Origin of the sequence: Herbaspirillum seropedicae, from assembly GCF_001040945.1 — a bacterium.
Classification (GTDB): Bacteria; Pseudomonadota; Gammaproteobacteria; order Burkholderiales; family Burkholderiaceae_D; genus Herbaspirillum; species Herbaspirillum seropedicae.
On sequence record NZ_CP011930.1, the window covers coordinates 3180243 to 3236814 of the forward strand.

The 56572-nt window shown below is 61.0% G+C and carries 55 protein-coding genes, 1 tRNA gene and 2 pseudogenes (2 of these 58 only partly in view); 32 read left to right on the forward strand and 26 right to left on the reverse strand.

Annotated features, from left to right (window positions below; all coding sequences use genetic code 11):
* Positions 1-838, forward strand: partial view of a diguanylate cyclase domain-containing protein gene (locus ACP92_RS13925; RefSeq protein ID WP_041310881.1) — the final stretch only. It extends 848 nt beyond the left edge of the window; 838 of the gene's 1686 nt are visible here — the last part of the coding sequence; the start codon falls outside the window, past its left edge; the stop codon is at positions 836-838.
* Here the strand turns inward: ACP92_RS13925 and ACP92_RS13930 are convergent.
* Positions 780-1505, reverse strand: coding sequence for a hypothetical protein (locus ACP92_RS13930; protein ID WP_041310883.1), 726 nt, complete (start codon positions 1503-1505; stop codon positions 780-782). The two genes, ACP92_RS13925 and ACP92_RS13930, sit on opposite strands and share 59 nt — an antisense overlap.
* A gap of 104 nt (positions 1506-1609) precedes the next feature.
* Complete coding sequence (locus ACP92_RS13935) at positions 1610-3565, reverse strand: PhoX family protein (protein WP_013234757.1); 1956 nt, start codon at positions 3563-3565, stop codon at positions 1610-1612.
* Between the two features lie 176 nt (positions 3566-3741).
* Here ACP92_RS13935 and prfB point away from each other — a divergent pair.
* The 6 genes from prfB to ACP92_RS13970 all read left to right on the forward strand — a co-directional run bounded on the left by prfB (position 3742) and on the right by ACP92_RS13970 (position 9842).
* Positions 3742-4846 (forward strand): peptide chain release factor 2 gene (prfB, locus tag ACP92_RS13945; protein WP_139971311.1). Its coding sequence is split into 2 segments (ribosomal slippage): positions 3742-3822 and positions 3824-4846, totalling 1104 coding nucleotides; the frame shifts between segments, so codons are not numbered across the junction.
* A gap of 76 nt (positions 4847-4922) precedes the next feature.
* Positions 4923-6464: a lysine--tRNA ligase gene (lysS, locus tag ACP92_RS13950; protein ID WP_013234759.1), complete on the forward strand. Its 1542-nt coding sequence runs from the start codon at positions 4923-4925 to the stop codon at positions 6462-6464.
* Positions 6465-6743: 279 nt separating this feature from the next.
* Positions 6744-7355, forward strand: coding sequence for a glycine zipper 2TM domain-containing protein (locus tag ACP92_RS13955; protein ID WP_013234760.1), 612 nt, complete (start codon positions 6744-6746; stop codon positions 7353-7355).
* Between the two features lie 385 nt (positions 7356-7740).
* Complete coding sequence (locus ACP92_RS13960) at positions 7741-8652, forward strand: alpha/beta hydrolase (protein ID WP_013234761.1); 912 nt, start codon at positions 7741-7743, stop codon at positions 8650-8652.
* Between the two features lie 138 nt (positions 8653-8790).
* Positions 8791-9276 (forward strand): DUF4118 domain-containing protein, encoded by a 486-nt coding sequence (locus ACP92_RS13965; RefSeq protein ID WP_231944324.1) that lies wholly within the window; start codon positions 8791-8793, stop codon positions 9274-9276.
* Between the two features lie 131 nt (positions 9277-9407).
* Positions 9408-9842 carry a response regulator gene (locus tag ACP92_RS13970; RefSeq protein ID WP_013234763.1) on the forward strand — a complete coding sequence of 145 codons (435 nt, stop codon included), beginning with the start codon at positions 9408-9410 and terminating at the stop codon, positions 9840-9842.
* A gap of 11 nt (positions 9843-9853) precedes the next feature.
* Here ACP92_RS13970 and ACP92_RS13975 read toward each other — a convergent pair whose 3' ends face one another.
* The gene (locus tag ACP92_RS13975; RefSeq protein WP_013234764.1) at positions 9854-10771 is read right to left on the reverse strand and encodes a LysR family transcriptional regulator; all 918 of its coding nucleotides are present in this window, start codon (positions 10769-10771) and stop codon (positions 9854-9856) included.
* A 175-nt stretch (positions 10772-10946) separates the two neighbouring features.
* On the opposite strand from ACP92_RS13975, the gene argC reads away from it, so the two are divergent.
* Together argC and ACP92_RS13985 are read left to right on the forward strand one after the other, a co-directional pair.
* Entirely contained in the window at positions 10947-11876 is a 930-nt protein-coding gene (gene argC, locus ACP92_RS13980) for an N-acetyl-gamma-glutamyl-phosphate reductase (RefSeq protein WP_013234765.1), read from the forward strand.
* A 235-nt stretch (positions 11877-12111) separates the two neighbouring features.
* Entirely contained in the window at positions 12112-12345 is a 234-nt protein-coding gene (locus ACP92_RS13985; protein ID WP_041310885.1) for a hypothetical protein, read from the forward strand.
* Positions 12346-12366: 21 nt separating this feature from the next.
* Here ACP92_RS13985 and ACP92_RS13990 read toward each other — a convergent pair whose 3' ends face one another.
* The 6 genes from ACP92_RS13990 to ACP92_RS14015 are packed head-to-tail and all read right to left on the reverse strand — an operon-like array spanning position 12367 to position 18760.
* Positions 12367-13401 (reverse strand): TRAP transporter substrate-binding protein, encoded by a 1035-nt coding sequence (locus tag ACP92_RS13990; RefSeq protein WP_013234767.1) that lies wholly within the window; start codon positions 13399-13401, stop codon positions 12367-12369.
* 50 nt (positions 13402-13451) lie between these two features.
* Entirely contained in the window at positions 13452-14576 is a 1125-nt protein-coding gene (locus ACP92_RS13995; protein WP_013234768.1) for a zinc-dependent alcohol dehydrogenase family protein, read from the reverse strand.
* 55 nt (positions 14577-14631) lie between these two features.
* Positions 14632-15465, reverse strand: a complete 834-nt coding sequence (locus ACP92_RS14000; RefSeq protein WP_013234769.1) for an HpcH/HpaI aldolase/citrate lyase family protein — start codon at positions 15463-15465, stop codon at positions 14632-14634.
* Complete coding sequence (locus tag ACP92_RS14005) at positions 15462-16661, reverse strand: CaiB/BaiF CoA transferase family protein (protein WP_013234770.1); 1200 nt, start codon at positions 16659-16661, stop codon at positions 15462-15464. Before ACP92_RS14005 ends, ACP92_RS14000 begins: the two co-directional genes overlap by 4 nt.
* A gap of 24 nt (positions 16662-16685) precedes the next feature.
* Complete coding sequence (locus ACP92_RS14010) at positions 16686-17852, reverse strand: acyl-CoA dehydrogenase family protein (RefSeq protein WP_013234771.1); 1167 nt, start codon at positions 17850-17852, stop codon at positions 16686-16688.
* 47 nt (positions 17853-17899) lie between these two features.
* Positions 17900-18760: an HTD2 family dehydratase gene (locus ACP92_RS14015; protein ID WP_013234772.1), complete on the reverse strand. Its 861-nt coding sequence runs from the start codon at positions 18758-18760 to the stop codon at positions 17900-17902.
* A 205-nt stretch (positions 18761-18965) separates the two neighbouring features.
* Between ACP92_RS14015 and ACP92_RS14020 the strand changes: the two genes are divergently transcribed.
* Positions 18966-19931, forward strand: coding sequence for a LysR family transcriptional regulator (locus ACP92_RS14020; protein ID WP_013234773.1), 966 nt, complete (start codon positions 18966-18968; stop codon positions 19929-19931).
* Positions 19932-19936: 5 nt separating this feature from the next.
* Here ACP92_RS14020 and ACP92_RS14025 read toward each other — a convergent pair whose 3' ends face one another.
* Positions 19937-20701: a sulfite exporter TauE/SafE family protein gene (locus ACP92_RS14025; protein WP_013234774.1), complete on the reverse strand. Its 765-nt coding sequence runs from the start codon at positions 20699-20701 to the stop codon at positions 19937-19939.
* Positions 20702-20713: 12 nt separating this feature from the next.
* Here ACP92_RS14025 and ACP92_RS25220 point away from each other — a divergent pair, with 12 nt between their 5' ends.
* From ACP92_RS25220 to ACP92_RS14040, 4 genes are all read left to right on the forward strand, one after another.
* Positions 20714-20845 carry a hypothetical protein gene (locus ACP92_RS25220; RefSeq protein WP_257785535.1) on the forward strand — a complete coding sequence of 44 codons (132 nt, stop codon included), beginning with the start codon at positions 20714-20716 and terminating at the stop codon, positions 20843-20845.
* Positions 20846-20931: 86 nt separating this feature from the next.
* On the forward strand, positions 20932-21720 hold the full coding sequence (locus ACP92_RS14030; RefSeq protein WP_013234776.1) for an SDR family oxidoreductase: 789 nt from the start codon (positions 20932-20934) through the stop codon (positions 21718-21720).
* Between the two features lie 151 nt (positions 21721-21871).
* Positions 21872-21961: transfer RNA gene (locus ACP92_RS14035), tRNA-Ser, on the forward strand.
* 149 nt (positions 21962-22110) lie between these two features.
* Positions 22111-22776, forward strand: a complete 666-nt coding sequence (locus ACP92_RS14040) for a hypothetical protein (RefSeq protein ID WP_013234777.1) — start codon at positions 22111-22113, stop codon at positions 22774-22776.
* 766 nt (positions 22777-23542) lie between these two features.
* On the opposite strand, the gene ACP92_RS14045 is transcribed toward ACP92_RS14040, so the two are convergent.
* Complete coding sequence (locus ACP92_RS14045; protein ID WP_232284844.1) at positions 23543-25045, reverse strand: restriction endonuclease; 1503 nt, start codon at positions 25043-25045, stop codon at positions 23543-23545.
* 223 nt (positions 25046-25268) lie between these two features.
* Between ACP92_RS14045 and ACP92_RS24295 the strand changes: the two are divergent.
* Positions 25269-25448: pseudogene (locus ACP92_RS24295) on the forward strand (integrase core domain-containing protein); the annotation flags it as partial.
* A gap of 40 nt (positions 25449-25488) precedes the next feature.
* Here ACP92_RS24295 and ACP92_RS14050 read toward each other — a convergent pair.
* Positions 25489-27216: a hypothetical protein gene (locus tag ACP92_RS14050; RefSeq protein WP_013234779.1), complete on the reverse strand. Its 1728-nt coding sequence runs from the start codon at positions 27214-27216 to the stop codon at positions 25489-25491.
* Between the two features lie 54 nt (positions 27217-27270).
* On the opposite strand from ACP92_RS14050, the gene ACP92_RS14055 reads away from it, so the two are divergent.
* A complete protein-coding gene (locus ACP92_RS14055; protein WP_013234780.1) occupies positions 27271-27669 on the forward strand; it encodes a hypothetical protein in 399 nt (132 codons plus the stop codon).
* A 383-nt stretch (positions 27670-28052) separates the two neighbouring features.
* Positions 28053-28187: a hypothetical protein gene (locus ACP92_RS25225; RefSeq protein WP_013234781.1), complete on the forward strand. Its 135-nt coding sequence runs from the start codon at positions 28053-28055 to the stop codon at positions 28185-28187.
* 17 nt (positions 28188-28204) lie between these two features.
* Here ACP92_RS25225 and ACP92_RS14060 read toward each other — a convergent pair whose 3' ends face one another.
* The 10 genes from ACP92_RS14060 to ACP92_RS14100 all read right to left on the reverse strand — a co-directional run bounded on the left by ACP92_RS14060 (position 28205) and on the right by ACP92_RS14100 (position 39369).
* Positions 28205-28426, reverse strand: coding sequence for a hypothetical protein (locus tag ACP92_RS14060; RefSeq protein ID WP_041310888.1), 222 nt, complete (start codon positions 28424-28426; stop codon positions 28205-28207).
* A 318-nt stretch (positions 28427-28744) separates the two neighbouring features.
* Positions 28745-28891, reverse strand: a complete 147-nt coding sequence (locus ACP92_RS25295; protein WP_013234783.1) for a BRO-N domain-containing protein — start codon at positions 28889-28891, stop codon at positions 28745-28747.
* Positions 28892-29409: 518 nt separating this feature from the next.
* Entirely contained in the window at positions 29410-30915 is a 1506-nt protein-coding gene (tldD, locus tag ACP92_RS14065) for a metalloprotease TldD (protein ID WP_013234785.1), read from the reverse strand.
* A 32-nt stretch (positions 30916-30947) separates the two neighbouring features.
* Positions 30948-32321, reverse strand: coding sequence for a TldD/PmbA family protein (locus ACP92_RS14070; RefSeq protein WP_013234786.1), 1374 nt, complete (start codon positions 32319-32321; stop codon positions 30948-30950).
* Positions 32318-34102, reverse strand: a complete 1785-nt coding sequence (locus tag ACP92_RS14075) for an ABC transporter ATP-binding protein/permease (RefSeq protein WP_013234787.1) — start codon at positions 34100-34102, stop codon at positions 32318-32320. The genes ACP92_RS14070 and ACP92_RS14075 overlap by 4 nt, the downstream gene beginning before the upstream one ends.
* Positions 34099-34518: an ExbD/TolR family protein gene (locus ACP92_RS14080; protein WP_013234788.1), complete on the reverse strand. Its 420-nt coding sequence runs from the start codon at positions 34516-34518 to the stop codon at positions 34099-34101. Before ACP92_RS14080 ends, ACP92_RS14075 begins: the two co-directional genes overlap by 4 nt.
* Positions 34519-34528: 10 nt before the next feature.
* On the reverse strand, positions 34529-35260 hold the full coding sequence (locus ACP92_RS14085) for a MotA/TolQ/ExbB proton channel family protein (RefSeq protein WP_013234789.1): 732 nt from the start codon (positions 35258-35260) through the stop codon (positions 34529-34531).
* Between the two features lie 54 nt (positions 35261-35314).
* A complete protein-coding gene (locus ACP92_RS25080) occupies positions 35315-36091 on the reverse strand; it encodes a TonB family protein (protein WP_232284945.1) in 777 nt (258 codons plus the stop codon).
* 10 nt (positions 36092-36101) lie between these two features.
* Positions 36102-38492, reverse strand: a complete 2391-nt coding sequence (locus tag ACP92_RS14095) for a TonB-dependent siderophore receptor (protein WP_013234791.1) — start codon at positions 38490-38492, stop codon at positions 36102-36104.
* Positions 38493-38907: 415 nt separating this feature from the next.
* Positions 38908-39369 carry an Lrp/AsnC family transcriptional regulator gene (locus ACP92_RS14100; RefSeq protein ID WP_081441946.1) on the reverse strand — a complete coding sequence of 154 codons (462 nt, stop codon included), beginning with the start codon at positions 39367-39369 and terminating at the stop codon, positions 38908-38910.
* 460 nt (positions 39370-39829) lie between these two features.
* On the opposite strand from ACP92_RS14100, the gene ACP92_RS14105 reads away from it, so the two are divergent.
* The 3 genes from ACP92_RS14105 (at position 39830) to ACP92_RS14115 (ending at position 43002) form a co-directional block, all read left to right on the forward strand.
* Complete coding sequence (locus tag ACP92_RS14105) at positions 39830-40405, forward strand: sigma-70 family RNA polymerase sigma factor (protein ID WP_081441911.1); 576 nt, start codon at positions 39830-39832, stop codon at positions 40403-40405.
* An 18-nt stretch (positions 40406-40423) separates the two neighbouring features.
* On the forward strand, positions 40424-41350 hold the full coding sequence (locus tag ACP92_RS14110; protein WP_232284845.1) for a FecR family protein: 927 nt from the start codon (positions 40424-40426) through the stop codon (positions 41348-41350).
* 176 nt (positions 41351-41526) lie between these two features.
* Complete coding sequence (locus tag ACP92_RS14115) at positions 41527-43002, forward strand: aminotransferase-like domain-containing protein (protein WP_013234795.1); 1476 nt, start codon at positions 41527-41529, stop codon at positions 43000-43002.
* 42 nt (positions 43003-43044) lie between these two features.
* Here ACP92_RS14115 and ACP92_RS14120 read toward each other — a convergent pair whose 3' ends face one another.
* The 3 genes and pseudogenes from ACP92_RS14120 to ACP92_RS14130 form a co-directional block, all read right to left on the reverse strand.
* A complete protein-coding gene (locus tag ACP92_RS14120) occupies positions 43045-43944 on the reverse strand; it encodes a hypothetical protein (RefSeq protein ID WP_013234796.1) in 900 nt (299 codons plus the stop codon).
* A gap of 3 nt (positions 43945-43947) precedes the next feature.
* A complete protein-coding gene (trxA, locus tag ACP92_RS14125) occupies positions 43948-44280 on the reverse strand; it encodes a thioredoxin (RefSeq protein ID WP_013234797.1) in 333 nt (110 codons plus the stop codon).
* A 430-nt stretch (positions 44281-44710) separates the two neighbouring features.
* Positions 44711-45022 (reverse strand): annotated as a pseudogene (locus ACP92_RS14130) (VOC family protein); the annotation flags it as partial.
* 516 nt (positions 45023-45538) lie between these two features.
* Between ACP92_RS14130 and ACP92_RS14135 the strand changes: the two are divergent.
* The 12 genes from ACP92_RS14135 to ACP92_RS14190 all read left to right on the forward strand — a co-directional run bounded on the left by ACP92_RS14135 (position 45539) and on the right by ACP92_RS14190 (position 55617).
* Positions 45539-46759, forward strand: a complete 1221-nt coding sequence (locus tag ACP92_RS14135) for an IscS subfamily cysteine desulfurase (RefSeq protein ID WP_013234799.1) — start codon at positions 45539-45541, stop codon at positions 46757-46759.
* Positions 46760-46772: 13 nt separating this feature from the next.
* Positions 46773-47222: a Fe-S cluster assembly scaffold IscU gene (gene iscU / locus ACP92_RS14140; protein WP_013234800.1), complete on the forward strand. Its 450-nt coding sequence runs from the start codon at positions 46773-46775 to the stop codon at positions 47220-47222.
* Between the two features lie 43 nt (positions 47223-47265).
* Positions 47266-47622: an iron-sulfur cluster insertion protein ErpA gene (gene erpA / locus ACP92_RS14145; RefSeq protein ID WP_013234801.1), complete on the forward strand. Its 357-nt coding sequence runs from the start codon at positions 47266-47268 to the stop codon at positions 47620-47622.
* A 12-nt stretch (positions 47623-47634) separates the two neighbouring features.
* The gene (gene iscA, locus ACP92_RS14150) at positions 47635-47955 is read left to right on the forward strand and encodes an iron-sulfur cluster assembly protein IscA (protein ID WP_013234802.1); all 321 of its coding nucleotides are present in this window, start codon (positions 47635-47637) and stop codon (positions 47953-47955) included.
* A gap of 3 nt (positions 47956-47958) precedes the next feature.
* Entirely contained in the window at positions 47959-49887 is a 1929-nt protein-coding gene (gene hscA, locus ACP92_RS14155; protein WP_013234803.1) for a Fe-S protein assembly chaperone HscA, read from the forward strand.
* Positions 49888-49938: 51 nt separating this feature from the next.
* On the forward strand, positions 49939-50277 hold the full coding sequence (fdx, locus tag ACP92_RS14160) for an ISC system 2Fe-2S type ferredoxin (protein WP_013234804.1): 339 nt from the start codon (positions 49939-49941) through the stop codon (positions 50275-50277).
* 209 nt (positions 50278-50486) lie between these two features.
* Positions 50487-51617 (forward strand): homocitrate synthase, encoded by a 1131-nt coding sequence (gene nifV, locus ACP92_RS14165; RefSeq protein ID WP_013234805.1) that lies wholly within the window; start codon positions 50487-50489, stop codon positions 51615-51617.
* Between the two features lie 67 nt (positions 51618-51684).
* Positions 51685-52014 (forward strand): nitrogenase stabilizing/protective protein NifW, encoded by a 330-nt coding sequence (gene nifW, locus ACP92_RS14170; RefSeq protein WP_013234806.1) that lies wholly within the window; start codon positions 51685-51687, stop codon positions 52012-52014.
* A 22-nt stretch (positions 52015-52036) separates the two neighbouring features.
* Entirely contained in the window at positions 52037-52882 is an 846-nt protein-coding gene (locus ACP92_RS14175) for an electron transfer flavoprotein subunit beta/FixA family protein (RefSeq protein ID WP_013234807.1), read from the forward strand.
* 31 nt (positions 52883-52913) lie between these two features.
* Positions 52914-54008, forward strand: coding sequence for an electron transfer flavoprotein subunit alpha/FixB family protein (locus ACP92_RS14180; RefSeq protein ID WP_013234808.1), 1095 nt, complete (start codon positions 52914-52916; stop codon positions 54006-54008).
* Positions 54009-54028: 20 nt separating this feature from the next.
* Positions 54029-55327: an FAD-dependent oxidoreductase gene (locus ACP92_RS14185; RefSeq protein ID WP_013234809.1), complete on the forward strand. Its 1299-nt coding sequence runs from the start codon at positions 54029-54031 to the stop codon at positions 55325-55327.
* On the forward strand, positions 55324-55617 hold the full coding sequence (locus ACP92_RS14190; RefSeq protein ID WP_006463103.1) for a ferredoxin family protein: 294 nt from the start codon (positions 55324-55326) through the stop codon (positions 55615-55617). The genes ACP92_RS14185 and ACP92_RS14190 overlap by 4 nt, the downstream gene beginning before the upstream one ends.
* A gap of 81 nt (positions 55618-55698) precedes the next feature.
* Here the strand turns inward: ACP92_RS14190 and modC are convergent, their stop codons facing one another.
* Positions 55699-56572, reverse strand: partial view of a molybdenum ABC transporter ATP-binding protein gene (gene modC, locus ACP92_RS14195; protein WP_013234810.1) — the 3' portion only. The gene runs 245 nt beyond the window's last position; 874 of the gene's 1119 nt are visible here — the last part of the coding sequence; the start codon falls outside the window, past its right edge; it ends in the stop codon at positions 55699-55701.

A 56572-nucleotide genomic window follows, 5' to 3' on the forward strand; every position in this document is an offset into this window, starting at 1 on the left:
GGTGGAGCGCACGCGCGCGCTGATCGCCCGCGGCGGCCTGATCCAGGCAGCGATGGTGGTGCTGCTGGTGGTGCTGGCCTATCTCTGGTTCTTCCGCCCGCTGCGGCGCGCCGCTGCGCTGGCCGACCGCATGACGCGCGGCGAACTGCCGCTGTCACCGCTGCCGGTCGACCGGCGCGACGAGGTGGGCCAATTGACCATGGCCTTCAATGGCCTGCTGGCGCGCCTCAAGCTGCACCAGGCCGAACTGCAGCACCAGGCCCATCACGACGTGCTGACCGGCCTGCCCAACCGCATGATGCTGGCCGAACGCATGCAGGCTGCACTGACCCATGCCTGCCGCGAACGCAATGGCGTGGGCCTGCTGTTTCTGGACCTGGATGGATTCAAGCCCATCAATGACACGCTGGGCCACAAGGCGGGCGACCAGGTCTTGCAGGAAATCACCCGCCGCCTGCGCCAGGTGGCGCGGCACGGCGACACCCTGGCGCGGGTCGGCGGTGACGAATTCGTGCTGCTGGTGACCGACCTGCGGCTACCCTTCGAGCAGGGCGCGCAAGCGCTGGCGGAGAAATGCATCAAGACCGTTTCCGAACCGATCTGCCTGGATCAGCGCCAATACCGGCTGGGCGTCTCGGTGGGCATTGCCGTGTGCGACGGCAGCTGCGACGCCGACAGCCTGCTGCAAGCCGCCGACCAGGCCATGTATGCGGCCAAGGCCAATGGCCGCGGCTGCTACGTGATCGCGCCGGCACGACCGGCCTGCGCCAATACAGCGCTCAGCGCACCGGCAGAAACTGCAGGAACGACCCGCCCAGCAGATTCTGCACATAGCTGATGCCGGCCCGACGGTAACGCTCGGTCATGAATTCGGCCATCAGGTCGAGCCGCCCGACGATCTTGCCGAACTCCCGCTCGAAACTCAGATTGCGCGCCTGCTCGCCGATCTCGTCGGACAATAGCAAGGGCGCGCCAGCCGCGGTGCGCCGGCTGGCCAGGATCCAGGCGGCGATTTCGACATTGCGCGCGGCGTTGTAGAGATGCTGGGCGTCCAGGCCGTCGACCAGGAAGAATTCGATCTTGTTGTCGTGGGCGACGATGATCATGTCGGCGGTGGCATCGATGAAGGCGGCCACCCTGTCGCCCTTGAATTCCGACGACAAGGCCAGCGTCATGGCCTGGATATCGCGCTTGCCTTGCAGTTCCGGCCAGGCCTGGCGCTCTTCGATGGCCTGGCGCACCTTCTTCTCCGCTTCTTCGCGGGTGGCGGCGGTCTTTTTCCATTCCGCCGGATTGCGCCGATACAGCTTGGACATCAACAGGTAGAGGCTATCCAGATTGGCGCGCATGGCCAGCGTGGCTACGCGGTTGGTGTCGGACTGCCCCATCTCGCGCGAACTGGCCTCGGCTCCTTTGACCTGGCCATGCGGCGCGGGGGAACTGGCGCAGCCGGCCAGCAAGGCGGTGCAAGGGATCAGGAGGGCAAGCAGCTTTCTTGTTCTCATCGGCGCACGGGACGAAACGAGCTGATAGGACTGATCCTAGCAGAATGCGTTCCCTCCCTGTGAGCCGATGTGCCGCCGCCCCCTCGGGCGGCGGCGGGCCGGGCTCAGGCCTTGGCCGCGTACGGCAGGCCGGTCAGGTAGCCGACGGTGGCGCCGAAGCGGTCCTTGTAGTTGGCGCGCACCAGCGGATCGAGGGTGTCCTTGACCTTGTCGTGCAAGCCCTTCTCCCAGTCGCCGGCGTGCTGGAAATTGCTCATCACATAGGTCCAGCCATTGATCTCGTCGACCGCATGCAGGCCGGTCGATTCCGCCCCCGCCGGGCAGGACAGCACGCGGGTGAGCGCCTTGGTATCGACGTTGTAGGCCCACAGGAAGTTGTTGACGTGCATGCCGCTGTCTTCGCCGATGAACAAGGTGCGCAGCTTTTCGGAAAACTTGATGTTGTCCGGATTGGCGATGTGTTCCTGGTCGGCCAGGTTGCCCAGGGCGTCCGGGGTCTTCAGGTCCACGCCCACCAGGGCGGCCGGCGGGGCCATGTCGATGGCCACCCATTCGCTGTCGATGGCGTTGCCACCGGCATCGCGCTGGCCGCCACGCAGGTTCAGGGCGTACACGGCGCCGGCCTTGGGGCCTTCCACCTTGATGTGGCCGGAGCCGTTGAGCATGGAGGTCTGTACATAGGACATGGCCGAATAGGCGATCTTGTCACGCGCATTGACGGTGGTGCCTTCCATCTTGGTGAAGCCCAGGCTGCCACCGGCCAGGGCGGCGTAACGGTGGGTCTCCAGGAAGGCCGCGGCCTTCTGCATGCCCGGCTTGACGCGCACCCAGTTGAACTTGCCATTGAAGGGGATCTTGGAGAAGGAAGCGTCGGCCGGATCGCTGGTGCGGATATCCATGATGTCGACGGCCTTGTAGCGGTCCGCCATGGCCTTGATCTCGGCGCTGGTGGCGCTGCCCAGGCGCACCCAGGACAGCTTGCCGGCGCCCGGACCGACGCCCGAGACCTGCTCCCAGCGCGCCACATAGAGCGTGCCCGAGGACAGGTCGGCGGCGCGGTCGGCGATGAACATGAACAGGCCGCCGTTGGTGGCGTCGTCGCCCATCAACACGGTGCGCTGGTCGGGCATGACCTGCACCAGTTCGTGCGAGATGCGGCCCAGGCAGTAGTGTTTCTTGATGGAGCCGGTGCCGTCCGGGTTGACCGTCACTTCCGGCAGGTGGCCGTAGTGGTAGGGATTGGCGCGGCTCTCGTCGCCATACAGGTTCTTGCTGAAGGCCTTGAATTGCGGGTTGGAGGCGATGGCCGAGGCGTCCGGTTCGTATTCTTCCGAGGACAGATGGGTATTCCAGGGCGACAGGCTGGCGCCGCAGGTGATCCACAGGCCGTTGACCTGGGAGGTATCGACATTGTGGTACTTCACCAGCGACAGCTTGCCCGAGGACGGGTCCTGGTCCAGCGTCAGCACGGCAATCGGCGATGGCAACTGGCCGTACATGGCGGCCTGCTTCTGGTCGCGGGTGGTGTATTCGAATTGCACCACGGCAAATACCGCATTGCCCTTCACACCCGGCACCTTGGCGCCGGCCACGGTCAAGAGCGAAGAGCCATCGGGGCAGTCCGAGAAGAACTGGCGCTCCTTGCCGGGCACCGAGCGATCGATGATGGGCTGGTTGTTGATGTCCAGGTAGCCGCCTGCGAGGATGGTGCCGCCCTTGCCATCCGGCACCATGTCGCCGGTCATGAAGAAGGGTTGATAAGCCAGCTTGTAGCTTTGCTTGCTGCCATCGGCAAAAGTCACTTCCAGGGCCGAGCCGACGGTGGTGGAGGCCATGGCCGCCGGATTGGCCAGGGTCGGGGCTGGCATCCCGGTGAAGCGCGCCGAGGCGAAGGGCTTGCCCGCGCCCGGGGTGGCGCAAGCGGCCAGCAGGGCCGAGGCCGACAGGCCGCCGGTCAGCGGCAGCAGCGGAGCCGCGCCCAGGGCCTTGAGCAGGCTGCGGCGGCCGGCTTGCGGCTGGTCGGCGGCGGATTGGATAGCGGTGGGGGCAGGCTGTCTCATCGAGGATTCTCCGGTATTGGCTAGCAGGGTTCGGGCAGCGGCGGCGCTACCGTCAGGAATTTGTCAGTCAAACAAGCGCGCCGATGGTAGCGATGGAAAATGACAGGCGCGTGACGGGGATGAAACTGCCCTCCTCCTCTTGTATAATCCAAGGTTTGATCGCAAAAGAAACCATCATGGAAGCAGAACGCCTCAATTCCCTCCAATCCTTGCTCGACGACCTGGCCACCCGCGCCACCGAGCTACGGAGGTATCTTTGACTTCGATGTGAAGTCGGAGAAACTCGAGCAAGTCAACGCCGAACTGGAAGATCCCAACGTCTGGAACGACCAGAAGCGGGCCCAGGACCTCGGCAAGGAAAAGAAATCGCTGGAAGCGATCGTCCATACCCTCATCAAGATCGACAGCGAGTTGACGGATGCGCGCGACCTCTTCGAGATGGCGCGCGAAGAAAAGGACGAGGACACCATCATCGCCATCGAAGGCGACGCCGAGAACCTGAAGAAGATGGTGGAAGAAATGGAATTCCGCCGCATGTTCAGCGGCCCCATGGACGCCAACAACTGCTTCATCGACATCCAGGCCGGCGCCGGTGGCACCGAGGCCCAGGACTGGGCGTCCATGCTGCTGCGTCAATACCTGCGCTACTGCGAGCGCAAGGGCTTCAAGGCCGAGATCCTGGAACAGTCCGACGGTGAAGTGGCCGGCATCAAGACCGCCACCATCAAGGTCGAGGGCGAATACGCCTATGGCTTCCTGCGCACCGAAACGGGCGTGCACCGCCTGGTGCGCAAGTCGCCCTTCGACTCGTCCAATGGCCGCCACACCTCCTTCTCCAGCCTGTTCGTCTACCCCGAAGTGGATGAATCCTTCGAGATCGAGATCAACCCGGCCGATGTGCGCGTCGACACCTACCGCGCATCGGGCGCGGGCGGCCAGCACATCAACAAGACCGACTCCGCCGTGCGCTTGACGCACGCGCCCTCGGGCATCGTCGTGCAATGCCAGAACGACCGCAGCCAGCACCGCAACCGGGCCGAAGCCTGGGACATGCTGCGCGCCAAGCTGTTCGAACTGGAACTGCGCAAGCGCATGAGCGAGCAGCAGAAGCTGGAAGACTCCAAGACCGACGTCGGCTGGGGCCACCAGATCCGCTCCTACGTGCTGGACCAGTCCCGCATCAAGGACTTGCGCACCAACTTCGAAACCGGCAACACCAAGGCCGTGCTCGATGGCGACATCGACGACTTCATCGCGGCTTCGCTGAAACAGGGCGTCTGATGCAGACCGGTCGCGCCGCACGGCTGCGCGACCAGACTTTCCCGGACCGACCGTTCAACCTTCAAGAATTCCAACCATGACCACGCAAAACACCCCCGCCGCCCAGCCGGCAGCCGACGAGAACAGCATCATCGCCGAGCGCCGCGCCAAGCTGGCGGCCATCCGCGAACAGGGCGTCGCCTTCCCCAACGACTTCCGTCCGGCCAACCAAGCCGCCGACCTGCATGCCAAGTACGACGGTTTCGAGAACGAAGCCCTGGAAGCCGAGCCGGTCACCGTCACCGTCGCCGGTCGCATGATGTTGAAGCGGGTCATGGGCAAGGCGGCCTTCGCCACCCTGCAGGATGCCTCGGGCGTGCGCGCCGATGGCCGCATCCAGCTCTACATCACCCGCGACGTCACCGGCGAAGAAGCCATGGCCGCCTTCAAGCACTATGACCTGGGCGACATCCTGGGCGCCGAAGGTACGCTGTTCAAGACCAAGACCGGCGAACTGTCGGTGAAGGTCACCAAGTTGAAGCTCATCACCAAGTCGCTGCGCCCGCTGCCGGACAAGTTCCACGGCCTGGCCGACCAGGAAATGAAGTACCGCCAGCGCTACGTCGACCTGATCATGAGCGAAGAGACCCGCCGCACCTTCAAGGCGCGTACCGCTGCGATGTCGTCGATCCGCCGCTTCATGGAAACCCATGGCTTCATGGAAGTGGAAACCCCGATGCTGCACCCGATCCCGGGCGGCGCGGCGGCCAAGCCCTTCATCACCCACCACAATGCGCTGGACATGCAGATGTTCATGCGTATCGCCCCCGAGCTGTACCTGAAGCGCCTGGTGGTGGGCGGCTTTGAGCGCGTCTTCGAGATCAACCGCAATTTCCGCAATGAAGGTGTGTCGCCGCGTCACAACCCGGAATTCACGATGATGGAGTTCTACGCCGCCTACGTGGATTACCAGTGGCTGATGGGCTTCACCGAACAGGTGATCCGCCAGGCCGCCATCGATGCGCACGGCACCGCCGTATTGAGCTACCAGGGCCGCGAGCTGGACCTGTCCAAGCCCTTCGACCGCCTGACCATCACCGGCGCGATCCTGAAGTACGCGCCCAACTACACCGAGGCGCAACTGGCCGACATCGACTTCCTGCGCACTGAACTGAAGAAGTTCGGCGTCAAGACCGACCAAGCCCCGCTGGCCGGCGCTGGCATCGGCGCGCTGCAACTGGCGCTGTTCGAAGAGACCGCCGAGTCGCAGCTGTGGAATCCGACCTACATCATCGACTACCCGGTCGAAGTCTCGCCGCTGGCGCGCGCTTCCGACACTGTGGCCGGCATCACCGAGCGCTTTGAACTCTTCATCACGGGTCGCGAGATCGCCAACGGCTTCTCCGAGTTGAATGACGCCGAAGACCAGGCCGCCCGCTTCCACGCCCAGGTGGCGGCCAAGGACGCTGGCGACGAAGAAGCCATGTACTACGACGCCGACTACATCCGTGCGCTGGAATACGGCATGCCGCCGGCTGGTGGCTGCGGCATCGGTATCGACCGCCTGATGATGCTCATCACCGACTCGCCCAATATCCGTGACGTGATCCTGTTCCCGCACCTGCGTCGCGAAGATTGATCTCAGGTCGTCGACCTGACCGACCTGACCGATCTGATCCACCTGTCCGCATCCGTTCCGGATGCGGACTTCCTCCCCTCCCCCCTCGTTGTTTGCCCTGCGCCCAGCCTCGCTGCCCGCCGCAGGCTTGGTCTCGCCGCAAACCCGCCGCCAGCGACGATGTTGGCGCATTACAAGTTTTTACAACTGACACAAGATCGGGATTTTTTTTCCCCGATGACCACTCCATAATCCAGTCATCCACTCATCATCAACAAGATAACAACTAGAGAGGTCATCATGGAAACCAACAACGCAATCGTCAAATCCCAATCGAGCCGTCTGCATCCCCTGGTCGCCGGGGCGGCAGTGGCCGTGATCCTGGTCAGTCTCATTGGCGTGGCCGCCATGACGGGGCTGCTGCCCAGTTCCAAGAGCGCCAATTCCCCGCAGCAACTGGCGGCGGTGGAACAGAACGCCGGCCCGATGAACCCGCAACAAGCGCCGGCCACCCGCCTGGCGCCGCAACAGGCGGCCTATCCGTCGCAATCGGCAGAAGCCCCGCGTGCGGCGGCCGTCTGCAGCAGCTGCGGTGAAGTGGTGGCCGTGCGCGCCGTGCAACACACTCCCCAGACCAGCGGCGTCGGTATCGCGGGTGGTGCAGTGGTCGGCGGCCTGCTGGGCAACCAGATCGGCGGCGGCAACGGCCGTACCCTGGCCACCATCGCCGGCGCTGTCGGCGGCGGCTATGCCGGCAACATGGTCGAGAAGAACGTACGCACCACCACCACCTATGTCGTGGATGTGCGCATGGACAACGGCAAGTCGCGCAGCTTCCCGCAAAGCGGCGCCAACTGGCGCGTGGGCGACCAGGTCCGCGTGGTCAACGGCCACCTGGAAAGCCGCGGCTAATCCTGCGCTCTTCCCTCAAGCCCTTCGCGCTTCGGCCCGAAGGGCTTTTTCTATTTCCGGCGCTGTCCGGCGCTTTTTCCCGCAGGAAACCCCCGGCTGTCCACCAGATGCAGGATTACAACGTTACAGGACCATTGAGCTGTCATATTCCCACGCACTGAAACGAACACAAGTAACATTGCATGAAAGCAAAAAAAGTTGTCATTCAAGGCTGACAAGCGACCAGTCCGACAGTTAGACTTTCGCAAAAAATCATCCGCCCGGGACAGTAGCGGATTCGTCACAGGAAACAGAACGCATGCCAGCAATGCGACGGCCTGTCACGAAACGGGGGGCGAACGACTCGCCAGGCACGGGCTGTTAGCCCGCACGCTATATTGAATTTATGGACACTTTGTCATCCACTGACCATCCGGGGCCAGTCACACCGCCCCCCGCAGAAGACCGTCAAGGCGGCCCGCACAAGGAACATGCCGTCATCCTCTTGCACGGCTTGTGCGGCTCGCAACTGGAGATGGGCTCGATTCCCAAGCAGCTCAAGAAAGCCGGCTGTACCGTCATTCCCCTCAATATCGACAATTACTCGGCGGCGCTGACCAACCCGCGTGTCTCCCCGAACTGGGAAGAATGGTGCGCCGTGGTGGAAAGCCGGGTGGCGCGCCTGAAGGAAGAATTCCGCACCGTCTCCCTGTGCGGGCTGTCCATGGGCGCCACCCTGGCCCTGGCCGTGGCCGCCCGCAGCAAGGAACTGCTGTCGGTGGTGCTGCTCTCGCCGGTGCTGCAATACGACGGCTGGTCGGTGCCTTGGTACTGGAAGCTGCTGACCGTGGTCTACGACCTGGGCTTTCGCAATTGGTCCTACAAGGAAAGCGAACCCTACGGCATCAAGAACTTCGAGATGCGCCGCCGCGTGGCCAGCGCCCTGGAAAAGGATGGCGTGGCCGCCGTCGGCGCCGCCTCCATCCCGGCGCGCCACCTGCGCGCAGCGCTGCGCATGATCGACTACGTCAAGCAGTCCCTGCCGCTGGTGCGCACCGATACCCTGATCATCCATTCCATCGACGACGAGACCGCGTCCCCGCGCAATGCCGAACAGATCCTGCAGTACATCAACGCCGAAGTGCGCAAGGTGGTCTGGCTGGGCGACTGCTATCACATCATTACCGTGGACAACGAACGCGAGATCGTGACCAATGAGACCGTGATGTTCATCCGGCGCAGTATCGAGATGCATGGTCACGAATTCTCACGCAAGCACCTGGCGCATGCGTCACCCCTGAAGGACAGGCGCGGCTGACGTGCCAGGAAACAACACCCAGCGCATAAAACAAGCGCGGTAAGCCTTTTGACAGACTGGATTCTTAACATGAGCACATTGCGCAGCCTGGCAATGTAGATGAATATGCACACCACGCGTCACCATTCCAGAGCCATCATGACCCTGATCCGACTGAAGAATGCCAGAAGCTGGCGTCCACAGGGCTTCCGCCCCCTGTACGTGAGCGCCTTCGGGTTCATCGCCGCCTTTGGCCTGCGTTATGCGCTGGCGCCGTTCGTGGAGGAATCGCTGTCGATGCTGTTCTTCGCGGTCAACTGCATCGTGATGAGCTATCTGTTCGGCTGCTTCTATGCGCTGGGGCTCCTGGCCGTGAGCATCCCGACGGCCATGTTCTTCTTCCGCAAGCCCTTCTACACCATGGATGGCCTCAACGACAAGGATCTCTTCCTGATCCTGGTCTACACCGTCATCGTGGCGACCGCCTCCTTCATCATCGAATGGCTGCAACGCGAGCGCTATGCCGCCGTGCTGCAACAACGGGTCTCGGAAACCCGCTACCGCCTGCTGATCGAATCCGACCAGGCCCGCCGGGCCGAATATGCCAAGCAGTTCGAGGCCAGCAACCCCAGCGAAGCCAGCTGAACCAGCTGAAGCAGCCGCGCCAGCCAGGCCACCCTGGCTGCCCCCCCAAGAAAACCCTCCCTCAGGAAGTGCCTGATATCCAGCCGGCACCTGCTCTGCGAAGATGAGCTCATCAACGCAAGGAGGCCGCCATGGTGCAGTCACAACAACTTCCCCGCATCCTCATCATCGACGCCGATCTGGACGCCATCGAGACGGCCCGCTTCGCGCTCTGGCGCAGCCACCTGTCCTGCCGGATCGAGTGGTTCGATGACGCCGAGCTGGCCAACGCCTCCCTGCTGACCCAGGCGCTATGCCAGCTGCGCGACCAGCCGACCCTGATCCTGCTGGACCCGCGCAACTTCCGCGGCACCGAAGGGTATGAATTGCTGCGCACCCTGTGCGTCTATCCGCAGCTGGCGCAGATTCCACTGGTCTTGTTCACGGCCTCGCCGATCTCCAGCGACTTCGCTGCCGAACAGGACAACCGCATCTGGTACGCCGCCAAACCCGCCCGCCCCGCCGATTACATGGAACTGGTCACGCGCTGCGTGCAGCAACGGCTCAAGCAGCCCGAGATGCACTGAGCCGGCCCGCATCAGCCTGCCGTCCTGGGCTGACGCAACTGCTTCAAGGCCCATAATGCCTCCAGCACGTGCCGGGTAGCCGGCTCGGGCTGGCCGGTCCGGTGGGCGATGCCCAGCGGCCGCCATAGCGCCGGACGCAGAGGCCGCATGACAATGCGGGGGTCCAACGCCACCGCCGCACCCTGGGCGCTGGCTTCATGCGGCAGCAAGGTCGCGCCATAGCCCGCCCCCACCAGGCTCTTGATCGCATCATTGAAATTGAGCTGGATGCGCGCCACCGGATGCTCGCCCCCGCGGGCAAACCATTCCGTGGTCAGGCGCGAGAGCCGGGTCTCGGGCGCATTGAGGATCAGCGGCTGCGCCGCCAGCCAGGCCGGCGTGACCACACGCGGCGCCCGCCAGGACGCCGGCAGGAAAGCCATCACCGGATCACGCCGCCAGGGCTGCACCGTCAATCCCGCCACCGGCGCCTGGGGCAAGGCCACCAGGCCGATATCGAGAGCGCCTGCGGCCAGCCGCGCCAGGGTTTCCTGCGAGGTCAGCACCATCACCTGGACATCAATGCCCGGATGGCTACGCCCCAGTTGCTCCAGCGCCTGCGGCAACAGATAGGCGATGGCCCCGGTCGAGGCCCCCAGCCGCACCCTTCCCGCCAATCCCTGCACTTGCCGCCCCACTTCTTCCAGCGCCTGGTCGGCCGCCGCCAGCAATTGCCGGGCGCGGGCGATGAGGGTCTCGCCGATGCCCGAAGGCCGCACCTGGGCGCGCTGGCGCAACAGCAGCGGCGCGCCGATGCGCTCTTCCAGCTCACTGATGTGCAGGCTCACCGTTGGCGGAGCCAGGTGCAGTTCGCGCGCGGCAGCGGCAAAGGAACCCAGGTCGGCAATGGCGACCAGGGTGCGCAGACGGTCCAGGCTGAGTTCACGCATGGGGGCTCCGGGGCAATGGGATCATTCAGGAAAACTGAATCACGGCTTTGCGATATTCAACTTTTGCAATTATACGGTTTGTCGCAAGATACCCGGCATGCACGCAATGCACTGCATACGCGATATCGGTAACGCGCCTGGCCGATCTTCCCCGGCGCATCTTCTGGACAATCCCATGAGCACACTTCCCCTGATCTTCATCGATGGCGACCAAGGCACCACCGGCCTGCAGATCCATGAGCGCCTACGCGCTCGCCAGGACCTGCGCGTGCTGACCCTGCCCGCGGCTGAACGCAAGGATGCACAGCGCCGCGCCGAGGCCATCAACAGCGCCGACATCGCCCTGCTCTGCCTGCCCGACGCGGCCGCCCGCGAGGCCGTCGCCATGATCAGCAATCCGCGTGTACGCGTCATCGATGCCAGCTCGGCCCATCGCACCAGCCCCGATTGGGTCTACGGCTTTCCCGAAATGGCCGCCGGCCAGGCCGAGGCCATTGCCACGGCCCTGCGCGTGAGCAACCCCGGCTGCTACCCCACCGGCGCGATTGCGCTATTGCGTCCGCTGGTGCAGGCGGGCCTGGTGCCGGCAGACTATCCGCTCAACATTCACGCGGTATCGGGCTATTCAGGCGGGGGCCGCGCCCAGGTCGAGCAGTACGAGGGCGCCGAAGCGGCCCACGCCGCGCCCTTCGTCACCTATGGCCTGGGCCTGCAGCACAAGCATCCGCCGGAAATGCAATTGCACGCCGGCCTCTCGCAACGTCCGCTGTTCGTGCCATCCTATGGCGCGTTCCGCCAGGGCATCGTCCTCACCATCGCACTGCAGTCGCGGCTGCTCCCGGCCCAGGCCAGCCTGGAACGGCTGCGCGCCACGCTGCAGGCGCATTACGACGGTGCGCACTATGTCACGGTACTGGATGCCGCGCAAAGCGAGAGCACCACGCAGCTAGACCCGACGCGCCACAACCACAGCAATCAGATGAGCCTGGGCGTGTTCGGCCATGCCGGACATGGACATATCCTGCTATGCGCAGTGTTCGACAACCTGGGCAAGGGCGCCTCGGGGGCGGCGGTGCAGAACCTGGATCTGATGCTGACCCGCTGACCAGATCTCCGACTCGCATCTGGCGAGAAAGCTCATGCATGGATTCCACACCATGCATGAGCCCTGAAGCCATACACCCTTCACCAAAAGAGGATCGACTCGTAAAGCGATGTAAAGAAGACAAAGGCGATCCGGCAAAATGCCGCCGGCTGTGGCATCATGCCAGCCTGATTCGCCAACTGACTGCTGGCGACGGTGGCCGTCAAGAGCCGCCGCCGTCCCGTTTCGAAGCAAGATGTCCACCACCTTAGGCGCAATAGCCTGCAAGTATCTCGACGCCACCATCAAGCTGACCCCGGTCTTACGTACTGACGGCAAGTGGACGGCGTTCGTCCATATCGACTTTCCTGACCGCAGCACCCACGAGTTCGGCGACTTCAAGCCAGGCAACTCCAAGATGGAAGCCCTGCAGAACGCCGTGACCGCTGCCGAGCAGTACGTGGTGACGCACAAGAAGAAGAAAAAATAAACCGCCCGGCAGCCGCTGCGCTCAGTTCATCTTCACGCCCGCCGCCTCGCTCTCCTTGTAGATGGCCTCGATGAGGTCCGCCCCTACGCGCGCGGCCATGCTCTTGTGCACCGGCAGCAGTGCGCGCCGCCACTCGGCCTTTTCCTGCTCGCTCAGGGTATAGACCCGGGTCTTGCCGCTGGCCTTGATGGCGGCCAGGGCGTCGTCGTTTTCCTTCTGGGCGATGGTGTTGGCGTAGAGCGTGGCCTGCTTCATGGCCGCCTCGAGCTGGCTGCGGATATCCGCCGGCAGCGCTTCCCAGAACTTCTTGTTGACGATGACCGCATAGCCGATATAGCCATGGTCCGATACCGTCAGGTTGGACTGCACCTCGTGCATCTTCTGCGTATAGACATTGGAAGGCGTGTTCTCGCTGCCATCGACCACCCCGGTCTGCATGGCCTGATACACCTCCGAGAAGGCCAGCACCTGCGGATTGGCCTTGAGGGCGCGGAACTGTTCGTCGAGCACCTTGGAAGACTGGATGCGCATCTTCAGCGCGCGGAAGTCGGCGACCTTGTGCAAGGGCCGGTTGGCGGTCATCACCTTCATGCCGTTATCCCAGTAGGCCAGCCCCTTGATGCCCTTGCCTTCCAGCTTCTGGAACAAGCCCTGCCCGATCGGCCCTTCGGTGACACGCTTGAGCACCGCCTTGTCGGGAAAGATATAGGGCAGGTCGAAGACCTCGAACTCCCTCGCCCCCAGCGGCCCGAACTTGGCCAGCGATGGCGCCAGCATCTGCACCGATCCCAGCTGCAAGGCCTCCAGCTCTTCCTTGTCCTTGTAGAGGGTGCTGTTGGGATAGACCTCGACCTTGACGCGTCCCTGGGTGGCCTTCTCGGCCAGTTCCTTGAAACGTTCGGCGCCCTTGCCCTTGGGCGTGTCGTTGGCCACCACGTGACTGAACTTGATGATGATGGGCTGCTGAGGCTGCTGGGCCAGCGCCGCAGGCTGCGGCAGGCCCAGCGTGACGAAGGCGCAAGCAGCCAGGGCCGTGCGCAGCGGGAGGATGGTCATGCGTGTCTCCTTATGGTGAAGCCCGGAGCCGATGACCTCAGCCCCGTGCGTTAAAAGACGATCAGGTCGCGCAAGCCCTCGCCGCCATGCAGGCGGTCAAAGCCGCGATTGATATCGGCCAGCGCCAGGCGCTCGCCCATGAGCCTGTCCACCGGCAGCTTGCCGGCCTGGAACAGGCCGATGTAGCGCGGGATGTCGCGCACCGGCACACAGGAGCCGATGTAGCTGCCCTTGACGGTACGCTCCTCAGCCACCAGGCTGACCTGCTGCAAGGCCCAGTGCTGGCCGGGCGCCGGCAGGCCGGCCGTGACGGTCATGCCGCCGCGCCGGGTCATGCGGTAGGCGGCTTCCATGGCCTGGACCGAACCGGCCATCTCGAAGGCGTAATCCACGCCGCCCCTGGTGAGGGCCCGGACCTTCTCGACCGCATCCGGATCGCGGGCATTGACGGTGGCCGTCGCCCCCAGCGAACGCGCCAGCGCCAGCTTGCTGTCATGCAGGTCCACCGCAATGACCTCGCGCGCGCCCGACGCCAGCGCTCCCAGCATGGCGCACAAGCCCACGCCGCCCAGGCCCAGCACGGCAGCCGTGGTGCCGGCCTTGACCTCGGCCGTGTTGACCGCCGCCCCCACGCCAGTGAGCACGGCGCAGCCAAACAGCGCCGCCTGGACCGGGTCGATATCGGCCTCGATCTTCACGCAGGAACGGCGCGATACCACGGCGTGATCGGCAAAGGCCGACACACCCAGGTGGTGATGCACCGGCTGCGTCTTGTCGCGCAGACGGCGCTGCCCCGACAGCAGCTCGCCCACCGTATTGGTCGCCGCGCCCGGCTCGCACAGGGCGGGCCTGCCTTCCATGCAAGGCAGGCAATGGCCGCAGCTGGGCACGAACACCAGCACCACCAGATCGCCCGCCCGTAGATCATTGACGCCGCTCCCCACCTCCACCACCTCGGCCGAGGCCTCGTGGCCCAAGGCCATCGGCACCGGACGCGGACGCACTCCCGTGATGACCGACAGGTCCGAATGGCACAGGCCGGCCGCCTTCATCCTGACCAGCACTTCGCCGGGGCCGGGCGGATCCAGATCGAGCTCTTCGATCTTCAGTGGCTGGCTCACGGCGAATGGATGCGCATCGCTCATTTCGCGCAACACGGCGGCCTGGATTTTCATGGTGTCGTCTCCCTGATGGTTGGAAAACGCCTAGATTACACGAGCACTGCCAAGCTCATTCATGCAGGGCCCCCACCTGTCGCAGAAACTTCTCGGCTTGCAGGATCAAGGGCCGGTCTATCATCCTGCCCTTGAGCGAAATGGCGCCGCCATCGCTGGCGCGCACCGCCGCCATCACTTCCGCCGCCCAGGCCAGCTCCTGCTCGCTGGGCAGGAAGCCGCGCCGGACCACCTCGACCTGGCGCGGATGAATGCACAGCTTTGCGCCAAAGCCCAATCGCCGCGCCCGCTCCACCCCGCGCACCAGCAAGGCCTCATCATCAAAGCCAGCCGTGACGCCATCGACAGGTGCAGCGATACCCGCCAGGCGCGAGGCCAGCACCATTTCCACCCGCAGCGACAACAACTCCTCCTCTTCCGGACCGCACTGCATGCCCAGGTCGAGCTGGGCATCGATGGATCCGAAGGCCAGCCGCTGCACGCCCGGCGCGGCGGCGATCTGGCGCATGGCGGCCAGGCCGGCGGCGCTTTCGATGAGCGCAATCAATCCTGATCCAGACCGCAGTGCGCCAGCCACGGCGCCGACCCCTGCCGCATCTTCCGCCTTGGGCAGGACGATGCCGGCTACCGGCAGTGCCGAAAACGTCAACAGGTCCTGTTCGTGCCAGACCGTATCGGCGGCATTGATCCGCACCCACAGGCGCGCCTGCGACGCCTGCCCTTCCGGTCCCGCCAGCCAGCGCGCCAACGTCTCGCGCGCAGCCTCCTTGTATGGCCGAGCCACCGCATCTTCCAGATCGACGATGACCGCATCGGCGCCGCTATCGAGCGCCTTGGCATAGCGCTCGGGACGGTTGGCCGGGACGAAGAGATAGCTGCTGGCGATCACACCGCGCCCCGCTCGCGCAAGGCCGCGATCTGCCCGGCCTCATAGCCCAGCGCAGAGAGGATGGACTCGGTATGCTGGCCCAGCGCGGGGATGGCCTCCATGCGATAGTCATAGCTGTCATTGGCCCCAGGCGGCAATAGCGCCGCCACCTTGCCCACCGGGGTAGCGACCTCGGTCCAGCGCTGGCGCGCCGCCAGTTGCGGGTGCTGCCACAGCTCCTGCATGGTATTGACACGGGCGTTGGCAATCTGCGCCTCATCCAGCCGCGCCGCCACCTGCTCGGCGCTGAGCCCGGCGAAGACGTCCAGGATCAGCTGCCGCAAGACATCGCGATGCTCATGCCGGCGCGCATTGCTGGAAAAACGTGCATCGCTGGCCAGCGCCGCATCCTGCAGCACCTGCTCGCAGAAGACCTTCCATTCCCGCTCGTTCTGCAGGCCCAGCATCACCGTCTTGCCATCGCCGGCGCTGAACGGTCCATAGGGATAGATGGTGGCGTGTTCGGCGCCGCTGCGCAGCGGCGCGCTGGCGCCCTGGTAGGCGTAATACAGCGGAAAGCTCATCCACTCGGCCAGCGACTCCAGCATGGACAGGTCGATGTGGCTGCCGCGCCCCTCGCGCCCCTCACGCCCGCGCTTGATCAACGCGGCCAGGATGTTGGAGTAGGCATACATGCCGGCGGCAATGTCGGCAATCGAGCAGCCGGCCTTGACCACGTCATCCGGCGTGCCCGTCACCGAGAGGAAGCCGGCTTCGCTCTGGATCAGCAGGTCATAGGCCTTCTTGTCGCGATAGGGACCATCCTCGCCATAGCCGGAGATGTCGCAGACGATCAGTCTGGGATGCCTGGCGTGCAAGGCCTGCGCCGACAATCCCAGGCCGGCAGCGGCGCCCGGCGCCAGGTTCTGCACCAGCACATCGGCCTGCTGCAGCAACTGGTCGATGATGCGCCTGCCCTCCTCGTCTTTCAGGTTCAGCGTCAGGCTTTCCTTGGAACGATTGGTCCAGACGAAATGCGAGGACAAGCCATTGACGCGGCTGTCATAGCCCCGGGCAAAGTCGCCCACCCCAGGCCGCTCGATCTTGATCACCCTTGCCCCCAGATCGGCCAGCTGGCGGGTGCAGAACGGTGCGGCGATGGCGTGTTCCAGGCTGATGACGGTAATGCCCTCCAGCGGGCGGTGGGATGGCGACATGGCGTGTCCTGGTAGCGGGTCGGTTCAGAAAGAGCGCGGCAAGCCAAGCACATGCTCGGCCACGTAAGAGAAAATCAAGTTGGTCGAAATCGGCGCGACCTGATACAGCCGCGTCTCGCGGAACTTGCGCTCGACATCGTATTCGCAGGCAAACCCGAAACCGCCATGCGTCTGCAGACAGACATTGGCCGCCTCCCAGGCCGCCTTGGCGGCCAGGTACTTGGCCATGTTGGCCTGGGCGCCGCAGCTCTGCTGCGCATCGAAGAGCGCACAGGCCTGGTAGCGCATCAGGTTGGCCGCCTCGACCTCGATGTAGGCTTCCGCCAGCGGAAACTGCACCCCCTGGTTCATGCCGATGGGCCGGTCGAAGACCACGCGTTCGCGGGCATATTGCGTGGCCTTGTCGATGAACCAGTAGCCATCACCGATGCACTCGGCGGCAATGAGCGTACGCTCGGCGTTGAGGCCATCGAGGATGTAGCGGAAACCGCGCCCCTCCTCACCGATGAGGTTCTCGGCCGGAATCTCCAGGTTGTCGAAGAAGAGCTCATTGGTCTCATGGTTGACCATGTTGAGGATGGGCCGCACCTCCATCCCGTGGCCGATGGCCTCTTTCAGATCGACCAGGAAGATGGACATGCCCTCGGACTTCCTGCTCACCTGCTCCAGCGGCGTAGTGCGCGCCAGCAGGATCATCAGGTCGGAGTGCTGCACCCGTGAGATCCACACCTTCTGGCCGTTGATCACATAGCGATCCCCCTTCTTCACCGCCACCGTCTTGATGCGCGTGGTATCGGTGCCGGTGGTGGGCTCGGTCACGGCCATCGATTGCAGGCGCAATTCACCGCTGGCGATACGCGGCAGATAGCGCTCTTTCTGCTCGGGCGAACCATGGCGCAGGAGCGTTCCCATGTTGTACATCTGGCCGTGACACGCGCCCGAATTGCCACCGGTGCGGTTGATCTCTTCCATGATGACCGAGGCTTCCGTCAGGCCCAGGCCGGAGCCGCCATATTCCTGCGGGATCAGCGCGGCCAGCCAGCCGGCCTTGGTAAGGGCGTCGACGAACTGCTCGGGGTAGCCGCGCGCCTCGTCGATCTTGCGCCAGTATTCGGGCGGAAAGGTCTTGCACAGGTCGCGCACGGCGTCACGCAGGTCGGCATGAGAATCGGAAGCGGTCGGATAAGACATGCAGGCAACTCCACAACAGATAAATGATTTATATCGTTTTATTTCATTCACTCAAGCGTGGCCTCGGCCTGCATGGCCAGCTCACCGCGCTCGTTCTGCGCCCACAGCGCCACGCGCCTGCCATCGGCAGAGGGCTTGCCGCAGAGGGTGAAGGCTTCGGTATCGAAGAGGCTGCCCACCGCACGGAAATCGAACGCCCGCAACACCGCCTGCGGCATCTGCCGCGCCAGCAGATCGGCCAGCAAGGTGGCGATCAACGGCCCATGCACGATCAGGCCGGGATAGCCCTCCACACCAGTCACGTAACTGCGGTCGTAATGGATGCGATGGCCATTGAAGGTCAAGGCCGAATAGCGGAACAGCAGCACCGGATCCGGCACGATGCGGCGCGACCATAGCGCATCGGTCGGCGCAGCCTTGGCCGGCACGGGCGCGGCGCCGGCTTGTGGCAGGTCGCGATAGACGATGTCGTGCTCTTCGGTCAGGCAAGTCTGGCCGGCATGGCTGATGGTGTGATGGACGGTGACAAAGGCCAGCGCGCCGCTGCGCCCCTGCTTGACATCGATGCTGGCGACGCGCGAATGCTTGCTGGCCTCCATACCGATGGGCAATGGCGCCATGAAGCGCAAGCGACCACCGGCCCACATGCGGCGCGGCAAGGGCACCGGCGGCAGGAAGCCGCCGCGCAGGGGATGACCATCCGGACCAGTCTCGGACTGGCGGCAAGCGTTCCAGAAATAGATCCAGTGCCACAAGGGCGGCAAGCCCTCCCCCGCCAGGGGCTGACGCGGACCATCCAGCGTCGCCGCCAACGCCGAGGCCATGGCCGGATGGAGGTGATCGTGTCGGGTTTCGCTCTTGTCCAGCCACTGCCGCAGCAGGGTCAGGTCGAGATCGGGAGAGGCCATGTGTTCGCGCCATAGAGTGATGAACTGGCGCTCAGTGTGTGGCCGCGATGGCGCACGAACAATCTGTATTTTTCGAAGGGGGGCTTGGGCAGAACTGAAGTCAGCAAGCCATCGCGCGTGTGGCAGCGCAGCACGCAAAGTCCGCGACAGGCCCATGATTGGGCGTAACATGGGCAGCTCTTCATCTTGCTCCAGCGGAGACGCCATGCTGTTCGACCTGACCGACCTGCGCCTGTTCATCCTCATCGCCGAACACAACAGTCTCACCCGCAGCGCCGAGCGCATGAACCTCTCGCTGGGGGCCACCAGCAACCGCATCAAGGAACTGGAGACACGCTTCGGCACCCGCCTGCTCTATCGCGAGAGCAAGGGCGTGCAACTGACCCCGGCCGGTCACACGCTGCTGCATCATGCCCAGCAGTTCATGCAGCAGGTCGAACATCTCAAGAGCGACATGCAGCAGTACAACAACGGCATCAAGGGCTACATCCGCATCTTTGCCAACACTACCGCCGTGACCGAGTTCATGCCGGAGATCCTGGGCAAGTTCCTGGCGCGCCATCCCCAGGTCAATGTGGCGCTGGAAGAGCGCCTGAACCACGACATCCTGCGCGGCATCCAGGAAGGGACGGCCGACATCGGCATCGTCGCCGGCCCCGTGCAGGGCGAGGGCTTGCAGATATTGAATTTCTCGACCGACCGGCTGGTGCTGGCCACCGCGCTGGAACACCCGCTGGCCGACGCTCCCAGCCTGCCCTTCATCCAGACGCTGGAGTACGAGCATATCGGCCTGCATGAAGGCAGCACGCTGCATCACTTCCTCAGCAAGATCGTGGCCGAGAACGGCCAGCGGCTCAAGCTGCGCATCCAGGTCCGCAGCTTCGAAGCCATGTGCCGCATGATCGAGACCAACGTAGGCATCGGCATCCTGCCGCGCTCGGCGGCACAACGGCATCAGCAGACCATGCAGTTGTCGGTGGTGGAACTGAGCGATCCCTGGAGCGTTCGCGAGCGCAGCATGGTGGTGCAGGATATCGACACGCTCTCACCGCATGCCCGCAACCTGGTCGAGTTCATCCGTGAACAGACGGCGCAGGGCGCGGAGGACGATGCCCTGGTACCCGGCGCCATGGCGCGCCCGGCCAAGGCAGGATCAGGCAAGCGCGCCTGAACGGCCTATCCGCCCACCATCATCCACACCGACAGCAACAGCAGCGCACCGCAGAAGAGGATGCGCAGACGCCGCTCAGGCAAGTGATGGGCCAGCGCCACGCCCCAGGAAATGCTGAGCACGCCACCCAAGGCCATGGGAATGCCGACCGCCCAATCGACATGGCCGGCATGGGCATAGGTCCACAGCGCCACCAGCGTACCCGGCGTGACCATGGCCAGCCCCAGCCCTTGCGCCGCAGTCTGTGTCATCCCGAAAAAGGCCGTCAGCAGCGGCACCGCCACGATCGCCCCGCCCACGCTGAAGAAACCCGCCGACGCCCCCGCCGAGAGTCCCACGAACGGAATCCAGCGACGTCCCAGCACGACCGGACGCACCACCGCCGGCGATCTGCGCAGCAAGGTCCACAGGTAGTACAACGCCAGCACCGCCATGAAGACCGCAAAACAGAAATGCAGGCTGCGCGCATCGATGGCCGTGGCCAGCCGCGCCGAGAAATACGTCGCCACCACGGCCGGCGCGCACATCATGGCGGCCGTGCTCCACTCGATCTTGTTGCGCTGCTTGTAGCGCCAGAAGGCGATGACCACATTGGGCACGATCATCACCAGCGACGTGCCTTGCGCCAATTGCTGGTCCATGCCGTAGAGGTAGCCCAGCACCGGGATGGCGATCAGGCCGCCGCCGATGCCGAACAGACCGCCCATCGCCCCCAGCAGGCCGCCCAGCAGGAAGTTGACTACACCAGAGAAAAACAGAGAAGCCGTCATGAGTGTAAAGTAGTGCCGCTGCCGCCAAGGCAGCACCGAAAATCAAAAAAGGAGACTGACATGAGCGGCATCATCGTGTTCGCGCTGGAAATGGGCGTCGTCGCCCTCATCGCGCTGGCGATCTACATGGTGATGAAGAAATAGCCCCGCCGGCCAGGCCCGACAGTGTAGCGCAGCGCGACCACGGCTGCGCGAGCGCATTCCCCCCTCAGCAAAGGAAGGAAGAAACAATGGATTTGAGACTCAACGGCAAGACCGCCCTGGTATGTGCATCCAGCAAGGGCCTGGGCCGCGCCTGCGCGCATTCGCTGGCGCGCGAGGGCGTGCATGTGACCATGCTGGCGCGTGGACGCGAAGCCCTGGAAGCAGCCGCGCAAGAGATCCGTGCCGAGGTTGCCGCCACCGGCGCCATCATCACCACCGTGAGCTGCGACATCACCACCCCCGAAGGCCGCGCCCTGGCGCTGGCCGCCTGCCCGGCCCCGGACATCCTGGTCACCAACGCCGGCGGCCCCAAGCCCGGCGACTTCCGCGACTGGAGCCGCGAGGACTGGATTGCCGCCGTGGACGCCAACATGCTCACCCCCATCGAGCTGATCAAGGCCACCGTGGATGGCATGATCGCCCGACGCTTCGGACGCATCGTCAACATCACCTCCAGCGCCGTACGCGCGCCCATCGACATCCTGGGCCTGTCCAATGGCGCGCGCTCGGGGCTGACCGGTTTTGTGGCCGGGCTGGCGCGCAAGACGGTGGCGCACAACGTCACCATCAACAACCTGCTGCCCGGCCCCTTCGAGACCGACCGCCTGCGCGCCACCGCCAGTGGCGCCGCGCAGGAGAGCGGACGCAGCGTCGACGAGATCCTGGCCGAGCGCCGCAAGCTCAACCCAGCGGGCCGCTTTGGCGATCCGGCCGAGTTTGGCGACGCCTGCGCCTACCTGTGCAGTGCGCAGGCGGGCTTCATCACCGGGCAGAATCTGTTGATGGATGGTGGGGCTTATCCGGGGACGTTCTGAGGGTGGAGCTTGGGGCTTGCTGTGCGGCCATCCCAATGGTGCTGGTGACGCAGCGGGTCTCGGCCAATGGGACGGGGGTGGATGCAAAGCAAGTGATGTGATGTATAATGCGGCCCTCGTGCGCTGGGCAACTGGCTCGGCCGCACTCCAAGGAGGTTTGGGTGAGTGGTTTAAACCAGCAGTCTTGAAAACTGCCGACGGGGTGACCCGTCCGTGAGTTCGAATCTCACAGCCTCCGCCAAGACACTTTATAGAACGGGCCTTTCAGGCCCGTTTATCATTTCTACCCACAAATTCACCCACAAACTAAAGCGTGGTAGCAAGGCGCTCATACGCCTGTAACATGGAGAAAGTATGCTGCGGGGCAACTCATAGACCTCGGGCAAACTGATGTACCAGCAGTTCAAAAAATTTCTATCAGAGAAGATTGCAGACTTCCGCCGCATGGTTCGACAAGCTCGCGGACAGGTTGAACTTGAAGAGCTCCAGAGCAGCGCGTGGGTCGTCGCTGCAGAATTGGGAGAGAAGAGAAAGTCAGAAATTGACTTCTCGAACAAGCAAGATCAAGACTGGATCTTGGCCACTGTCTACAACCAGACTGTCCGCCCCGGTAAATCGGTTAGGTACGCCGTCAGCATCGATCAACCCGCGGCGTGGGGCGACGATGATCTACCTTCCCTGGCAGATACGCTGCCTGCGCCCGAAAATTCAGATCCACTGACAGCCCTCTTACACCTGGAGCGATTAGAAGAGATTGCCAATACCAATGACTTGTCATTAGCAGCCACATATTCTCAGGCGGCAACCTATGCAATCAGCCTAGAGAAGTTTGAAAACGTGAACAGTCTAAGCACTTTCTTGGCCATATCTGGCCCCACGTTGGTCCAACGAATATCGAGGGCGGCAGCGAGCCTCAAAGTTCAGGACTCGATTTTCGATGGAATCGAAAGGATTCCCCGATCCTTTATTCCGAAAAGGGGGAGCGTTAAGCTTTCGAAAAGCCAGTTGCCTTCGATTGACGCCCAGTTAGCACTTGCCTTTCCGGTGTTCCCTTGAACGCCCTATCATCCCCGATCAGTTTGTTACCCTAGTTGTTACCTTACCGATTAGGGTAACAACTAGGGTAACAAAACCCGCCTCTTAGAATTCGAAAGCTCCGACAATAAAAAAATCCTCCTGCACCATAGCTGGAGCGGCTTTGCGGCAATTCATGGCGATCATCGAATTACCGATACTGGCGCTCATGCCAGCCATGGTTTGTTACCTTGTTACCCAAATTTCAAAATTTCATAGCTGGGGATACAACGCGGTGCGCAATGCCCGTGGGTATTATTTTTGAAAGTAAGGACCCGTGTTTCGCCCCAGCACTTCACTGCACAACGCGGCGGCTTCAGATAGACTGATCCAGTCTCCGGATCCTAGTTGAGTTGGAATCATCGTGCGTCCCTTCGACGCCCCTTAAATTGGAAGTCATGCCAACGCGGCAAGGGTATCCGCGCTTTCGGCTGGCCGGCCTAGGCATGACTAAACTTGTGAAGTCGGTTGTACGGATAACGCATCTGCCATCCGTTCATAAAATTATGAGAAAGTACTGCTGATTGCGCAACTTGGCGAGGAGATTCCGGGGATTCCCGGAATTCAATCTTCTCCAATTTGAGGAGATCTATCACGACCATCAACGGTCCCGTTTTTGGAACGGTTCCGATATTGGTACTGTTCCAAAAACGGGCCTGTTACAGAGCCTCCCGAGAAAAACCGACTGTATGAACGTCCGAAGGCTTGGCAAACCCTGTCAATCGGCTTGCCCAGTCTCCTCGCGATTTCACGCTGCTATGCGCGCCTCGATACCAGCATGTTCTCTAAGCAAGTAAAGCAGCCCACCTCCGTCAATTAGCTCAATCGGCTTGTCTTTGCAGAAATTATAGGCGTCCGTGCCGTATCCGCTCGTACAAACGAGAATGCCTTTGTTAGCACCCTCATTCATCATCGTTCCGAACAGATCGCGAACAGCACTCACGCCCACCGTGTCCTTGTATCGCTTCGCCTGGATCACCACCTTTCCGCCGAGGATCGGACGGGTATCGTAAGCCACGGCATCAACCCCACCATCGCGAGAGCTGCGCGTCAGCTTCGTCTCAAGACCCATCTTCCCAAACAGATTCGAAACCAAGATTTCGAACTCTCCAGGGGTCAAGTCCAGCAAGTTGGGGCGGGACTCCAGGACGGTCAGCACATCGCCTTGATCAATAAATCGTTTGTCGATCATGTCAAATTCGACGATTGGTTTGATCGCCAAGAGCTCGTCCGGTCTCGGCGACACCTGAGCGCCCAAATTCTTCAGGCAAGCGATCTTGTCCACCTTCTCTAAACGCAACTCCAGGAATGTTTCTTTCGGCGCTCGCACCGAAACAACGGGGACCCGGACCTCTTTCCCGCTGGCAGGATCATGGGTATCGATCATCCCATTAAATGTGATTCTTGAAAGTGCATTGACTTGATCCGCTTCAAATAGCTCGTGAAGCGTTCTCAGCGTTACCGCAGCAACAATATCTTGGTAAAGCTGCTTAGTCTCCGCCGGCTTTCGGGCCTTGAACTCAATCTGATCCTTTGTCTTGACGTACCTGAATTCTGCTTCCTGCGGAATAACCGACGGTTCTGGCAGATCATATTCAACGACCAGCTCTCCGGTCTCCTGCTGAAATGCAAGGCGGAATTTTTGAGGGAAGCCCTCGGCAGGATATGCCGAGCGTGCCAATACCATGTCACAGTAGGCTACGATGGCCTCCGCATCCTGAGAGTGGTAGGCAGCTTGAATCCGCTCCACTTCAGCGTTGTGAGCCAGCACATCGCGCTCATAGGCTTCCTTCTTCTCTTCGTACTCTCGCTTGATTTTAGAAAGTTTGGCAAGCTTCTGGCTCTCGGTATGCTCGTGAGCAGCCAGAGCCCTTTTGTGGGCCTCGGACGCCTTCGCGACATCTTCTGCGTGCCGGTTCACTGAGCCAGGCCAAAACCGGCTCAAACCCTTCAAGGGTGCAACCTCCTTTGGCAAGGGCGGCGATTCCGAAAGAAGCTCACGAGGAGGACGAAACGGCGCATATCGCTCCGAGCTCTTCAAGGATGCGAAATCAATGCGATCGTCATGATGCAGCGTATGGGCCAGCAGGCCCTTCAACTCATCCAAGCGATCCTGCAATTCGGCGTTCAAGTCGTCCACCTCACCCTGCCGTTCTTCCAGATACTGCAGCTTCGCCATTTTCTCGGCTGCCTTCTGATCCCGCGCCTCTTGAGCCGCCGCCATGCGCTGCTGTCGCTCCAGTTGACGCAATTGAGTTGCCTGGGTACGCAATGCCCGTTGACTCTCTCGCTCCACAGCCGCAGCCCCGCGCGCAGCCGCCCTCAGAAATCCCTCTATTCCGCTTCTACGCCCCATTGCACACTCCCCTTCGACAAAGACACGAAGTTTTAGTTAGTTTTTAGTCAATTTCCGGAAAATTTTAGCATCGTTGGGCCGCCCGTACGCCCATGTCAAAATCTCAAAGGTAACCCCCTACATTGAAAGCTTCAATGGCCGGTTCAGGGAGGAATGCCTCAATGACCACTGGCTCTCGACCTTGCATGAAGCTCGTTCCCGGATCGAAGCATGGCGCCGAGATTACAATTCAATGCGACCACATAGCGTGCTGAAATACGCCACGCCAGCAGAGTTTGCTGCACAACAGGGTTATTAACGCATTCTACTATTCGATGTAGCTAATTCCTGGGGGCAGGTCAATCTAACCCAGTATCTAGGACTGGATCCTCATCCTCAAGTTGGTTTGAAATATTACTTTCTTTAAAAAGCGTCTTAATGATGCGAGAAAGTCTAGGCTGCCGGTTTTCCTTGATGACCCTCTTGCAAGCTCGGGCGAAGTTGTCCATCGCGGATCCGAAATGAGGCTCGTAATTGCCTTTATGCGCGCACAACTCAACCATTTTCCAGAGAAAATTTCTCACTTTTGCGGAAGATAAAGATAGCAAGAGCCTTTCGAAATCCTCTGTGGTGGCTGAGCGCAGAGCCAATGACTGCCTATCGCCCCATCCTTGATGTTCGCTCAAATATTCACAAACATCTGCGGCAGAAGTGTTGCGACGCACCTCGCGTTCAACCCCATCAAATAATTTTTTTATCTCAGGATGAAGTGGTCCGCCGAAGGGAGCCATTGGTGCAGACCCGCTGAATGAGGCTGCGTCAAAATTATCAATATAATTTTTTAGAGCAGCTTGCGCATAAGGTTCTCCACCAGGAAAATTCATTAAAGCATCGTATAAGTTGGAAACAACATATGGACCCAATAAATGCGCTCTCTCAGCAATCCCGTTTACTCTTCGAAGTAACTGCTCTTCTGGAACCTCATAGTCCCAGAACAAGGAAGACATGAGCGAATTGCAATCATTATTCGCAGATGTAATGGCGGCGTCTGACTCAAATCTGCTGATAGCTTCACTCAACTTCTGCGACTCAACCAAACCCGATTGTAAGAACTCGACCACAAGTAGTTCGAACTCATCAGCTTGAGGAGATATCCCCAGCTTTCTGAAAAGCACCCTCCATCGATCTCTGTTCTTCTCTTCCTCAGATTTCTCGCCTTGGCTTTTAGACCATTCATCCCAGTCTTGCGGCCCTCCTTGATCGAGGGCGAAATCAAAGTTCGGTCCATCATCGATGCCCCGGTAGTGAATCGCAGATAGGAGAACTATTGAAGGGAGAGCGCGATTCAAAGTACCTGGCGAAAGATCTGCTCTGCCTCCTAATATAAGATTACTCGCCTTAATTATTTTCTGGATAATGCGGATGTTATTGATTCCGCATATCCTTATTAACTCACACAGTTTTTCGCCGTATGGCGTTTCTATCGTCTTCTTTGCGATCTCAAAAGCCTCATCACTGGATGTCAAGAGCTTTAGCTCCTGATCGATAACCTTCTCTCGAAAAGTATTCCAAAGTTCGCCGCTCGCTTTATCTAACTTGTCTTCGTTCAAAATGAGAAGAACCCGACACTTATACTGCTTGGTCATTTCATCGATAAAGCCGAGCACCTCATCTACGTCGAGTTTCTTGTGCTTACGCTCAATATCGTCCAGAACCAGAAGCTTTTCTCTCAAGATGACTGGCGCAAGAATTAGGCCGATGTCATTCACGGCAGCGAATCCTTTGTGAAACCCTTCTGCCATCTTACTAATCGCGCCCCAGGTCTTTTTTACTCCTTCAGTCAGCACTGGAAATTCGTCGACAGATTTTGCGGCGCTCTGAATCAACTTCAACTTAACGAGATCGATGGAAGAAAGGCCGAACACGGAGGCGTAAAGGGCATCCTTTGCAAACGCGACATCACTTTTCTTGATTTGGTCCCACATGAAGCTTTTTCCCGTCCCCCATTTTCCCGATAGAGCGATGACCTTGGCGTCGTATTGCTCTAACATGTGGATGAGCTGCGCTTTGGTTTCTTCTAGCGACATGAATTTCCTCTTAGGTTAATAGTTTTCGGAAAAATATCTACTTGCATCCACATTATGAATGTAGCACCACCTTCTCTTCAATCCTCGCGTATCGAAATGTATTTCGGGGATATTTTATTGTCGAGTGGCACCAGCTTCATCACGCGCCGTGGGAGTAAGTTGTTTCTGACATCCAATAGCCATAACGTCACCGGGCGTGATCAGCACGCTGGGGCATGTCTATCCGCGCGAGAAGGGATTCCCAATAATGTCGTGATCCGCTACAACAAGGCTGATAACCCTGGCGAATTCCTGTCGTATCAGGAGCCGATCTTGGCCAACGATGAGCCGCTTTGGTTTAAGCACCCGAAGTTAGGAAAAACGGCTGATTTTGTCGCACTGAAGCTGACCAACTCGCCGGGTGCAATAATCCATCCGATCGATCCGGTCTCGGTGGGCGTACCCACCAAGTAAAATGCCCCCCCCCTTGAGAGCTGCGTCGAACCGTCATTCGAGCGAGCCAACCCTTGTCCTGATCGAGAGCGGCCACTTATCGAAGAATCGATGCGATATTTCGGGATGCTCTGAGAACAAGCTCAATATCTCGTAGGCATGGGGAATACCCGTACAAGAAAGCCCCCTCGATATTGGCTAGAAGAAATTCACAAAATAGCCTGTCCAACGCTAGCCGTATAGTTTGCAAAGCACTACCATGAACAACTGTGGATTGAGCATCTGAATCGGGCCTGGATGGGGCAATCAAAAATCATTGCGAGCATCCGCTCTTGCTTTTGGTCAGCCACAATCGTCCACTTATTGTTTTGGGGAAATCATTACAACATCAGAGGGAGTTAATCATGACGCTAAAGCCTGGCCCGAAGCCAATTGCCAAATCCACCGGCAAGCCCGATCAACGTCGGCGCGATAACAAAGAAACGCCGGGAAATAATCCGGCTCTGAAGCCCAGCAAGCCGCCGACCAAAAGCAAATAAGGCTCATGGCCTCTTCGTTAGTTTATTCTCGTGGTGGGGCAGTACTTTACGTTCGATTCCCGCCCTCCAAAATCGGGGAGCGGCGCCTGGACGATGATGAGCGCCAAAACCGGCATATTGTCGGTTTTGGAAATCGTGGGGTGGCTATCAACTTTGACTTCAGCCATCGGCGGGAGATTGCTTTTCGCTCCCGCGAGCTGCTTTCCCAGCTGCTTGCCCGTTTCGGTGCGCTCCACCATGGCGAATTCCGTTGTCATGTCAAGGGATAGGTGGTGCTCAATGGCAGTCTGGGCATGAGCTTTTGAGCTCCCCGAAACTGGGGAGCTCAAAATTGCCCCTGAGGTTTTTCGGAGTTTTCCGAAAAGCCCTCTGCGACGGAGTAATCATATCCATTACAAGTGCAATCCTGATACGTCTGTCCATTTTGCGGGTGGACGTAGGGTGTCTCGTTTCCAGAAACGACACCCTGTTCACGACTAGGCGGAACATATCGCCCTTCGTCAATACTCGCACTTCTTGTGTGCGGCCTAGGCTATCGACGATGAGGTAACGTTTTGCTATCCCACGGCATGCCGCATAGCATCATTCGGATTGGAATAGTCTAACGCTTCGCAAATATCCTTACCGACGAATAAAGGCTCACTACTCTCGCTCGCCAATACGCGGATATCACGGCCCTCGAAATGGAAAGGGATAGGATTCATGCCGCGACCTCACTCGGTCCGAACATTAGATCCTTGATCCAATCAACAGGCGCCGGGCATGGACCTCAACATCGTCAGGATGGCTCCAGCATTGTCCAAATCAAGCTTGCAGCGCCCACATTTTGACAGCCAGTTTCCAGCAGCTTGGATTGACGCGTCGTCTCGTCTATCCCCTTTGTGGTGGCAATATGGAGGTGCGGACACTTCCCTCTCTTCAGTGCGGACATTTGCGGACACTTGTGCGGACACTTGTGCGGACACTTTGGAAGTGTCTGCACTCGTCTTCCGGCTTCTGATCAGGCGGCGTCGAGGGCCAGTTAAACGGTCGAGAGAATGACGGCGCCAGTCATGGGCCCTCACCGGCCATGCGAGCCTTTGGAGGTACGATTGAAGCCCCCAATGCAGCGAGCGGCGGCGCGGTTTTCTGTGTGCGGTTGCCGTCGGCTCCGTAGCGGGTAAATTGTCATGCGGCACTAGCCGCATTCGGTTTTCCATCGTCTGAAAAAACTGCCGGCAATTCAGGCGGTACCGCCCACGGTCATGCCGTCAATCCTCAGCGTTGGCTGACCCACGCCCACAGGCACCGATTGTCCGGCCTTGCCACAGACGCCGGAGGCCGTGTTGATTTCCAGATCGTTGCCGATCAGCTTCACGTTCTTCAGTGACTGCGGGCCGTTGCCGAGCACCGTCGCGCCTTTCACTGGCGCGCCCAGTCGACCATTCTCGATCAGGAACGCTTCCGACGCGGCAAACATGAACCGGCCGCTGCTGATATCGACCTGACCGCCCTCTAGATGGGCAATGTAGATCCCCTGCTTGACCGAGGCGATGATCTCGGCCGGATCAACTCCGCCGGCACGCATGTAGGTGTTGGTCATGCGTGGCATCGGTAGCACATCGTAGGATTCGCGGCGTCCGTTGCCCGTGTTGGCGACACCCATCAGCCTGGCGTTCAGCGAATCTTGCATGTAGCTGACCAGAATACCGTCCTCGATCAACGTGGTGCACTGCCCGGGCGTGCCTTCGTCGTCGATGTTGAGCGAGCCGCGACTGCCCGGCACGGTGCCGTCGTCGACGATGGTCACACCGGGAGCCGCCACCCGTTGCCCGATGCGCCCGGCGAATGCCGAGGAACCGCGCCGGTTGAAATCACCTTCCAGGCCATGCCCCACTGCTTCGTGCAACATGACGCCGTTCCAGCCAGGGCCGATCACCACGGTCATGGTGCCGGCCGGCGCCGCGCGTGCCTCCAGCTTGATCAATGCAGCGTCCACCGCCAGAGCGGCGACCGACTCGATCGCAGCGTGATCGAAGGTCGCCAACCCCACGCGCCCGCCCAAGGTGCGCGAGGCGCCTTCGCGGCGGCCATTGCGGACGACCTGTACCGCCACGTCGAGCCGTACTAGCGGACGTACGTCGCCGCCGCAATAGCCGTCGTTGCGCGCCAGAAAAACCAGGTCGAGCGATATCGACAGGCTCGCCATCACCTCCACCACCAGAGGACTACGGGCGCGGCAAGCGCGGTCGACCGATTCCAGCAAGGCGATCTTGTGCGCGGCATCGAGCGAGGGCAGCGGGTCATCGAGCGTGTAATAGGTCGGCCCGCGCTTGGGCAGCTTGAGCACCAGGCCTGCTGGCGATACCGGCGCATGGCCCACAGCATCGGCCGCCAAGTCGGCAGCTTTACCAATCGTAGTAGCGTCGAAGCGATCAGCCGAGGTCAAGACCGACTGCTCGCCTTCCACCAGGCGTAGCCCGAAACCCTGCGACTGGTTGTAGTTGCTGCGTGTCACCTTGCCACGCTCAAGGTGCCAGCTTTCTGCGACGCTCGACTTCAGGTACAGATCGGCGTAGTCGCCACCTTTGCGCAGCGCGCGTGACACGCCCGCCAGTAATTGCGATTCATCCAGTCCGCTGGCTGCCAGCAGCCCCCATCTGGCGCGGCAATAGGCGGTGGACGTGCCGGAGTCAGCGCCGCCATCATTAGGTTCTGGCACTGCTGCCAGCTGGTTGATTGTCTTCATGAATGCTTCCCTGTTCGCGCGTCTTCAGATGTTCAGATACCGCCGACACGCATCTTGTCAATCAGCCACGAGCCCGTCGTGGTGCCATTCTGCGTGAGCCGGTCATTGCCCACTGCGACGATGCCGGCAAACATCTCACGCAGATTGGACGCCACCGTGATGCCGGCCACCGGATAAGCGATCTGGCCGTTTTCCACCCAGAAGCCGCTGCACGCGCGCGAAAAATCGCCCGTCATCAGATTGACCCCCTGCCCGTTCAGCCCACTGATCACCAGCCCTGTTCCCATGCGCCTGATCATCGCCTCCAGATCGCCACTGGCCGCGCTGGTGGTGCTCGACACCATCACATTGCTGGGCCCCGCGCCATGCTCTGCCAACGGCAAGCCGAGGCGCCGCGCACCGTAAGCGCCAAGGTAATAACCTTGCAGGCGACCGCCTGCGATCAGCGTGCGCGGGCGCAGGGCAGCGCCGTTGCCGTCATAGCTGCGGCTGCCCATGCCGCCCTTGAGCAGCGGGTCATCTGAAATATTCATGTGTGCAGCGAACACCTCCTGGCCCAGCGCATCGCGCAGGAACGAGCTATGCATATAGAGCGGGCGCGCTGAAATGGCCTGTACGAATTCGTTGAGCAGGCTTGCCGCCGCCTGCGGCTCGAACAGCACCGGACAGGTCTGGGTAGCGACCTGGCGCGCGCCAAGCCGGGCCAGCGCGCGCCGCCCGGCACAGGCGCCGAGCGACTCTGGGCTCGGCAGCTGTGCCGGATCACGCCGGGCATCCCACCAGGACTCGATTTCCTTGGCGCCATCACGGATTGCCACGGCCGTACACGACAGGGAATGACGGGTTGATGCACTACTGCGCAAGAAGCCTTCGCTGTTGGCCAGGACGCGGCGGGTACGACTGCTAAACAGTACCGCCTGCTCTATCTGCGGCACCGCGCTGCTGACCGCCAACGCTGCACGCTCAATGCGCGCCACCAGCGCCACGGCATCCCTCAGACCGAGCTGCCAGGCGTGGTCAAGCTCCAGATCCACATCGTCGCTTGGATAGGCCGACAGGCCCGGCAACCCCGCATGCTGATCTTCGGCGGCAATCGCGGCGCTATCCATGCCGCGTGCCACCAACGCCGCCACGCCCTGCTGCGACAGATCGGAGGATGACACCGACGCTTCGCGCTGACCAAGGAACAGGCTCAGGCGCAATTGGGCCGATTGACGCAGCGCACGCTCGTTGGGCTTGCCACCCTGCACGCTGGCGCTCAGCGACTCTACCTCCTCAATCTGTACCGCCGCAGCCGTGGCCCCGTGCTGACGAGCGACCTCAAGTGTTTGCTGCGCGATGGTTTCGAAATGCTGTTGGCAATCTTTCATGGTATTGAGGTTACGAAGGGCTCGTAAGCTTTTCATTCCTTGCTCTTGGGTTGATTCGATACCGCACCTGGGGCGGATGTCGCAACGACATCCGGCGTCAGATCGACGAACTGATCGTGAAACGCCGCCACCTCCTTGCGGTGCGCCACGCTGATCAGCGTACTGTGCGGCAGACGCTCAAGCAGCAGCGAATACATGCGCTGCTCCGATTCGTCATCGAGCGCGCTGGTGGCTTCGTCGATAAAAATGTGGTCGGGTCTGGCAATCAAGATCCGGGCAAAGGCCAGGCGTTGCTGCTCGCCACCCGAAAGACGCCCGCCCCAGCGATCAGGCTGATCAAGCAGGGGCAGAAATTGCGCCAAACCGACCGCCGCCAGGATGTCCTGCGCCAGCGCATCGCTGACGTCGGTCTCGGCGCCAGGATAGGCCAATGCCTGGCGCAAGCTGCCGACCGGCACATAGCTCTTCTGCGGCACGAACATCATGCTGGTGCGTGCAGGCACGGTGATGCTGCCGATCCCGAACGGCCAGATGCCGGCCAGCGCGCGCAGCAGCGTGCTCTTGCCAGACCCCGAGCGGCCACGGATCAGACAGCGGGCGCCGTGCTTGACCGAGAAGGCCGGGATCCGAGACAGTGGATTACCGTGCGGATCGGTCAGCGTCAGCGCGCCGACCTCGATGGTCGTCTGTTGCGGTCTTTGCAGCACAGTCAATTCAAAGGTCGGCGACTTTATCTCGTTGGCGTCCAGCAGCGCCAGCAAGCGGCGCACCACTGCACGCCAGGCGGCAAACGATTGATACGCCTGGGGAAAATACGCCAGCGTGCTGCTCACCGAACCGAACGCGGCGCTCACCCGCATCATCCCGCCCAAGGTCATGGTTCCCGCCATCAGCTGCGGCAGCACCAGCAGCACCGGCAGGATCGAGCTGATCTGGCCGGGCACCTGCACGCCGAACATGACCTGCGCCGTAACCCGGATAATCCTCCATGTATTGGCACGGATGCTGGCGAAGGTGGAACGCAGCCGGGAAGCTTCCACGCTGGCCCCATCGTAGAATGCGATCTGCTCCGCCCCTTCCCTGATCTGTACCATCAATGCGCGGAAATCCGCTTCCACCTTCTGCTGCCGGATGTTGACCGGAATCAGCGAGCGGCCTAACAGATGGGTCAGCAGCAGCGTGCTGCCCGAATACAGATAGACCGCGAACAACATGTAGGCCGGGATGGTGATGGCAAGATGCCCCAGTTCAAGCAGATAGTTGCCGCTCAGCTCCCACAGCACGATGCTGAAGGTAACCGCGCTGACCGGCACATGAATCAGGTGTGACGTGATCGTCACCGTGTAATCGACGAACAGCTTGACGTCTTCCGAGATACGCTGGTCGGCGTTGTCGAGCAACTTGTCGCGCTCAATGCGGAAGTAGGCGCCGCTACGTGTCCACTGGTCGATCAATGTAGTGGTAAGCCAGGTGCGCCACCTCAGCTTGAGCACATCGGCGGCGACCGAGGCGCTGATGGCCAGCGTCGCCGCCACCATGATGAGGCCCAGAAACAGCGTCAGCAGAGCGGGAATCGTGCCGAAACGGCCACTGCCGATGGCGTCGTAGAATTTGCCGGTCCATTGATTGACGCGCAGCGAAAAATAGACGCCGACAAAGCCGGAGCCGACGATGAAAGCGGCTAGCAAGGCCGAAACCGGTGCTTCGCGCGACGTCCAGTAACTCTTGAACAACCACCAGGTGGAGGTCCTGAAATGCGCGCGCTGGCTTCCTTCCACCTCGGCATAGCTGAGGTCGTGCAAGGCTTCCTGCGTCATTGTGTTTCCTTCACCGGCTCCGTGACAAAGTTGATCCTGCTCAGGCCGCCCGCCTGCACCCCCGCCAGTACCTTGGCAACACTGCCGTAGGGCACTTGCTCATCGGCATAGACGTTGACGGCCGGCGGCACTGCCGCCGCTGCAGCTGCCACCACGTGCGCGCGCAGTTCATCGAGATTGGCTGGCACGCGGTTCCACAGGACGGTACCGTCTGCCTGAATCGAGATATCGATGTCCTTGCTTGCCGTCTCGGTGGGCTGCGCAGTGGCCTTCGGCAGCGTTACCTTGACGGCCTGATTGATGGCCGGCAGCGTCACGATAAAAATGATCAGTAACACCAGCATGACGTCGATCAGCGGTGTCATGTTGATTTCCGTGGCCAGCCCATCCCCGCCCGCATCATTCATCATCGACATGGCAAGCTCCTCAGGCGCGGGTCGCAGTGGCCGGCGTGTGCGCCGGGTATCCGGATTCTTTGGCAGCCTGCGCTTCCCTCATCTTGTTGCCAGTCACGTAGTACACGTGCAACTGGTGCGAGAAACGCATCAGCTTCTGTGCCACGGTGCGGTTACCGCGCGCCACGTAGTTGTATCCCAGCACGGCGGGAATCGCCACAAACAAGCCCACCGCTGTCATCACCAACGATTCCCCGACTGGCCCGGCCACGTGATCCAGGCTTGCCTGTCCCGACGCGCCGATGGCAATCAGTGCGTGATAAATGCCCCAGACCGTGCCGAACAGGCCGATGAACGGCGACGTACTGCCAATCGACGCCAGCACGGCCAGACCGCCCTGCAGGTGCGCGATCTGCTCGTCGAGTTCGTTACGCACGCAATACGCAACCCATTCCGTGTTGGAGGTGCTTCCTTCCAGTAGCGGCTGGTCTTTCTGCGCCTGCGCCTCGACCGCGGCCGTGGCGATATTGCTGTAGGGGTTGTCGGTGCCCGCACCGATTGCGGCAATGCCGCCCTCGATCGAATGAGCCGCCCAGAACTCCTTGTGTGCCTTCAAGCCAATGCGTGACAGACGACGATTTGCCATGCCCTTGACGATCATCACGATCCATGACACGGACGACATGCCCAACAGGATAGTGATCAGAAACCGGGTCACTACATCGCCTTGCAGCCAGACATTGGCCAATCCATAGTTTTCCATTGCATGCTCCTAGATTTGTCGTGCGCCGTAGCGCGGTGAACTTGGAAAGCGTTTTCAGTCGGCCGTGAAGGAAATCCGCTGCGCAGCCTCGACCTCCAAGGCGACGCCTGCTACGCGGTAGGGGTTGCAGCGGCCAGCCTGCAGTGCCGCCACGGCGGCCGCGTCAAGTTCGGCAAAGCCGCTGCTCGACGTCACCCTGACCTGCCCGATACGGCCATCAACGCCGATCATGAGCCGTAATGTGACCATCCCCGTCTGCCCCAGCCGTCGCGATTTTGCCGAGTATGCGGGCGCCGGAATATGACAATTGAGCTGCGCCATTTCGCTCGCGTTGATTGACTTGATGGCTAGCGCCGCTTCACCGCTACCCGGCGCAGCAGCAGCCGTGGTCGGCGGTCCTGAAGCTGGCGTCGGGGCGGATGCTGGCGTCGGCGCGGAGGAGGCCGCGCTCGACACCGCCGGCGGCGCTGCTGGCGGGCTGGCGGGGGTGTCCGACTGGATCTCCTGTGTCGACGCCGCCTGCGTAGTCAGCACCGGAGGTGCTTTGAGCTTTTGCGGTGGCTTTTGCCGCGGTTTTTCCATTGGCGTTGGCAAAGGCTTCGCCTCCGGCGGGTGCACCGCCGTTGCCGCCGGTGCGCGACTGACCAGCTGGACCGCGACCGACTGTCCGCCATGCCCGGCGGCAGCAGCGCTAAGCGTGATGTTGGGTCGATAGCACAGCCAAACCAGTCCGATCACATGCAGCAAGAGCACACCGGCGGTCACGGCCGACACCGTGACATCCGACTTGCGTGCAGTACTCCTGGCTCGCATCTGATCCGGTGGAGTCATGATTGCCAAGTCAGAAATCATAGGTTCCCGTCAACATCAGGGTACGCTCCGGCCCCATCGGAATGAAGGAAGCGCTGGTCGAGCTGGAATAAAGCTTGTGATTGAACAGATTCTTCACTGACAAATTCAAGCTGTATTTTTCCATCTTGTAAAACAGGCCAAGATCGGTCTCGGTCTGGCCAGGAACGTGATAATTTCCCGTGCTGCCAACGTCCTGCCCACTGCTCATGAAGACTCCCATGCCCACCCCGAACCCTTGCAATGCCGGACTACGGAAGTTGTAGGTCGTCCAGATACTGCCGGTATGATGCGGAAGATTGACCTTGACCGTGGGCGCATAGTCCTGCACATAATTGTTATAGGCATACTGCGCGATGACGTTCAGACCCGGCATGATCTGCCCCTTCAGTTCGACCTCCAGCCCTTGGCTCACAGCTCCCCCGGTCGAAATATAGAAGCCGCGATGCACCGGGTCGGAAATACTCTGATTGGTGTAATCGATATGGTAGAGCGCCGTGGTCAGCTCAAGTTTGTCGTCCATCAGGTTGAACTTCACACCCGCCTCGAACTGCTCGCTCTGCTTCGGCGCCAGCAAACCGCCGCCGTAGGCAGTCACGTTGTTCGGCTGAAATCCCTTATTCCAGTTGACGTACGGTGCAATTTCCGGCGTCAGCTGGTACATCAATCCCAGACTAGGGCTATAGGCCGTCTGATGCATACCACCGCTCGGCGCGCGACCGACGATATTGGTGCTGCTGAGGTAGCTGTCGCGACGGATCGAGGCTAGCACGGTGAGATTGCTGTAAATCAACTGCTCTTGCAGATAGCTGCCGACCCGCTGAGTTTGTCCACCGAACTGATACGTCAGCGGCGAACTGATCGGTGCTACGTTGATCGTCCCGAAGATATCCGGAATCGTCGTGGTGCTCGAAGAATTCCTGTCATATTGCACATAGTGCATATAGGAATAATCGACGCCAACCAGTGTGGTCGACTTCACGCCGGCGAGATCGGACTTGAGCCGCAGGTAATTCTGTGAATTGGCGGTGTAATAATTGGCCGACGACTTGAACCCCAGCAAAGTGAGTGCATTGGAATTGGTGACCGTCGATGCGGCTGCCCAGCCGTCCTGCCCCTGTGTGGTGCTGGTATAACCATTCTTGCTGACGAACGTCAGGTTATCGCTGAGTTTCTGTTCCAGCTTGGCAGTCAATTCATCCGCTGTCATCGAAAAGTGGTCGCCGCGATTGCCCAACGGATGCTCGACGTAGCCATCCACGTAGCCCCCTCTGGCATAACCCACGGTGTACTGTGGAAACGGCTCGCGCGTCACTGTGTGGGCATAGCCGAGGGTCAGGTCGGTGCTGCGATCCTTCCATTGCAAGGTCGGAGCGATATAGAAGTGGCGGCCGCCGTCATAGCCCATGAAGTTTTCGCTGGACTTGTCGGCCGACACGACGAAGCGATAGCGCAGTCGCTTATCTTCGTCAATTGCACCGGTCGAATCGAATGCCACCTGACTGAAACTATTAGAACCATAGGCCACCTGAACTTCATGAAATGGCTCGACTTGCGGGGCTTTCTTGATCACGTTGACGACCCCTCCAGGAGGTGCATCGGCAGCCATGATGGCCGACGGCCCCTTGACGACTTCCACGCCGGCGATGGCGATGGTCGGCGTCAGGGCTGCGGGAGAGGCGGCGGAGCCATATGACGAAAGCCCATCCGACATCACCGGCGCATTGCCCACGTAACCGCGAATGGCAAACGACGGTACACCGTACGGGCCGGGACGTGCCACCACCCCGGAGGCATTGCGCAGGACGTCTGACAGCGTCTGCGCCGATTGCGACTGAATGACGGCGGCATTGATCACGGATACCGACTTTGGCGTCTCGCTCAAGGGCGTATCGGTACGCGAGAATGTTGCGGAACTCTCGGCCACAAAACCCGTACCACCGGAATCGGCAGTGGCGGCCACACTGATGAGCGGCAACTCCGCATCGGCGATGGCCTTGTGCGCTGGCGTCTCGGTGGTGCTGGTGGTGCTAGCGCCGGCGACTGGCCGCAGCGTCCACTTGCCGCTCGGCGTGGCGACCAGCTCCAGCCCGGTATTGCTGAGCGCCTTCTTGATCGCCTCGGGTGCGGTGAAGTTGCCCTCTACCGGCGCCGATTGCAGCGACTTCACCAGTGCCGGCTCGTATGAAATCAGCAAGCCACTTTGTTGAGCTATTCGCAGCAGGGTCTGGTCAAGCGGCCCACTCGGCAAATGATACGACTGCGCAGCGGCAGACTGAGCATAGGCAGACGTGACTGGCACAGACAAGGAGGTCATCGTGGCCAAGGCCACCACGATCACCTTGGGGCTGGACCAATTTACAGAATGAGATATCAGTTTCATGTTGATTTCTAATAATGATGTTAGATTGGCTCTGCTGAACAAATTGAAAGCAGCCTGAAACAGGCGGATCGCAGAGTTCTGAAAACGATTTTCTCTTTTGCGTTTTGCCGATGATCAGGCATCACTGTTACAGTGCATGACCATGACATTGCACATCTTTTGCCGTCACCGAAAAACCGAACTTCCACGCTGTTTTCTGCGCATCCCCTCATCACTTCCACGGCATCCGGTGATACTTCCCTGCCACTCGAAAGTCGCCTGATAGCGTGTCGAATTGATATAAAAGTTTATCCAGAGGCAATCGAATTTATTTTTCAAACTTCACATGCAACTCCAGGTGAATTTAAATTTTCATTTCTGTTTTTCATCATCCACAGGAATGAAATTCCGCCGCCATGCCTGACCCACAGAAACCCTAATCCGCGTACATCAGGGGCAAAGCGGTGGTGGACTTCAGTGTTTCCATCGAAAAACTCGAACTCACGTCATCCAGTTCCACCGCACTAATTAAGCGCTTGTAGACGCTGTCATATGCGCCAATATTGGGCACCATCACCTTGAGCATGTAGTCGATGTGTCCACTCATGCGATGCACCTCCACCACCTCGGGAATGCAGGTGACGACATCGCGGAACTTCTTCAGCCAGGAGGCGCTGTGCTGGCGCGTCTTGATCTCCACCAGAACCGTCACCGAGACATTGAGTTTTTCGGCATCCAGCAGCACCACGCGGCGCTTGATGACACCTTCGGCCTCCAGCCTCTGGATGCGACGCCAGCATGGGGTGGTCGACAAGTTGACGCACTCGGCGATTTCGGCCACAGCGCGCGTGCTGTCTTCTTGTAGGATCTCCAGGATCCGACGGTCTGTTCTGTCAATCACCGATGTCCCTCTCGTTGATAGCTGCACATGCCTGCGTCGATCATCCGCACGCGTCCTTGCGGCCAGCGCATGCGCACTTGCATTGGATGGTTTCAATAGGGATGTGAAACGAAGCGGAAAAAGTGACACCTGGTTTTGAAAATAATTTTCAAAACCATTTTCGGCGATGCGTGCGCCCTTCGCCATTCGATGCGACGCCATGCTTTGATAGCGGGAAAACGCACAATTTCTTTTCAGAAAACAGCATTCAGACCCTACTCTCATGCTCACGGTGGCATACTAATTGCCTAAGTCAGATTGTCGGAAACGATGAAGCTTATGCGTTTTTAGTAGCACGCCAAATCGGTAGTTCGAAGACAATTGCACCGCTGCAAAGAACGCGGCGGTATGGTGCACAGGCTCGGGTTGATTCCAGGCAGAGCGCTGCGGCAGGCTCGCGTAACACATATGGTGAATCATGAAATATCATCACAAAGATGGCCTGTTGAGCGGGGCCGTGTCGGGGGAACCAGTGCCTGGCCCGCTTCACTCGTATGCGGATCAGCCGTTCCGGCATGATTTTCTGGTCACGGAATTCACCAACAGCTATAGCTGGTTGAAGCAGTATCTGCGGCGGCAGGTGAAGTCTTTGGCCGACGCTGAGGATGTCGCCTCGGCGGCGTTCGTCGAGATGGCCAGCCTTCCCGATGTCTCGATCATCCGTGAACCGCGTGCGTTGCTGACCACGATCTCGCAGCGCCTGGTATTCGATCTATGGCGCCGACGCGATCTGGAAGCCGCTTACCTGGCCGCATTAGCCACCACGGAAGAAGCCACTACCCCCTCCCCGGAAGTCGTCCTCGAAGTCGTGCAGACCTTGGTCAATATCGACCGGCTGCTGTACGGATTGTCGAAGAACGCGCGGCAAGCGTTCTTGTACAGCCAACTGGACGGACTGACTTACCGCGAAATCGCCGAGCTGCTTGGCGTGTCCGTGAGCATGGTGCGCAAGTACATCGCCCAGGCGCTGGCAAAGTGCTATGAAAGTAATTGAACCCTGGGAGATGACAAATTGAAAGATCCGATCAAGGCCGCCATCAGCTGGGAAGTGCTGATGCGTTCCGGTGAAGCAAGCGTCGAAGACCAGGCCCGCTTCGCCGAATGGCACGCTGCCAGCGCGGCCAACCAGGCGGCGTGGCAGTCACTGCAGCAGAAGCTGACGCCGTTCCGTTCGTTCGGACAGAGCGCGCAGGCGCAGAGCGCCGGGCGCCAGGCGCTGCTCAATGCCGGCCAGTCACGGCGACGCATGCTGCAGAACAGTTTCACTGGCGTGATCGGACTGGCCTTTGTGGGTGCGCTCGGTTATCGCGGCCTGCAAGCTTTCGGTGACGACTCCACCTTACGCAGCGGCACCGGCGAGCTGCGCGAAGCCGCGCTGAATCCGGATATCCGCGTCACCCTGGATGCCGGCACCATCGTCTCTTCGGCCGCTAACGGCTGGCGCATGGAGTCGGGTCAGATTCTGGTCAATGCGATGCACAACCACAAACCGTTCGACATCCTTTCCGCGCGCGGCAATCTGCATGCCAGCGCTGCGCGTTTCAGCTTCTCCTCTTATGAAACGCACTCTCTGGTGGCCGTGGTACAAGGCAGCGCCACGCTGACAACCCCGGATGGCATGGTCAAGATGATCACCCAGGGCGACGTGGTCAGCCTGAGCGAAGCCGGCATCGAACGCAGCAGCCAGTCACTCGCGAATGCCGTCGCATGGACTGAGGGTCTGTTTGTGGCATCGGATCAAGCCGTGGCCGACGTGATCGGCGTACTACGTCGGCACCGCCCGGGAGTGATACGCGTCACCCGCAAGGCGGCTGCCAAGCGTGTGAGCGGCATCTTCGACATGCGCATGCCCGATGCAGTCTTGCGCCAGCTGGCGGAAACCGTTGCGCTGAAGGTGGAGAACTATGGCCGCTTTCTGGTGATGGTTAGCGAGACATAGGTAGCGTCTGGAAACTTGAATGGAGACCATGGCGCGCGGCATTTGCAACGGCTAGCCCGATCTGCAATTTTCTTTCCCTTTTTACTGAAATCGGACAACCATATTCTCATTGACGACCAATACCATTCATTGTCTTGACAAGCTCCGTTCATTGCATCCCCACCGCATCGATTCCCATGCTTTCTTCAGCCTACGCCAGTTCGTCGCGCAAATTCTCCATCGATAGGGCCGCGCTCGGCGACATGGGCGACAAGCACTCTGCCAGGCTGCTGGTTGATCGCATATTCACTGCGGTACTGGAAGGCGTGCGTACGCGCCGGCTGGCGCATGGCGACAAACTCCCATCGCTGCGTGTGGTGGCCGAATCGGCCCAGGTAAGCCGCGACACGGTGGCACGCGCGTATGAAAAACTGGTGGCGCACGGGCACGTCTACACCCGACCGGGCGCGGGCTTCTTCGTCAGGGTTGACAACCAGGTTGCCAATGCGCAGACGCAAACGGCGCCAGCACCATTATTGACCAACTGGCGCCAGCGCCTGCTTGATCCTCGCACCCTGCTGCACCGCGGCCTTGGCAGCGGCGACTTGCCTGCTGAGTGGATCAATGTGCCGCAATTGGCAGCCGCATTGCGTGCCGTGTCGCGCAGCAACATCAACTGGGCAGCCGGGTATGGCGATGCACAAGGCTATCTACCGTTGCGCCAGCAATTGCAACGCAAGCTGGCGGATATCGGTGTCGATGTCACGCCGCCTCAGGTGCTGACAACATTGGGGGCGACCGACGCCATCAACCTGATTGTCATGAGCTATCTGCGCCAGCCCGGGATGACGGTGCTGGTCGACGACCCCGGTTCATTCCTGCTGATGGAACGCCTGCTGGCATCAGGAATGCACATTGTCGGCGTTGCGCGCGACGCCGACGGCCCTGATATCACCGCTCTGCAGAACGCCTGCGAACAACATGGCCCAACGTTCTACTTTTGCCAGTCGCTGTTGCACAGTCCGGGCTACACCGGCCTTTCTCCGCAGCGGGCGTTCCAGATCCTGCGCCTGGCCGAACGATTCAATTTCACCATCGTCGAGGACGATACCTACGGCGACCTTGCACCAGCGCATCGCTCCCCCCACGCCACGCGGCTAGCCAGCCTGGATCAACTTCAGCATGTGCTGTATGTGGGCAGCTTCTCCAAGACGCTCGGCGCGGGTATGCGCGCCGGTTTCATCGCCGGCAACCCGCAACAGATCGAATGGCTGCTGCTGTATAAACTGGTGAGCCGGGCCTCGAATGGCAGCCTGGCCGAACGTGCGATCTACCGGTTGTTGTCCGAAGGCGGCTATCGCCGCCATTGTGAGCAGTTGCGCACTAGGCTCGACCAGGCGCGCCCCAGGCTGATGGCAGCACTTGAGGCGCTCGGCATCGTACTGCCACACCGGCCCGACGCCGGCCTTTATCTCTGGGGCAAACTCCCCGGCGACCTCAACGCCATGGAGGTAGCCGAGCGCATGCTGGCGAACGGCTACCTTACCGCACCCGGGCCGGTGTTTTCGTCAGGCCAGGCGGCACGCTCGTACATGCGTTTCAACGTCGCCTCGAGCGACGATGAAGCATTGCGGGCGCTGTCAAACGTGCTTGAGCGCAGCGCACCCGGCTGAGAAAGGGTTTCGCCTGCGCCAGAGACAGGCCAACGGCAAGGATCAATCCACCGAATGCGCCTGCAATACCGCCAATAACATCGTCGACACCATCGCGTTAGCCGTGCTCACTGCCTCGCGCGCGGTGCGCATGCGCCAGCGCAAGCGTTCCTCTTCCGCAGGATATTGCTCGGCGTAATGCTCGAATACCGTGCGCTTGCTCTCCGGATTGTCCTTGAGAAAGCGATCGTGCATTTCCTTCAGGCGTACGTACACGTTGGCTTCGTCGGCGGCAGTCCAGCCAGCATCAAGCAAAGCATAGGCACTGTAAGCATTGACCCATGCACGCATGACGTCAGTGATCATGGTCGGCGAATGACTGGCGTCCCAGCCAGCGGCTTCCACGGTGCTTGCCATCAGTTGCTCGATCGAATGTCCCGTACAGCTATCGGCCACGGCCATTGCGGCCCGACGGGCGGCGCGCCAATCGGCGGCTTCGGGGCGCTTCCCAGCCAACACCGCCTCATGCAGCGCAGTGACCGTCGCCAGTACCTCCGACAGCGGCACATGGGGAGCCGCCTTGCCAAGCCAGATACCGATATCGGCCAGCAACTTCAGCACGAATTCGCTGCCGGCCCGCTCCAGGTCGACGCCAACCGGAATCGCCTCCAGCGTGGGCCGGCCAGCCAAGGCGAATGCCTCTGGCGTGCCCTGCCCTGCCGCGACGGCATCGATCAACAATGCCAGCCACTTGGGCAAGCCGAGCGCCGTGGTCCAGACGGCAAGATCATCGCTTTCGGTGGCGCAACCGATGACGCTGCCAGTTTCGCCATTCCAGGTATTCGGGAGACCCTTCACCCGGCCCGCCTCCAGATGCGCACAGAAACGCGCCAACATGGCCCCCTTGAGCGCCTGGTTGTTATGAAACGTGAGGGACGTAACCCCTGTCAGATTGGTAGACATGGCTCAAAGCTCCAACTGGTCTTCGATAAAGGTCACCAGGCGTGTCTTGCTCTGCATGCCAACCAGGCGCGCGCGCTCTACGCCATCGACGAACAGCAGTATCGACGGCAGGCCGCGCACGCTGTATTTCTCCATATGCTGCTTGTTTTCGTCGGCATTGACCTTGGCGATGCGCAGCGTATCGTGGAACTCTTCGGCCAGATCGGCCAGCAGCGGCGCCAGCATCTTGCAGGGCATGCACCAGGGAGCCCAGAAGTCCACCAGGACGGCTTGCGAGGATTGCAGGACATCGGCCTCAAAAGAGGCGTCGGTCACGGTAATGATGTTGCTCGACATGAAATTTCCTTGAAGCCTGTTGATGATCTGAAAACAGGAGCAGGCAGCAAGATCATGAATCGGCTCAGGTTGATCTGCTGCTGGCGATATGCTGCGGGCCATCGGGCATCGGGCATATCGACCATGCGAAGTATCATCGAATGGCGACGCGAAGATCACGACAGTTGATGTGATGAAAAACTTGGCTGTCATGACCATTCGATCATGACAGCTAAGTCCTGCTTTGCATTGGCGCAGATTCAGGCCAGCGATTACGGCGTTCGGAATCTGGCCTGGCCCATTTCCTGAGCACGACCAACTGCTCCGCGTCGAGTTGCGGAAGCACTTCGGGTGGCGGGCACACCGCATATCGGTCACGCCCATTGCGACCACGCTTGACGTCATTCCAGGTCTGCATTGTTAAGCCAATAACGGAGCGCGCTTTCCTGACTTAATTTACCGGTTCTGAAATCTCAATCAGATTCAAATCCGGATCCCGCACATAAACCGACCGTATCTTCCGCGTCGCCCCGGTCCGCAAAACAGGACCCTCAATGATGGGCCAGTTCATTTCCTGCAGGCGAGCGATCACCTTCTCCAACGGCACGGACGCCATGAAGCACAGGTCCAGCGCGCCCGGGACAGGCAGATGCGCTTTCGGCTCGAATTCCTTGCCGCGTACATGTAGGTTGATTTTCTGGTTACCGAAACGAAAGGCGATGCGCCCTTGCCCGGAGGTCTCCAGCGTCATCCCTAGCACTTCTGCACTGAGCCAGGCGGAAAGCCTGGCTGTGAAGTCATCAAGCGGGCCTGGCGAACGCCTCGCTGGATAAGCGGGTTCGCTGACATCGGATCGGATGTAACGGCGAGCTGCGTTGCGGGAAATGTCGATCCTACGGGCGATTTCCCGAATTGAGATGTGGTCTCTGATGTGCCAGCGTCGAGTAGGGCCGCGCCTATCACTCCATTCTCCTGCCCGCTGTCATGAGCAGGATCGTTGTCTAAACATGGGGCAACTGTGGATGCAGATTTCCGCGGAAAGTAGGTCAGTTTTCAATGCAAATCAACACCGTCGCATAAGAAACAAAATCGGCGTCCCTATCGTCACGAACCCAACAAAAACGACAATCGCGCAAGCAGAGACATAGCCCCAAAAAACAAATTTCTCCTTTTAATTCAAAAGGTTAACGGAAATTATTTGCATGGCATGCTCTTTGCTGAAGCCGATATCGTAGCCAGGCACAGACCCGTTCTCCCACACAGTTTGCCGGAGCCCACCATGCACTCCTCCTTATCACTACCGATCTACCTGGATTATTCGGCGACCACCCCGGTCGATCCGCGGGTTGCTCAAAAGATGATCCCCTATCTGACCGATATTCCGGGTAACCCGGCCAGCCGCTCGCACAGCTTCGGCTGGGCCGCCGAAGCGGCGGTCGAACATGCACGCGAGCAAGTCGCCGCACTGGTCAACGCCGACGTGCGCGAAATCATCTGGACCTCCGGCGCCACCGAGTCCAACAACCTGGCCATCAAGGGCGCCGCTGAATTCCTGCGCAGTAAGGGGCGCCACCTCATCACCGTCAAGACCGAACACAAGGCCGTGCTCGACACCATGCGCGAGCTGGAACGACGCGGTTTTGAAGTGACCTATCTGGAGGTCGGCAGCAACGGTCTGCTCGACCTGGCTGCCTTCGAAGCAGCCTTGCGGCCCGATACCATCCTGGCCTCAGTGATGTACGTCAATAACGAAATCGGCGTGATCCAGGACATCGCTGCATTGGGCGACATCTGCCGCGCACGGGGCGTACTTCTGCACGTGGATGCCGCCCAGGCTACCGGCAAGGTGGCCATCGACCTGGCGCGCCTGAAGGTCGACCTGATGTCGTTCTCGGCCCACAAGACCTATGGCCCCAAGGGCATCGGCGCCTTGTACGTGGGACGCAAGCCGCGCGTTCGGCTGGAGGCGCAGATGCATGGCGGCGGACATGAACGCGGCCTGCGCTCGGGCACCCTGGCCACTCACCAGATCGTCGGCATGGGTGAAGCCTTCGAACTGGCACGCCTGGCCATGGGCACCGAGAACGAACGCATCCGCATGTTGCGTGACCGCCTGCACGCCGGCTTCGCTGATATCGAGGAATGCTTCGTCAATGGCGACCTGGAGCGTCGCGTGCCGCACAACCTCAATGTCAGTTTCAACTATGTCGAGGGCGAATCGCTGCTCATGGCCATCAAGGATGTGGCGGTGTCTTCCGGGTCGGCCTGCACCTCGGCCAGCCTGGAACCCTCCTATGTCCTGCGCGCACTGGGCATGTCGGATGAACTGGCGCACAGCTCGATCCGCTTTTCCATCGGCCGCTTCACCACTGTCGAAGAGATCGACTTCACCGTGAACGTGATCCGTGAAAAGGTGGGCAAGCTGCGCGCACTCTCGCCGCTGTGGGATATGTACAAGGACGGCGTTGACCTCTCCACGGTGCAATGGGCTGCACACTGACAAGGAGCACATCATGGCTTACAGCGACAAACTGATGGACCACTACGAAAACCCGCGCAACGTCGGCAGTTTCGACAAGGACGACACCAGCGTGGCCACCGGCATGGTCGGCGCACCTGCCTGCGGCGACGTGATGAAGCTGCAGATCAAGGTCGATCACAACGGCATCATCGAAGACGCCAAATTCAAGACCTATGGCTGCGGCTCGGCCATCGCCTCTTCCTCCCTGGTGACCGAATGGCTCAAGGGACGCACCCTCGACCAGGCGCTGGACATCAAGAACACCGCCATCGCCGACGAACTGGCCTTGCCGCCGGTGAAGATCCACTGCTCCATCCTGGCCGAAGACGCCATCAAGGCCGCCGTGGCGGATTACCGCAGCCGGCATGACGCCGCGCCCGAGGTCCAGCAGGCGGCCCCTGCTCCCAAGCAATACCCGATCTGCGCGCCCATCGCCGACTAAGACGGCACGGCCGGTTCTCATTCCCATTTCCTGGAGGTCCATCATGTCCGATACCGACAGCATCACCGCCGACGCCCCCCTCATCTTTACCGATTCGGCCGTGGCCAAGGTCAGCGAGTTGATCAGCGAAGAAGGCAATACCGAACTCAAGCTGCGCATCTACGTCAGCGGCGGCGGTTGCTCCGGCTTCGAATATGGCTTTGCCTTCGACGATGCCGTCAACGAAGACGACTTTTGCATCGAGCGCAACGGTGTCTCGCTGCTGGTCGATGCCATGAGCATGCAATACCTCAATGGTGCCGAGATCGGCTACGAAGAAGGCCTGGAAGGCTCCCGCTTCATCATCAAGAATCCCAATGCCACCACCACCTGTGGCTGCGGCAGTTCATTCTCGGTCTGAGGAGGCAAGGCGATGAGCATCACCCTCACTGAAAACGCCGCGCGCCGCGTACACGCCTTCCTGGCCAAGCGCAGCGCTGTCGGCTTGCGCCTGGCAGTCAAGACCAGCGGCTGCTCCGGCATGGCTTACGCGCTCGAATATGCCGACGTCGCCGAGCCGCAGGATGTGCGCTTCGAAAGCCATGGCGTGACCGTGCTGATCGATCCCAAGAGCCTGCCCTACCTGGATGGCACCGAGCTGGACTTCGTGCGCGAAGGGCTCAACGAAGGCTTCAAGTTCAACAATCCCAACGCCAAGAACCAGTGCGGTTGCGGCGAAAGCTTCGCGGTCTAGGCCATGTCCCTGCTCCAGATCGCCGAACCTGGCCGCAGCACAGCGCCCCACCAGCACCGGCTGGCGGTGGGCATCGACCTGGGCACCACCAATTCGCTGGTGGCCACGGTCCAGTCCGGTCAGGCCCGCATCCTGCCGGATGAGGCCGGGCAGGCGCTGCTGCCCTCGGTGGTGCGCTATCTGCCGGCCCATTCCCTGCAGCCGGCAGACCGGCCACCGGCCGTCGTCGGCCATGCCGCCAAGGCCGCGCAGAGCGATGATCCGCGCAATACCCTGTCCTCCATCAAGCGCCTGATGGGACGTGACCGCGCTGACATCAGCGCAGGCAACAGCGCTGACATGCCCTACGCCTTCATCGACAAGCCCGGCCTGGTACAGATCGACACTGCTGCGGGCATCAAAACACCCATCGACGTATCGGCCGACATCCTGCGGGTATTGCGCCAGCGGGCCGAAGCCTCACTGGGGGGCGAACTGAGCGGTGCGGTCATCACGGTGCCGGCCTACTTCGACGACGCCCAGCGCCAGGCCACCAAGGATGCCGCGCGCCTGGCCGGCTTGAATGTACTACGGCTGCTCAATGAACCCACAGCGGCCGCCATCGCCTATGGCCTCGACCAGGCTGCCGAAGGCGTGTTCGCTATCTATGACCTGGGTGGCGGCACCTTTGACATTTCCATCCTCAAGCTCTCACGCGGGGTCTTTGAAGTGCTGGCCACCAATGGGGATGGCGCTCTGGGTGGCGATGATTTCGATCGCTGCATCCATGACTGGATCGTCGACCAGAGTCCGCTGGCAAGCGCAGAGCTCACCACGCAAGATACCCGGCGCCTGCTCACTGCTGCGCGCCAGGCCAAGGAAACCCTGAGCCGGGAGACCAGCGCGACCATCGAACTGAACCTGTCCTCCGGGCAGGCCGTGCAACTGGCGTTGACGCGCGAGGTATTTGCGTCCATCAGCCAGGGCTTGCTGGCCCGTACCCTGCTGCCCACCCGCAAGGCGCTGCGCGACGCAGGATTAGGCGTCTCCGAGATCGACGGCGTGGTCCTGGTCGGAGGATCGACGCGGATGCCGCAGGTGCGCGCCGCCGTGGCCGACTTCTTCGGCCAGCCGCCCTTGACCGATCTCGATCCGGACCAGGTCGTGGCGCTGGGCGCGGCCATGCAGGCCAATGTCCTGGCCGGCAATCGCCAGCAAAGCGACTGGCTGCTGCTGGATGTCTGTCCGCTCTCGCTGGGTCTGGAAACCATGGGCGGCCTGGTCGAAAAGATCATCCCGCGCAACTCCACCATTCCGGTGGCACGGGCACAGGAATTCACCACCTTCAAGGATGGCCAGACCGCCATGAGCGTGCACGTGCTGCAAGGCGAACGGGAACTGGTGGCCGACTGCCGCTCCCTGGCGCGCCTGGAGTTGCGCGGCATTCCTCCCATGGTGGCCGGTGCGGCCCGTATCCGCGTGACTTTCCAGATCGATGCCGACGGGCTGCTGTCGGTCTCGGCACGCGAACAAAGCACCGGCGTGGAAGCGGCCGTCACCGTCAAGCCCTCCTATGGACTGGATGACGCCAACATCGCCCGTATGCTCTCCGAAGCCGTAGGGCACGCCACCGATGACATGAAGATGCGCATGTTGCGTGAAGCCCAGGTCAATGCCCGCCAGGTGGCCGATGCCACCGACGCCGCCCTCAAGCGCGACGGCCACAGCCTGCTCAGCGCCACCGAACAGGCGCACATCCGCCAGCACCTCTATGCCCTGACGGAACTGATCGAAACCGCACGCGAAGCCAATGACGACAACATCGCTGCGCTCGGCCGCGCTTGCGATGCGCTGAACCAGGCCACCCAGGAATTCGCCGCCCGGCGCATGAATGCCAGTGTCTCGCTGGCCCTCTCAGGTCAGCGCCTCGACGCCATCGACCTGGCCTCATGACTTGATATTCCAACCCTGACCGGGGCCATCCCGGCCACATCGGGAGCTGCCATGCCGCACATCACCGTTCGTCCCCATCCCGTACTGTGCGCCGAAGGCAGCAGCTTCGATGCGCGCAGCGGCCAGTTCCTGTGCGATGCCTTGCTCAAGAACGGGATCGCGCTGGAGCACGCCTGCGAAAAATCCTGTGCCTGCTCCACCTGCCATGTGATCGTCCATGAGGGCTACGACTCGCTCGCGCCAGCCGGTGATGATGAAGAAGATCAGCTGGGCCGCGCCTGGGGATTGAGCGCACAGTCGCGCCTGGCGTGCCAGGTGGTCCTGAGACAGCAGGACCTGGTGATCGAGCTGCCCCTCTACACCGTCAATCTGGCACGCGAACGCGACTGAGGGCCGCGTGGTGCGCCCAGCCGGCGAGGCCTGACAAGACACGACAAACACGACAAAAGTGACAAGGGTAGCGGACTACCGAAAAACACCAGGCGAGTCACTTATCTCATTGATTTTTAATGGATTTATTTTGCAAGTCTGATTGGCACATGAATTGCTAAATCAGGATCAGAAGACATTTTTCGTATCGCATTGCCGGAGAATCCGAGATGGTCACAATCAATGACACTACCCTGCGCGACGGCGAACAGACTGCCGGTGTTGCCTTCACTGCGGAAGAAAAAATCGACATCGCGCGCGCCCTCGACGAGATCGGCGTGCCGGAGATGGAAATCGGCATTCCCATCATGGGCCAGGCCGAAATCGAGGTGATCCAGGCCATCGCCGCGCTGCCCCTGCGCAGCAAGACCATGGTATGGGGCCGCATGTGCGAAGCCGACCTGGCTGCCGCCGCGCGCTGCAACGCCGATATCGTCAACCTGTCCATGCCGGTGTCGGACATCCATATCCAGCACAAGCTGCAACGCGACCGCGACTGGGTGCTGGCGCAGATCCGGCATTTCCTGCCCAAGGCACTGGACCTGGGCATGGAGGTTTGCCTCGGTGGCGAGGATTCCTCCCGGGCCGACCTGGACTTCATGTTGCGGGTGATCGAGACGGCCCAGGCCGCCGGCGCCCGGCGCTTCCGCTTTGCCGATACGCTGGGGCTGCTTGATCCCTTTGCGACTTATGAAGTGATCCGCCAGTTGCGCCAGGAAGTCGACATCGAACTGGAAATGCACGCCCACAACGACCTGGGCCTGGCCACGGCCAACACCCTGGCCGCCATCAATGCCGGCGCCAGCCACGTCAACACCACTGTCAACGGTCTGGGCGAGCGCGCGGGCAATGCGCCGCTGGAAGAAGTGGTGATGGGCTTGCGCCATCTGCATGGCATCGAGACCCAGGTCGATACACGTTCTCTTCCGGCCATTTCCAGGCTGGTGGCCAAGGCCTCCGGCAAGGCGGTGGCGCCCAACAAGAGCATCGTCGGCGAAGCCGTGTTCACGCATGAATCGGGTATCCACGTGGACGGCCTGCTCAAGAACCCGGCCAACTATGAACACTTCAGCCCGGCCGAACTGGGCCGCAGCCATCACATCGTGCTGGGCAAGCATTCCGGCTCGCGCGGCGTCAAGGATGCCTTCGCCAAGATGGGGATACTGCTCTCGGATAGCCAGGCGCAAGCCATGCTCATGCGCATCCGTGATCACACCATGGTGGCCAAGGCGGCGCCCAGCGAAGATGAGCTTACGCGTTTCTTCCTGGAAAGTGGCGCCTGTGCGGCCAGCCAGATGTAAGCATTTCGGTTCGCCCGTTCCCGCGCGCTGCGCCTGTGTTCCTCTCAACCCAGAAAGAGAGCCCGTCATGCTGACCTTGGCCGAAAAACTGAAGCAACTGTCCGCCGCCGAAGAGTTCCTCGATTTCTTCGGGGTGCCTTACCAGCAAGCGGTCGTGAACGTCAATCGCCTGCACATCTTGAAGCGCTTCTACCAGTACATGCGCCAGGAGCGCGGGCTGGATGAGCTGGACGAGGTGGAGATGTTCAAGAAGCTGCGTGCCATGCTGGCCGCAGCCTATGACGACTTCGTCCATTCCACGCCAGCACAGGAAAAAGTGTTCAAGGTTTTCCAGGATGCCCACGGCAAGTCGGTATCGCTGGAGATGCTGCGCATGTCCCTGCCGGCCAAGGCTTGAGCTTGCCCTTTTGGAGAACACCATGCATATCGTCGTTTGTATCAAGCAAGTACCCGATAGCGCCCAGATCCGCGTGCATCCGGTCACCAACACCATCATGCGCCAGGGTGTGCCGGCCATCATCAACCCCTACGACTTGTTTTCGCTGGAAGAAGCCCTGCGTATCAAGGACCAGGTCGGCGGGCGGGTGACGGTGTTGACCATGGGGCCGCCGCAGGCGGAGGCAGCGCTGCGCAAATGCATTTCCTTCGGCGCCGATGACGCCATCCTGGTGACCGACCGCGCCTTTGCCGGTGCCGACACGCTGGCCACGTCCTATGCGCTGGCCTCCGCTATCCAGCGCATCTCGCAAGACCAGGCAGTCGATCTGGTCCTGGCCGGCAAGCAGACCATCGACGGCGATACGGCCCAGGTCGGCCCGGGCATCGCCAAGCGGCTCGATCTGCAATTGCTGACCTATGTCTCCAAGATCGTGTCATTGGACCCGATTGCGCGCGAAATCGTCATCCAGCGCCGTGCCGAAGGCGGGGTGCAGGTGCTCCAGACCCGGCTGCCCTGCCTCATCACCATGCTCGAAGGCAGCAACGAGATGCGCTTTGCCACCATGGAAAACATGTTCCGCGCCGCCCGCCATCCGATCCGTACCTGGGACCGTACCGCTGCCGGCATCGAGGACATCAGCAAGATCGGCTTGAAGGGCTCGCCCACCGTGGTGAGCAAGGTGTTTGCGCCCAAGCCCAATGCGCGCCGTGCCGAGATCATCACGGCCGAAGGCGACGAAGCGCGCGACCTGGCGGTCACCCTGGTCGGCAAGCTCTTCACGCAACACCCGAAACTGGGTGAGGCCATTGCCAGGAAGGTCGCTTGATCCACCCCACATCGATTCTACGAGGCACAGCATGAACCAAGAGAAACCTGCTCCAGAGCGCAAAGGCGGCAAGGGAAAATACGAACTGGACGAACGCCTCAAGGCCTATCAAGGCGTTTGGGTATTCATCGAACACGAGCGCGGCGAAGTCCATCCGGTCTCCTGGGAGCTGCTGGGCGAAGGCCGCAAGCTGGCCGACCAGCTCGGCGTGTCACTCTCGGGCGTGGTATTGGGTGCGCCCGACCTGGCGACCCGCCAGTTCTGCGAACAGGCGTTCCACCATGGTGCCGATAGCTGTTACCTGATGGCCGACCCTACCCTGTCGGCCTATCGTAACCAGCCCTTCACCAAGGGCCTTACCGATCTGGTCAACCGCTATCAGCCGGAAATCCTGCTGCTGGGAGCGACCGCGCAAGGGCGCGACCTGGCCGGCAGTGTCGCCACCACGCTCAAGACCGGCCTGACTGCCGACTGCACCGGGCTCACCATCGACATGGAAAACCGCAGCATGGCGGCATCGCGTCCGACCTTTGGCGGCAGCCTGCTGTGTACCATCCTGACGCTGAACTACCGGCCGCAGATGGCCACCGTGCGGCCGCGCGTGATGGCCATGCCGGAGCCCGACCGCAGCCGCAGCGGCCAGATCATCGAACACCCGCTGTGCCTGGTCGAGAGCGACATCATCACCAAGGTACTCGAATACATTCCCGACAATCAGCAGGACAAGCCACAGCTACCCTTTGCCGACATCATCGTGGCCGGTGGACGCGGCATGAAGCGGGCCGAGAATTTCCAGCTGATCTGGGACCTGGCCATGGTGCTGGGGGCCGAGGTGGGAGCCACGCGTCCGGTGGTGCAAGCCAACTGGGTCCAGGCCGAGCGCCAGGTCGGACAATCCGGCAAGACCGTGCGGCCCAAGCTGTATATCGCGGCCGGTATCTCGGGCGCCATCCAGCACCGTGTCGGCATGGCCGATTCGGACGTGATCATTGCCATCAACAGTGATCCCAACGCCCCCATCTTCGATTTCGCCAGCTACGGCATCGTCGGGAACGCCATGACCATCCTGCCGGCCTTGACCGAGGCCTTCCGTCAACAACTGACCACGATGCGCATGGCGAGCTGAGCCACAACAGGGAGAACAGCATGACTGAAAAATTCGATGCCATCGTAGTCGGCGCCGGCCCCTCCGGCAATGCCTGCGCCTACACCATGGCCAAGGCCGGACTGAAGGTGCTGCAGATCGAACGGGGGGAATATCCCGGCTCCAAGAACGTGCAAGGCGCCATCCTTTACTCGGATGCGCTGGAACGGATCATTCCGGACTTTCGTGAGGACGCGCCGCTGGAGCGCCACATCATTGAGCAGCGCATGTGGGTGCTCGACGACCAGTCCTTCATCGGTGGCCACTACCGCTCGGAAGACTTCAACAAGCCGCCCTACAACCGCTACACCATCATCCGCGCCCAGTTCGACAAATGGTTTTCGCAGAAGGTGCAAGAGGCTGGCGCCCTGCTGATCTGCGAGACCACCGTGACCGATCTGCTCATGGATGGTCAGCGCGTCGTGGGCGTGCAGACCGATCGCGTGGGCGGCTCGATCTATGCCGACATCGTGGTGCTGGCCGATGGCGTCAATTCGGTGCTGGCCCGCAAGGCCGGCTTTCGCCCCGAGCTCGATCCGGCCGAGGTGGCGCTGGCGGTCAAAGAAATCCATTTCATGCCCGAAGAGACCATCGCCAGCCGCTTCAACGTCAGCGGCGATGCCGGCGTGGTCATCGAAATGATCGGCAAGATCACCAAGGGCATGATGGGTACCGGCTTCCTCTACACCAACCGCGACTCGGTGACTATCGGCGTGGGCTGCATGTTGTCCGACCTCAAACGACAGAAATGCTCGCCCTACCAACTGCTGGAAGACATGAAGGCCCATCCGGCTATCGCTCCCTTGCTCGAAGGCGGAGAAATGAAGGAGTATGCAGCCCACCTCATTCCCGAGGGCGGCTACCACTCCATTCCCTGCCTCTATGGCAGTGGCTGGATCGTCGTCGGCGACTCCGGCATGTTCGTCAACGCGGTACATCGTGAAGGGTCCAACCTTGCCATGACCAGCGGTCGCCTGGCAGCCGAAACCGTGATCGCCCTGCGTGCCGAAGGGCTGCCCCTGACCGAACGCAACCTGGCGCGCTACCGCACCGCGCTCAACGAAAGCTTCGTCATCAAGGACCTGAAGAAATACCGCGCCCTGCCCGGCATCTTCCACCGCAACCCGCACCTGCTGAGCACCTATCCCGAACTGCTCAATCAGGCCGCGCACCACATGCTCAAGGTCGACGGGACCGACAAGAAATCCAAGGAACGAGACATCCGGCGCAGCTTCACCCAGCGGCGCTCCTTATTCGGATTGGTGGGTGATGCCTACAAAATGTGGAGGGCTTTCGAATGAGCACGTCCAAGGTCGAGGAAAAACTGTTCCAGAACCGCTACAAGATCGACAGCGGCCGTCCGCACATCGCCATCAAGAACCAGTCGGTATGCGCCGATCAATGCAAGACCCAGCAATGCCTGACTTGCTGCCCGGCCGGTTGCTATACCGCCGAAGGCGGGGGCCAGATCCTGCTGACCACCGATGGCTGCCTGGAATGCGGCACCTGCCGCGTGATCTGCACCGAACATCGCAACGTGGCCTGGGAATATCCACGTGGCGGCTATGGCATCCTGTTCAAGTTCGGCTGAGGGCCGCCATGGCGAATGGCCGCATCGCCAGTACGGCTGCGACCTTCCCGTGCGATCAAGAATCAAGCGGCTGCATCATGTCTATAACAAGGCCACCGACTTGATCTGTGCCCATACCGGCTGGCCCGCCACCAGCGCGAGTTGATCGCAGGAACGCCGCGTGATGCGCGCCAGCAGTTGCTCGCCGCCGGCATCCAGCACGGCCAGCACATGGGCTGGATGCTGCGCTGGCGCTAGTTTCAGTACCGTGGCCGACAGCCGGTTGAGGATGCTGCTGTCATGGCTGGGGCTCAAGGCCAGGCTGACGTCGCGCGCATGGATCTGCAGCCGCACCGACTGACCGACCGGCAATTCCCGGCGCGGCACGAAGATCTCGCCACCGGCCAGCACCAGGCGGGTCAGGTGATAGGTCTCGTCATGGGCGGCGACCTTGGCCTCGATCACCGCCCCGGCATCCTCGGCATGGGCCAGGGGCAGATCCAGTCGCGACAGCAGCGTGGTCAGAGGGCCACTGGCCAGGCAGCGGCCTTGCCGCATCAATACCAGCGTATCGGCCAGACGCGCGATTTCCTCGGGATGGTGGCTGATGTAGAGGATGGGAATGGCCAGCTCGTCGCGCAGGCGTTCCAGGTAAGGCAGGATATCGCGCTTGCGGTCGTTGTCCAGCGCGGCCATCGGTTCGTCCATGAGCAACAGGCGCGGTGCCGTGAACAGGGCGCGCGCGATGGCTACGCGCTGACGCTCGCCGCCCGACAGGGCCGAGGGCATGGACTGCAGCAACGCAGCGATGCCTAGCAGGTCGATGATCTTCTGGCGTGACGCGGCGCTGGACACGGCCCCGCTGCGACGCGCACCATAATCCAGATTGCGGCTCACCGACAGATGCGGCAACAGGCTGGCCTCCTGGAATACATATCCGAGCGCGCGCCGATGGGTCGGCAAAAAATACTGGCGC

Coding starts and splice junctions, on each gene's coding strand:
- ACP92_RS13930 (WP_041310883.1), bottom strand. CDS start 1,505: ATGAGAACAAGAAAGCTGCTTGCCCTCCTGATCCCTTGCACCGCCTTG.
- ACP92_RS13935 (WP_013234757.1), bottom strand. CDS start 3,565: ATGAGACAGCCTGCCCCCACCGCTATCCAATCCGCCGCCGACCAGCCG.
- lysS (WP_013234759.1), top strand. CDS start 4,923: ATGACCACGCAAAACACCCCCGCCGCCCAGCCGGCAGCCGACGAGAAC.
- ACP92_RS13955 (WP_013234760.1), top strand. CDS start 6,744: ATGGAAACCAACAACGCAATCGTCAAATCCCAATCGAGCCGTCTGCAT.
- ACP92_RS13960 (WP_013234761.1), top strand. CDS start 7,741: ATGGACACTTTGTCATCCACTGACCATCCGGGGCCAGTCACACCGCCC.
- ACP92_RS13965 (WP_231944324.1), top strand. CDS start 8,791: ATGACCCTGATCCGACTGAAGAATGCCAGAAGCTGGCGTCCACAGGGC.
- ACP92_RS13970 (WP_013234763.1), top strand. CDS start 9,408: ATGGTGCAGTCACAACAACTTCCCCGCATCCTCATCATCGACGCCGAT.
- ACP92_RS13975 (WP_013234764.1), bottom strand. CDS start 10,771: ATGCGTGAACTCAGCCTGGACCGTCTGCGCACCCTGGTCGCCATTGCC.
- argC (WP_013234765.1), top strand. CDS start 10,947: ATGAGCACACTTCCCCTGATCTTCATCGATGGCGACCAAGGCACCACC.
- ACP92_RS13985 (WP_041310885.1), top strand. CDS start 12,112: ATGTCCACCACCTTAGGCGCAATAGCCTGCAAGTATCTCGACGCCACC.
- ACP92_RS13990 (WP_013234767.1), bottom strand. CDS start 13,401: ATGACCATCCTCCCGCTGCGCACGGCCCTGGCTGCTTGCGCCTTCGTC.
- ACP92_RS13995 (WP_013234768.1), bottom strand. CDS start 14,576: ATGAAAATCCAGGCCGCCGTGTTGCGCGAAATGAGCGATGCGCATCCA.
- ACP92_RS14005 (WP_013234770.1), bottom strand. CDS start 16,661: ATGTCGCCATCCCACCGCCCGCTGGAGGGCATTACCGTCATCAGCCTG.
- ACP92_RS14010 (WP_013234771.1), bottom strand. CDS start 17,852: ATGTCTTATCCGACCGCTTCCGATTCTCATGCCGACCTGCGTGACGCC.
- ACP92_RS14015 (WP_013234772.1), bottom strand. CDS start 18,760: ATGGCCTCTCCCGATCTCGACCTGACCCTGCTGCGGCAGTGGCTGGAC.
- ACP92_RS14020 (WP_013234773.1), top strand. CDS start 18,966: ATGCTGTTCGACCTGACCGACCTGCGCCTGTTCATCCTCATCGCCGAA.
- ACP92_RS14025 (WP_013234774.1), bottom strand. CDS start 20,701: ATGACGGCTTCTCTGTTTTTCTCTGGTGTAGTCAACTTCCTGCTGGGC.
- ACP92_RS14030 (WP_013234776.1), top strand. CDS start 20,932: ATGGATTTGAGACTCAACGGCAAGACCGCCCTGGTATGTGCATCCAGC.
- ACP92_RS14040 (WP_013234777.1), top strand. CDS start 22,111: ATGTACCAGCAGTTCAAAAAATTTCTATCAGAGAAGATTGCAGACTTC.
- ACP92_RS14050 (WP_013234779.1), bottom strand. CDS start 27,216: ATGTCGCTAGAAGAAACCAAAGCGCAGCTCATCCACATGTTAGAGCAA.
- ACP92_RS14055 (WP_013234780.1), top strand. CDS start 27,271: ATGAATGTAGCACCACCTTCTCTTCAATCCTCGCGTATCGAAATGTAT.
- ACP92_RS25225 (WP_013234781.1), top strand. CDS start 28,053: ATGACGCTAAAGCCTGGCCCGAAGCCAATTGCCAAATCCACCGGCAAG.
- ACP92_RS14060 (WP_041310888.1), bottom strand. CDS start 28,426: ATGGTGGAGCGCACCGAAACGGGCAAGCAGCTGGGAAAGCAGCTCGCG.
- ACP92_RS25295 (WP_013234783.1), bottom strand. CDS start 28,891: ATGAATCCTATCCCTTTCCATTTCGAGGGCCGTGATATCCGCGTATTG.
- tldD (WP_013234785.1), bottom strand. CDS start 30,915: ATGAAGACAATCAACCAGCTGGCAGCAGTGCCAGAACCTAATGATGGC.
- ACP92_RS14070 (WP_013234786.1), bottom strand. CDS start 32,321: ATGAAAAGCTTACGAGCCCTTCGTAACCTCAATACCATGAAAGATTGC.
- ACP92_RS14075 (WP_013234787.1), bottom strand. CDS start 34,102: ATGACGCAGGAAGCCTTGCACGACCTCAGCTATGCCGAGGTGGAAGGA.
- ACP92_RS14080 (WP_013234788.1), bottom strand. CDS start 34,518: ATGTCGATGATGAATGATGCGGGCGGGGATGGGCTGGCCACGGAAATC.
- ACP92_RS14085 (WP_013234789.1), bottom strand. CDS start 35,260: ATGGAAAACTATGGATTGGCCAATGTCTGGCTGCAAGGCGATGTAGTG.
- ACP92_RS25080 (WP_232284945.1), bottom strand. CDS start 36,091: ATGACTCCACCGGATCAGATGCGAGCCAGGAGTACTGCACGCAAGTCG.
- ACP92_RS14095 (WP_013234791.1), bottom strand. CDS start 38,492: ATGAAACTGATATCTCATTCTGTAAATTGGTCCAGCCCCAAGGTGATC.
- ACP92_RS14105 (WP_081441911.1), top strand. CDS start 39,830: ATGAAATATCATCACAAAGATGGCCTGTTGAGCGGGGCCGTGTCGGGG.
- ACP92_RS14115 (WP_013234795.1), top strand. CDS start 41,527: ATGCTTTCTTCAGCCTACGCCAGTTCGTCGCGCAAATTCTCCATCGAT.
- ACP92_RS14120 (WP_013234796.1), bottom strand. CDS start 43,944: ATGTCTACCAATCTGACAGGGGTTACGTCCCTCACGTTTCATAACAAC.
- trxA (WP_013234797.1), bottom strand. CDS start 44,280: ATGTCGAGCAACATCATTACCGTGACCGACGCCTCTTTTGAGGCCGAT.
- ACP92_RS14135 (WP_013234799.1), top strand. CDS start 45,539: ATGCACTCCTCCTTATCACTACCGATCTACCTGGATTATTCGGCGACC.
- iscU (WP_013234800.1), top strand. CDS start 46,773: ATGGCTTACAGCGACAAACTGATGGACCACTACGAAAACCCGCGCAAC.
- erpA (WP_013234801.1), top strand. CDS start 47,266: ATGTCCGATACCGACAGCATCACCGCCGACGCCCCCCTCATCTTTACC.
- iscA (WP_013234802.1), top strand. CDS start 47,635: ATGAGCATCACCCTCACTGAAAACGCCGCGCGCCGCGTACACGCCTTC.
- hscA (WP_013234803.1), top strand. CDS start 47,959: ATGTCCCTGCTCCAGATCGCCGAACCTGGCCGCAGCACAGCGCCCCAC.
- fdx (WP_013234804.1), top strand. CDS start 49,939: ATGCCGCACATCACCGTTCGTCCCCATCCCGTACTGTGCGCCGAAGGC.
- nifV (WP_013234805.1), top strand. CDS start 50,487: ATGGTCACAATCAATGACACTACCCTGCGCGACGGCGAACAGACTGCC.
- nifW (WP_013234806.1), top strand. CDS start 51,685: ATGCTGACCTTGGCCGAAAAACTGAAGCAACTGTCCGCCGCCGAAGAG.
- ACP92_RS14175 (WP_013234807.1), top strand. CDS start 52,037: ATGCATATCGTCGTTTGTATCAAGCAAGTACCCGATAGCGCCCAGATC.
- ACP92_RS14180 (WP_013234808.1), top strand. CDS start 52,914: ATGAACCAAGAGAAACCTGCTCCAGAGCGCAAAGGCGGCAAGGGAAAA.
- ACP92_RS14185 (WP_013234809.1), top strand. CDS start 54,029: ATGACTGAAAAATTCGATGCCATCGTAGTCGGCGCCGGCCCCTCCGGC.
- ACP92_RS14190 (WP_006463103.1), top strand. CDS start 55,324: ATGAGCACGTCCAAGGTCGAGGAAAAACTGTTCCAGAACCGCTACAAG.